This window comes from Oribacterium sp. KHPX15 (assembly GCF_900107835.1).
Classification (GTDB): domain Bacteria; phylum Bacillota; class Clostridia; order Lachnospirales; family Lachnospiraceae; genus Oribacterium.
The window spans coordinates 1-57,671 of the sequence record NZ_FNRG01000025.1; the positions used below are offsets into that span (position 1 = coordinate 1).

The following is a 57,671-nucleotide window of genomic DNA, read 5'->3' on the forward strand; positions in this document are numbered from 1 at the left end:
CGTGGTCATGTTTTTTACTGATATAGATGATGATCGCATTGAGAATATCATACTTCGGATCATCTGAATTACTACCAAACAAAAAACTTCTGTCAATTTTATAAACTTCAATTGAATTCGCTCTGGTCTGAGCTGCTCCGGTGCAAAGCCAGATAGAGTATACCTTTTTGATATTCCCATACTTTACGGGATCGTCACTGTCTGTAGTGAACTCAACTCCCTGCTGTGCCGAAATCATACGGCAGCAATAGAATAAGGCTCTCAGCGGTAAATCATATCCGGGTTTATCTTCATTCTGGGCTTCAAGATTTATGATGAGTTTAATATACTCTGAATCTCCATTGCCAGGTAGCCTGAGATACGTACGTATATCGTATTTGTCCAAACCTTCTTCGTTCAAATACGCTTCTGTATTCAGTCCGTCAATCCGTTCACCTGCATTGGTGAGCCCGCTGTCAACATAAACCTTACTTACGAGAACATCACCTTCTATACAGGTCTCAATCTCGTCATAATTCATATCCCGGCACTCGGATACGACTTCTTTGAAAATCCTTGCAAGCAAAGGTTTGTATGCAAGGATATTTTTCACCGTCATATCCAGCCGGATCTTGTCGGGGTCCGTAGCCACTATGGCTTTCCCCAATCCTGTAAATTGTTCCATATCTACTCCTAAAATCCGGCGAGAAAGATATGAACCTCTCGCCTTGATTATATATCAGTTCTGCGCAAAGCTGATAATGAAATTTGTATTATCGGGAATGATCATTCTGAATGAATTTCAAGATTATAACCTTTGAATGTCTACCAGACTTTAGAAGCATATCACAGCCGGACCGGGTTTCATATGGTCTGTTTTCGGACCATATCCACCGGGGATGGTTCTCGTCGGCAAATCCACAATATCATTAATAAAATAAAGATAAGAGCTGCCCGACTGGGCAGCTCTTCTTGTAAGTTTATTGTTTAATGATATATAGAAGAAAATCATCAATTTTTAATAATCATCCTCTGCAATCACCATCGGATCCGTAAACCTGGTCTCCTCTGAAAAATAAAATATACCCATAAATTCCCTATAGTAGAAATAAATTCCATAAAATCATAGTTTATAAAATTAATATCCATTTTATCATCATAACCTACACTTTCCTTACATGGTAAACCAAAATTAAACTAAGTTTACCTCCGATTATTACACTATTCTTTGGAAAAACTTAAAACCTACACAAAAACTCACAAATTTAAGCCATTAAAAATTAAATCCTAAGCACCAATTATTAATAAAAAATAACTTTTTACGAAAAATTCGGTTTATTTTTAAGGGAATTATTAATATTCGGTTTGCTAAAATTTGTTCATAAAATGATTAAACCAAGGTTTGGCTTAAACATAGAGGGTGTAGTTTATGAAGAAAACTAATTATTCAATCAAAAAAATATTCAGGAAGGGATTGGCAACATTGCTGACTGCCAGCATGGTAGTCACAGCAGTACAGGCTCCGGCCTTTGCTGAAAGTGCCGAGGAAGTAACAGAATCAAGTGCTTCCGTTTCCGGAATTATACATAAGAAGATCACACTTGAGCTTTTAAGCGATGACTTGAAGGAAGCTGCTCTTACAGCGATCCGCGAGAACCGTCTTTTCGACGCCGAGGATTATCTGGGAGCAACCGGAGACAATCAGAAAGCATTAAAAGAATATGAAGCATTCTTCAATGAGAATCCGGGACTTTATGTAGTGGATGCTCCTGAGTCAGTTCAGGACACACTTTCCGGTGAGGACGCCGAGCTTCGCATCTTCGTTCAGAAAGATGCCAAGATGGCAACGGTTGACCTCACAGCAAGCCCCAGTGAAATCACAAAAGAAGATTCTACAGAGTCAAAGAATGTTGAGTTCCGCTATGGTACAGATAAGGATATAATCCTTTACGAGCCATCATCACAGGTTGATACACTTGTAAATGGCGGTGAGGATGCTTACTACGTTGATCCTGAGCAGGAAATTGCCGATAACTCGGATTACGAGCTTACAGGAAACGAGAAGATCACATTCATGTTTGTGAATGCTTCCGACGAGAAGGTGACTTTCACACTGAAGGTTGACGGCGTAACTTATGACAAGGTAGAGGTTGGCGGAAGAAAAGCTGCTCTTCAGAAGATCATTAATGAGGCAGGAACCAAGAAGTCTACCGAGGAAACAACAGTAGCTGAGACTACAAAAGAAGAGACAACAGTAGCTGCAGAAGTTTCAGAAGAAACAACAACCGTAGAAGAGACAACAGCAGCTGAGGTTAAGGATGCCGAGACAGAAGCTCCTGCAGAAGAGACAACCACTGAAGTTACAGAAGCAGCTGGCACAGACGCCGCAGAGATTACAACTGATACAAATGATTCATCAACAGTAGTTGAAGAGACAGCCGCTGAGACAGAAAAAGAAACAGAAGCAGCTGAGACAGAATCTGATGTAAAGGTTGAGGCAGAAGCAGAGGAAACAACAGAAGCTTCAGAGGAGCCTGAAACAGAAGCTACTATTCCTGAGAAGATCGCTGAAGCAGTAAGCGATGCATTCGATGGAGTAGGTGATGTAGTTCTTGGAAGAATGACAGTATACGCAGGCGTTGTTGCTGAAGGCGTTGAATTCGATCCTGAGACAGAAGCACCTGCAGCAGAAGATTCCGGAGAGGAAGAAGAAAAAGAGACAGACGGCGTTGTTGCTGAAGCAGTTGAAGCAGCAGCCGGAGAAGATACAGCAGCTGAAACTGATGAAGTAAAGTCAGAAGAAGTTACAGAAGCAGTTGAGGCAGCAGATGATTCAACAACACTTGAGAATGCAGTTGCTGAAGGAATCTCAGAGGACGAGGCTGAGGATCAGGTTCAGGAGACAGAAGCTGTTGAGACAACAGTAGCTGAAACCGTAGCCGTAGCTGAGACAGAAGCTCCTAAGGAAGAAATCAAGAAGGTTGATGAGACCAAGGCTGCTGTAAAGTCAGAATCCAAAAAGGTAGCATCCGAATCAGAGATAACTGAGTACGATGACTTCGCAAAGGAACTCATCGCAGAAGTTAAGGAAGAAGTTCTTCAGGACAAGGAAGCAGCCAAGGAAAACATCAAGGTTGCAAGAATCGCTCAGTACACAATTAATGAGCTTGGAAAGGTTCACTACGAAACAGAAATCGACGGATACAACGTAGAAGTCTTCGCATTAAGAACTGCATTCGGTGATAAGACTCCGGAGCTTAAAGTAAAAAAGCTTTACAAGCCTGAAGAAGTAGCTGATGGTTCAGAAAAAGTTCTTACAGACGAAGAAATAGCAGAGCTTAAAGCAAACAATATTTATGAGAATTCACAGTCACTGGATATCTACTTCGTAGACAGCTTTGGAATGGAAGTAGAGCCTGAAGAGACTGTAAAGGTAAGAATCACAGTAAATGATGAAGACCTTTTGAAAAACATCGATGCATCTTCACTGGAAGTACATCACATCAAAGAAGAAGACAGTACATTGAAAACAGAAAAGGTTGCTTCAACAGAAGATGTAAAAGCACTTGATGAGAATGATGAAAAGATTTCTGATGAAGACCTGAAGGCAGATGCAGAGGCAGATGCGGAAGGTGAGGAAAAGGAAGTTAATGTAGCAAGTGCGGTTGCAGAGTTTGAAGTTAATAGTTTCTCGACATTTACAATCACTTGGAAGCAAGACAATCACACCTATGCAACCATAACAGTTCATTATGTAGATGAAAAAGGCAAAGAACTAGATGCCGTAAAATCTGTTCAGACTTTAAACATTGCGGATGGAGATGTGATTCTTTCGGATGTTCAGGGGGGAGTTACAGACTATGATTACGTAGAAGCTCGTCTCGGAAGTATAGATGGAGCAGTTGTTGCAACGGTAAACGCTGCTAATAAGATCTACAGTGATAGTTATAAAAAAGTAAGATTCTATGATGAATATGGAAAGCGAGTTGAGAATGGAAGCGTTCAAGGAAATGAACTGTTAGAGGAATCAGAAACAGGAACGTTATCAGATAAAGGTGAGCAGTTATATTATTATCAGTATACTGGATATTATTATGATTTACAGTATGATGAGGGATTTGACGCATACTATGACGGGGATAGCTACGATTTTGCGAAAGTTACTGAGAGAACATCGGATAATATAACTATGTATACATATGCCGGTCAATACTATGGCACAAAGTATTACAAGGTATATGATTTAGAAACAAGAAAAAGATGGTCTAAAGAACGCGAGTATGTTAATGATGTATATCTGATTTATAGAAAAACAGAAAACCCTATAGGAGGAAATAGTAATCTGGATCCGAATGCATTAGGCGCTCCGGCAGCTAGTAAGACACTTACTCCTAACGATGATGGAACTTATACATTAACACTAAATGTACAGGGTAAATCTGAGGGTAAGAAGAAAGATGCCAAAGCAAATGTAATAATTGCATTGGATGTATCCGGAAGTATGATAAAAGATACTGACAATAAACCTAATGATAGACTTGTTATAGCTAAGGAAGCGATTAACAGCCTTGCCAGCAAGTTATTTGAAAATAATGCAACCATATCAGATAGCATTGAGATTGGATTTATTACATATTCTACTTCCATAAAAGAAACATCTGATAAGAACTATACGAACTATACAGATTTTAAACAACTGGTTGATAGTCAAACGGCTGAAGGAGGAACAAACTGGGAGGCTGCACTTTTGGCTGCCAATAAATATGATTTTAATGATGACGATCCTATATATGTGATTTTTGTATCCGATGGAAAACCGACATTCAGGACAAATGCAAATGGTAGTACTGAAGACATTGAAGTATTGCAAGATTTTAATGGCGGTGTGTATCGTGTATACGGTGGCGGTAATTATGATCCTGGAAATCGTTGTTTAGCAGCAGCGCAAATAGCAGCAGAATCTCTAATAGGTGCCAATAAAAAACTATATGCAGTTAATGCATTTAGTAATACTGATGCTGAGTCCCATATGAAGTCACTGTTTGGAGAAGATGAGACAGCTAAGAAAAACAACTATTTCAACGCAAATGACAAGAAGGCTTTGACAGATGCATTTGATACGATTTGTAGGGAAATCACACAGGATCTTTCGTATGCAAATGTTAGCATCTCAGATGAAGTTACACATGATACTTCTACAAATATTAAAACTTCTGCTTCAATTTCCGGAACACCTACAGGTTTTGAGTATGATGTTTATATGACAAAAACCGTGATAGAAGATGGTAAGACAAAGGAAGTAAGAGTAGATTCCACAGCAGATGCTCTTTGGGAAGCATTCAAGAAAACAGGCGCAGATGAAGATGAAGGTTTCTTAGAAACTTATAAAGATGCTCAGGATCTTGCTAATGCGCTTGCAGTGGAAAAAGCTGAACTTAATAAGTCTGAGAATGCAGCTTCATTTGTAAATGGAGAAGTAAATTGGGAAATAAAAGGAAAAGAAAAGATAACATATAAGGATAAAACAACTGGCGCAGATAAAGTTGCCTATAAACTTATGAATAGAGCAACATACTCCGTAAGCTTTGTAGTATGGCCAAGTCAGGATGCATATGATGCAGTTGCAGATAAATCAAATAGTGTGGCAACTAATTATAGTGACCCCAACTTGAAACAGGATGATGAAGGTAACTGGACATACAAGACAAATGGTGATGCAAACCTTTATTATTCAGTTTACTACAATAATGATGGAGCTGTAACAACAAATGAAAAGGACCCTGTTCCATTATCAACTGACAAAGTTATGAAACTCTCAGGTACAAATCTTGGAGTTGATAAGATTTGGCAGGTCGATAATATCGATGAGCAGAAGGGGCTTATCGATAATCACGAACAAATCACACTTAACCTGTACAAGGGAACAGATAAGGATGCATATATATCTGGCATTGTTGTAAAGCCCATAGCAGATACAGTTAATACCGACAATAATATTTATAAGGATGAAGCCAAGACGGAGTTGGTCGGTGTTAAGGCTAGCTACAAAGATCCTGAAGACGGAACAACAAAACAGGGTATAAAGTGGACGAATAGCCAGGAACTTGCTATTTCACCTGGTACATTGGTAACAAAACCAAGTGATCCTAGCAAGGATCCATATAAAGATCTTGGAAAACCTCAGTATACCTTAGGTTCTAAGACATATTACATGCTTGAGGCCGGACATGATTATCACTTTGATGAGAAGAGTGAAAACCACAAGTTTGAACTTAATACCAGAACATATCATCCGATGCTTGTAGATGGAACATTGTATGATGTAACCTTTGGCGAGAACAACGTTATCAAGTCAATGGAACAGATGGGAAGCAAGGGAGATGAAAAGATCACTGCTTACAACAAGCTGGAGTATGACGATCTTAAAGTTACCAAGGTTTATACCGGAAACATGGCCAGAACTTATGATACAACATTTAGGCTTCACCTCTTCGATGAGTCAGGTAATGCAAAGGCATATGATGAGGTTGTAAATCTTAATAAAGATGGTGAAAACGAAAAGTTATCTAAGGTTACTGGAGATAGTAATGTAGGAGTATATGAGTTCATTATCAAACCGAAGAATCTTAATGATATAGATTCGGCTGATGCTTCAATAACTCTTTTATTACCAAAGAATGTTAAATATATCGTTGAAGAAGTAAAGGATGGAAAGCTTTACAGTAATTACAAGACTAAATGGGGTACATCAAGTGCAGAAGTAACAAATGAATGTGCACCAACTGGTAATGCTTTCACATCTAAGCTGAAACTTGATGAGTTTAACGAAATCTATTTTGTTAACGAAAATAAGATTGATACTCCAACAGGATTTAGAGATAATGTAAATCCGTTCGTAGTACTTGCAATTGCAGGTTTAGCAGCAATGGTATTCCTTGCATACGACTTCCAGAAGCGTCGTCTGTTTGAAGACTGATTAAACAGTTAAAAAGGCAAAAGCAAATGGCATCAAGATCACTTGAGGATATTGCAGAATTTATCGAAAAGATGAAGTTCCAGAAATCCCTTTTCGGAGGGGTGAACGAGCAAAGTGTCTGGAAAAAGATCGATGACCTGAACAATGAATACAAATCAGTATTCGAAGAGCAGGAGATCAAATACCGGACACTGCTCGAGGAACGGGATCTCGAGATAAAGAAATTAAAAGAAAAACTGAATATGGACTAAGGAGGACAGTCATGAAACATGGAAACGGTTCTCCCGAAAAGAAGGCATCGGCCAAAGGAAGTCCTGTAGACCAGGCGATCAGGAAAAGACGAAGAAGACTCAGTCAGATAAGTGATATTAAGTCATTTTTCTCAAGGCTTCTGGTAATGATCATCATGATTTACATCATGTTCTGGATCATCTTCGGACTGAAACCCATGGCCAATGACGACATGAAACCAAGAATCAGCGCCGGCGACCTGATGCTTTTCTACCGGCTTGAGACACGAATCAATTCCGACGATGTGGTGGTTATCCAAAAAGACGGAAAGACCTACACCGGAAGAGTCGTGGCAAAGGGCGGAGACAAAGTTGAAGTCACGGACGATTCAACACTTAAGATCAACGACAGTACGATGATCGAAAGTGATATCTTCTACAGCACACCAAAGTATGAGGAATATGTACAGTATCCGCTGCAGCTTGCAGATGATGAATATTTCATCTTATGCGACTACAGAAACGGAGCCAAGGACAGCCGCTACTTCGGAGCTGTGAAGAAAAGCGAAATCCTGGGTAAGGTGATAACGATCATCAGAAGATCCAATCTGTAAAAGCTTACCCGGAAAACCAAGAGATCAAACAAGTACGGCGGTACTTATTTGAATAAAAAACGTAGGATTATAATTTTATTTTAAGAGAGGGTTAATTATCATGAGAAAGAACATTAACAAACTTGCAACACTCGTAATGACAGGCGCACTTGCTACATCAATGAGCTTCGGAGCTTTCGCTTTCAATTTTACTATTCCCAAAAAAGTTACAGTTGATATGGGTAATACAACAAAGGCTCCACAGACAACTTTCGCTCTTACAGTTTCTGGCGTTGAAGCTGCTACAGATAGCCAGGGAAACGAAATAACTCCAGCAAATGTTAAGAAGAATATTACAGATATAGGTGCAACTACTCCAACAGAATATTCAGTAACACCTGGAACATCAACTCAGGCAGGACAGATTTCATTACAAGGTGCTGCTTTCGGTGATAATTCAGTACTTAAGGATATTAAAGATGATAATAATAAAACAATTGGTCAGTATTACGAAGGTAGCTTTTCTGCAACTATAGCTGATAGTATCTTCAAAGCTCCTGGTGTATATTCATTTACAGTAAAAGAGACTAATAGTGGATATACAGGTATCAAGTATGATGGTGCTACATATACAATGTATGTTTTCGTAATTCAGGATAATGGTACCAATAAAGTTGATGGTGTAATTCTTGCAGATGAGTCTGGAAAGAAGATTGCTGATATCACAAATGATTTCGGTGCTGATAGTGACAATAACTCTACACATAATATTACAATCACAAAGGATGTAGATGGTAACGCAGGTGATACACAGAAAGAATTTACTTTCAATATTTCTGTAGCACCTAAGGCTAATTCAGACACAACAAAAGTTCCTACATCACAGAAATTCACACTTACTGATGCTGCTGGTACTGCACATACAATTTCTGCAGATAACGCGTCTGTTGGTTACTCAATTAAGGAAGGTCAGGAAATTAAGATCAATGGTCTTACAGCTGATTATGATGTTTACGTAACTGAGGTTCAGGCTAATGCTGATGGATATACTACAACATATACAGCAAACGGTGTAAATGATATATCAGGATTAACAGATAACAAACTTACATCAGCTTCAGATACAATTAAGTTTGAGGTAACAACTGATAATGCTACACTTCAGATCAAGAACTATCGTCAGAACGTAACTCCTACCGGTGTTGCTATGGACATTGCTCCTTACGCTCTTATGGTAGCTCTTGCAGGTGGCGCAGCTGCTACATTCCTTCGTAAGAAAGAGTCTTTCGAGGACTAATCTGTAATTAACCCTTTTACAGAAATTTAATTAGATAAATCCGGTGAAGCACCTTATAATAAATATTTGGTGCTTCACTCATAAAAAATTTCTGTATGGTAAGTTTTAAGGGAGGTCCGATGGAGAGGGCGGCAACATTAGCAAGAATCGGTAATCAGATACTTGGATTTATGGCTACGGTCATGATCATCACGATGCTTGCCTACGGTGGTTATTCTCTTTGGGATGTGTACGTAACCTACAGCGGTGCATTCATGTCCAGTGACCTTATGAAGTTAAAACCAGGTGAACAAGGTAGTAATGCTCCTACATTTGAAGAGTTAAGAAGAATCAACAAGGACGTTAAAGCCTGGTTAACCGTTGATGATACCCATATTGATTATCCTGTACTTCAGGGTGTAGATGATATGGAGTATGTAAATAAAGATGTATACGGAGAGTTTTCACTTTCCGGAGCGATATTTGTATCGTATAAGAATAAAGAAGATTTCAGTGATCCCTACAATCTTTTGTACGGACACCACATGGACAATGGCGGTATGTTCGGTGACGTCATGGAGTTCATAGATGAAGGTTACTTCAACAGACACCGGACAGGTAAACTTTTCCTGCCTGAGAGGACCTATGATTTAGAGTTATATGCATTGATAGAATGCGACGCATATGACAAGTACATCTATAATGTAGAAAATGCGATAGATGATATGGAAGGTTTTCAGGCTTACGTAAAGGAAACAGCTACACACTACAGAGATATCAATGTCACAGCAGATGATCAGATCATCAGCCTGTCGACATGTGTTGATGCTCAGACTAATGGAAGAGCAGTAGTATTGGGACGAATGGTATCAACTGAGCAAACTGGTTAGAGGAGGCTCGCAAAGGATGAGTAGAGTATTAAGAAAAAACTATATAGGAGCATTCATGGTAATGCTGTTTGCGTTGCTCCTTAACATATGTGCGTTCGCAGCAGAATATAAAGCAGACGCAGAAGTTCCGTTTAGTGTTACGATGAAGGGAGATAAGGCATCATCTGAAAAGATGACTATCACCATAACCCCTATCGACGGAGCACCGGAATTTGATCAGGATTCCATAACAGTGGATGCCAAGAAGGGCGAGACAGTTAAGGATAAATTCACAATGACTTCTTCAGTCGGAAGTTCATCTCCAATCGACGAGTCATCTGCATATGATGAATCAGCTGAATATATGTATGAATCAGATGGGGCTTATGAGTCAGGAGCAGCCTATGAGTCAGGTGCAGCCGGAGAGACTGGTGGATATGAAGAGCCAAAGGGATTTTTAGAGCCCGGTGATTATGAGTATGAAGTAAGACAGATCAGCGGTAACACAGATGCGTATGTATATGATGATACGGTTTACAGAGTTATCGTAGCTGTTCGTAATAATGAGGATTACAATCTTGAAGCTACTGTAGTTGCTTATAAGAATGGTGACAAAAAAGCAAAACAGGATATCGAGTTTGTTAATGTATATGAGCCATGTCTTACAGATCCTCCTGTAAGGAAGGTCGTTATTGAAGATGAAGGCACAGCACCTGATGATGTAAAGTTCACTTTCTCAATGAAGGCTGATGATAAAACATATCCTATGCCAGAGGGAAGTGTTGACGGTGTTAAGACAATAGAAACAGGTGTTGGTGAAGTTGAGTTCGGTAGCATGTACTATGAGAAGGTTGGTACTTACACCTACTCAGTAGTAGAGAAAAAGGGTGATGCCGCAAGCTTCACTTATGATGAGACCCAGTACACAATCAAGGTTGTAGTTGAGAAGAAGGATGGAAAGCTTGAAGCAACAAGAACCATATACAGCGGCGACAAGACATTTGATGAGATAGTATTTGAGAACCACTACGCAAAGGCCGGTGAGAAGAAGAACGACACAACATCAGGTACAACATCCGGCTCATCAACTACTAAAGATAACAGTAAGAAGCATGAAAGCGATTATGTTCCTGATTCAGGTTCAGGAAGCGTTCTTGGAGCAGTAAGAGATGCTATTGAAGACGGTCCTGTAGGTCAGGTACTTGGAGCAGCTCGTGATCTGGTTGAGGACGGTCCTATCGGACAGGTTCTCGGCGCAGTAAGAGGAGCTACCAGAACCGGAGACAACAGTTTCATGATGGTTTCAGGTCTTTGCTTCCTTGCAGCATTGGCTGTACTCCTTGGATGGATCAAAGCATTCTTAAAGAGATCAAGATAATTTATTAAATCAGATTACATAGGGGCGTTGTCATTCGGAAAGAATGTCGATGCCCCTTTAATATAATTCGACATTTGGAGAGATTGACTTATAATAAGACTATAAGGTTGTAAAATCAAAAATATGGTTATACTGATTATAAGGTAGTAAATCAAGTGTATAGTTATAGAGATTACAAAGCAGAAAATCTGAATTTATAATTATACATATTTCAAGTCGATAAAAGACTGTGTTTTAGAATTATAGAGATATAAAGGTTAATCTGAGTACTAGTACAGACTGATTAGAAGTAAATTGTTTAGTTAAAGAAAGAATTTATAAATACAATTTGCATGCAATAGTAATTAGATGTATGAAATCAACGAAGTAAATGCGGGGAGTAATATTTGGATACAATTTCATTTGCGGCGAGAATAGGAAACAGAATATTGAACTTCTTCGTGTCGATGTTTGTTGTGGTGGCCATCAGTTACAGCAGCTATGCACTGTGGGACACATATAACGTCTACAGAGGCGCTTTCCTGAATGACGACCTTCTGAAGTACAAGCCCTCGGGGGGAGTGGGAGAGAGAAATCCGACACTGGAAGAGCTGATGCTCATCAATAAGGATGTGCTTGGATGGATCCAGTTGGATGACACACATATTGACTATCCTTTCGTGGTCGGCAAGGATGATATGGAGTATGTCAATAAGGATATCTACGGCAACTTCTCATTGTCCGGTGCCATCTTCCTCACCATGGCCAATGCCCATGATCTGAGCGACAGATACAACCTGATGTACGGTCACCACATGGACAACGGCGGTATGTTCGGTGATGTTATGGAGTTTATCGACAAGAAATACTTTGATAAACGAAAGACCGGAACCCTTTATACTCCGGACACAACCTATCAGATCGAGATCTGGGCATGTATCGAAACAGACGCCTATGATGACGAAGTATACAACGTCCTCAACAAAAAAACAGAAGACGATATGGCCCGATTTATAAGCTACGTCGAGAAAAACGCCACCAACATACGTGACGACCTGAACATCCAGCCCTCCGACAAGCTCATCGCCCTCTCCACCTGCGTCGACGCCGCCACCAACGGCCGCGCCCTGGTCATCGGACGACTGACAAAATGATGCATAAATATGAAAAATCTCCGGAACCTTCCGGAGATTATTTGATGCGCAAAAGTAATCCACCTTGGACGGTTCTCGCCGGCGAGAACCGTCCAAGGTGGGATTATTGAAAAATCAGGCAATATCTTTTTGGAGTACAAGATTATAATATTCAGAACGAATCTGCTCAGCTTCTCTTCCAGATATTCTGTTTATCATGTCAATTATGGCATCCATGACGTTCATATGTGTAGTAAGGTTACTTAAGGAATTGCGTTCTTTGAGATATACGTCCCATCCGTTTTCGCTTTGAACAAGACATACTGCACAATCTGCAACCCCATCAAAACTATACATATCAGAACGAAAATGATTACTTAATACGGTTTCTGCAGCATTTAGACACTTTTGATTGTATCTGCTATCCATTCTGTTACCTCCTCAATTTTATAATCAGCTAATTCTTGTGCAATGGTTTGCGGATGAAGGTATTGAATACCATGTCAAAGCATTTTCCAAGATAGTTATATTTATGCCTTGTCATTCGGTTAGTCTCCTTATCATATTTGATTAAATGAGTATAAATAGTGATAATTACACTCCTTAAACTAATTTAAATTGACATATCAAAAAGACTAATCGAAGTATTATATAAGAGCATTATATCATAAATGGACGGAGCAGAATGCCCAATAATTCCTATATATCAGAATAATCAATATACTTGATTGGTTGATAGACAATAAAATTAGTATAGTTTTGGATTATGTGTCTCCGGAACCGGAGAATTTGAATTCTATATGAATAGAAATATCGAAATGTTATACATGTACTTGATCGATTCGCTTATAATACAAGGAGTCGAGACAAAAGTCAACAATGATTTAATGACAAAACTGTGAACAGATGGCTCTATTATAGATGGGTGATACAAGATATGAGTCATACAGGCACCGAAGAAATAAAAAAAAATTCCAAACGAGAGGGTTTTCACCAGTGAAAACTCTCTCGTTTTTTGTCTTTTCTACCTGTGGTTTATCATTCAATATTGTATGAATATTTATACAAGCCTCTTCATTCCCCAAAACTTATTTCTTCTATAATAAAAAGCAAAACATTGACTTAAATTTATCAATATATTGACTTAAAATTATCAATCCTCTTTGATTTATAAACTTTCTGTTTAACTTTATAAACAAAAGAAAGAATTTCCTAAAAACAATATTAAAAAGAAGATTCTTGCAAAAAACTCTTAAAAATTAATCTTTTTTGTAATACCCCCCTTGCTATGTTAAGGCTACAAACGATTCAGATAAATTTTCAGATTAGCAGTTGGATTTTTTAGAGGATAGAGATTATGAAACGAGCTAAATATTCAATCAAAAAATCAATAAAAAAGGGGTTAGCAACACTATTATCTGTATGTCTCATAGTATCAGGAGTACAGACACCTGTATATGCAGCTGAAGCCTCAATTCCGACAGAGTCCACTGCAACAGTATCAGGGCTCGTAAACAAAAAGGTTGTACTTGACCTTTTAAGTGACGATCTGAGAGACGCAGCTCTGACGGCAATCCGTGAGAACCGGCTGTTCGATGCAGGGGACTATCTGGGGGCGACTTCAGACAGTAAGAAAGCAATAAAAGAATATGAGGCATTCTTCAACAGGAACCCGGGACTGTACGTAGTAGAAGTTCCCGATTCAGTGAAAGATATCCTTTCAAGTGAAGCAGAATCAGAGCTTAGGATATTCGTTCAGAAGGACGAAAAGAAAGCCAAGGTTGATCTTGAAGACGAGAACGCAACTGATGAATCGGTTCTTTCAAGAGACGTAAACTTCCGTTACGGAACTGAAGATGACATCATCCTTTACGAGCCGTCATCACAGATCGACACTCTGGTAAACGGCGGAGAGGATGCTTACTACAGAGATCCGGAACAGGACACAGCAGATAACTCAGATTATCAGCTTACCGGAAAAGAAAAGATCACCTTCATGTTTATCAATGCTTCCGACGGATCAGTAAGATTCACACTTAAGGTTGACGGCGTCAAGTACGATTCCGTAGAGGTTTGCGGAAGAACAGCAGCTCTCAAGAGAGTACTTGCACAGGCAGGCGTAAAGAAGACAGAGGAGACAACAGCAGCGGTAGTTCAAACCACACAGGCGGTTGAAACTACACAGGCACCGGAACTTGTAAACATTGGCACCGGAGCTATAGAAACAGAAGAACTTACACAGCCCGGTGAAGAAAACATTCAGGAAGGAATAGCAGATACATCCGAGATTATAACACCGGAAGATAACGAAAATGGCAGCACTGAAATCTCAAATCCTGTTACAGCTGAACAGGAAGCAGGAGCAGGGGAATCCACAGACATAGAGAACGGTGCTGATACAGAAGATAACAACCAGGGTTACATCGAGGCCGACACAAACACATCACAGCAGGAGTTGACAGAAAACAACGCAGCAGAGCAGACAAACGATGACACAGCAGTGGTGACAGATGATGATTCAGCAGAGTTAACAAACAATGATGCAGCAGAGTTGACAGATAACGATACAGCAGAGATCAGCGATACAGAAGATAATGCTAATGTCGAAAACGAAGATGGAGCACAGGCACAGATCGAAGACATTGAAGATAACGAAGATTCCATCACAGACCAGATCTCAGATGCAGTAGACAATGTATCAAACATAATACTTGGAAGAATGGTTGTTTACGCTGAGGTCATAGGCGAGGGATACGTTTTCGAAGAAGAGCAGCAGGGTCCCGAAACAGAAGAAGAGGAAAAAAATGAAGATATAGCTGCAGAAGCGGGAAACACAGACGGAAATGACAACGATGCAGCAGACAAACAGGAAATACAGGCAGACTTAGACGACAACAATGGAGCAGCAGAAGGAGGACAGCAGGGCGGACAGGAATACGGACAGGAAGAAGGACAGCAGGATGGACAGGAAATCGAACAGCAGAGTGATGGACTCGGAACAGAGACATTGGAACAGAACGATGGATCCGGAGCAGAAATAGTTGGACAGAATGAAGCAGGATCAGGAAATGAATCAAATGTAACTATAGTGGACATTTTCACAGAAGATAATCAGGAAGAAGGGGTTCAGAACGATACAACTTCAACAGAAATATCCACAGGGGATGTACCGGAAACAGTCATCGAGGGAACGATTCCTGAAGGACAGATGACACTGGAAGACCTTACAGGAATGATGGCTGAACCGGAAACCACAGCAGCGGCAGAGATTCAGAAGCCGGAAACAACAGTTAAAATGCCGGTTGCTTCACCATCTGAGGTCGAGGAGACAAGTGGTGAGTACGACGACTTTGCAAAGGCACTTATAGCCGAAGTCAAGGAAGCTGTTCTGGAAGACAAGGAAGCTGCAAAGGAAGATTTAAAGGTAGCGAAGATCGTACAGTACTCCATCGGTTCACTTGGAAAGATACATTACCTCACTGAGATAGATGGATACTCAGTAGAAATATTCGCAGCACCTGAAGCATTTGGCGGATTCAAACCAAATCTCGAAGTTAAGAGACTTTACAAGCCGGAAGAGAATGACGGAACAGGAGATACTCCTACAGACGCAGAAATCGCAGAGCTTAAGGCAAACGGAATTTACGACAACTCACTATTACTTGACATAAGCTTTAAGAATGACGTCGGTGACGAAGTCGAACCTGACGGAAATGTAAATGTAAGAATAACCTTAAACGATGAAGACCTTCTCAAGAAGATAGATGCATCTTCACTGGAAGTTCATCACATCAAAGATAACAACAGCACATTAACAACAGAAAAGGTAGCAGAAAAGGAAGAGGTAAAGATACTTGACGGAAACGACGTACAGATCAGTGATTCGGATCTTGAGGCTCATGCAGAAGCAATCGCAGCAGGTGAAGAGAGTGACGTAGAGGTAGCAAGCGCGGTAGCAGAGTTTGAAGTTTCAAGCTTCTCGGTATTCGCTATAACCTGGTACGACAACGACACAACACTTCTTTCCTTCATCCAGGTACATTACGTTGACATCAACGGAAACGAAATACTTGATCCGGAGCTGGATGGACAGAGCATAAGCCTTCCGGCAAACGGTTTAACACTTGCCAGCATCGAGGGCGGAGTTACCAATTATGACTACAAGGAAGCCAGATTAGGCAGTACAAACGGTCAGGTGATCACAAAGGTTGCACAGGGAACTTCCAATCAGCAACAGAAGCATTACGTAGATTATTTCAATGGAAGCGAAATGGTGGCGAGAAATACCATCAGTAATAATTATAAATTTAAGGCAACTGAGTATGGATGGGTTGATCAAAGCGGACATGAGCTGGTTTACGAAGTTGAACCCGGGGAAGGTTACGATTATTACATTCCATCCGAAGGAGGAAACAGATTATTTAAGCATCTTGGTGAACGTACAGGCATAAGTCCTATATACTCCTTAGATTATTATCAGGGAGCATATCATGTTACCGAGTATACGGGCGACAGATATGTATACGAAAGTCTCAACCCGGATTACGATGTGTACTTCATTTACACCCCTAAAGATTATGAGCCGGGCGGTGATCCTCAGGTAGTAGATCTGGGAGCTCCTGCAGCTAATAAGGAACTTACAGAAAACGGAGACGGAACCTATAACTTAACCCTTAGCGTTACAGGAAAATCCCACGCACAGGAATCTAAGACAAAGGCCAATGTAGTAGTGGTACTCGATCTTTCAGGCAGTATGGGTAATTCAGCTCCTCCGGTAGAACCGTATTCGGTTTCAGAATATGGAAACTACTACAAAGAAGGAAATGATTACAAGCAGTTATACGTCAGATCATCGTGGGGATGGGGATACACCGCTGCATCAGATGGAACGCAAAAAACTGTATATACCAAGAATGGCAATACATACACCGAATATCACGGAACAAGGTATTCAAAAAATGCGAATGGAACAAGGTTAGATGTAGCTAAAGCAGCAATCAACTCTCTTGCAGATACGTTGCTTGCGAATAATACGGAAAATGATCCGGACGCAGTTGAAATCGGACTTGTAACCTTCGCTACAAGAACAGAAGTTTACAGCCCTACAACAGATGCAGAAACATTTAAATCTACAGTTAACGGCTTAAAAGCAAACGGAGGTACAAACTGGGAAGGCGGACTCCTGGATGCAAACGGATACTCCTTCGGACTTGGAGATGATGATCCGGTATACGTAATCTTCGTATCAGACGGAAAACCGACCTTCAGAACAAACGCAAACGGACATACATCAGATTTCTACAGTGGTAGCGAAGATGTATATGGAAACGGTCAGGAAGGTGATACAAACGTTGCACGTTGTTTGAACGCAGCAGTAAAGGCGTCCACAGCATTGATAGGAGCAAACAAGAGACTTTACGCAGTTAACGCATTCAGTGGCAACGGTGCTACCGGAGCAGAAAACAACATGAAGGCACTGTTCGGAACTTCAACACCGAATTACTTCAACGCAACTGACCAGATAGCATTAAATGCAGCATTCGGAAAGATCATAAAGGAAATCGAAAACGACCTGGCATACGCAAATGTAAGCATTGTCGATGGAATCACAAATCTTACAGCAACCATGGAGGTTCTCGGAACTACAGGTAACTATACATACCAGATAGTCAAAACTGACGGAGAAGGACACGAAGTTGTAACAGAAAACGCAAATGTTCCCGAAGAGATAAAGACAGCAAGCTACGAAAACGGAACAGTTAACTGGGACGTTGGAGGAAACGGTTATCGTCTTGAGGATGGCGCAACCTACAAGGTAAGCTTCACGGTATGGCCGAAGCAGGAAGCATACGACCTCCTTGCAGACGTAGGAAACGGAAAGGTAGCAGTTGAAAATCTTCCGGCAGGATTCGTAACAGATGAAAACGGTAATGTGGTTTACAGAACCAATACAGGAGCATCGGTTTCCTACCAGACAGTAAATGTAGTGACTGAGGACGGACACGAAACAATAACTTACTCAGATGTTAAGACAAGTCCTATAAATGTTTATCCGACCATGAACCTCACAGATACAAAGGTATCCTTCCAGAAGAAGTGGAAGCTGGATAATCCGAGTCAGTCAAGACTTTTCACACATGACACCATACAGATCAACCTGCAGAGAAAGAACGAAGCAGGAGAATATGCAAACTATTTTGCAACTCCACTTTCACTGGACGGTACAGGAGCTGTAACTTCAGAAGACGGTTTAGAGATCACATGGACAAATGATCGCGAGATAGACATCGCACCCGGTATCCTGGTATCAGAAGCAAACGGTAATGTACACGGCTTCAATAAAGAAGGCAGCACGGCACAGCTCTTAACAGTGGAAGGAACCAATCAGAAATACTACTTAGTAGAGAAAGGACATGATTACAGGTTTGACGAAAAGGTCGGAAATGCAAGCTTCGAACTTCAGGAAGTTGTTTACCACCCGATGGTAGTAGACGGAACTCTCAAGAGCGTAGAACTTACATATGACGGCAGCGGAAATATCACAGGTATCAAGAGCCTGGGTGATGTCGAAGAACTTACAACACTTATAGCAACAAACGTTGTAAAGCTTGATTTACTCGAGGTATCCAAGAAATATCTGGGAAATATGGCGACAGCACAAGAAACCGCATTTGATTTGTACCTTTTCGCAGAAGACGGCACAACACCTGCAGTTTACACAGAAAACTATATTGAATCTCTTAATGAAGATGGAACGACGGTTGTTAAACAGTCTGACGGAGCTTACCGATTCACCATAACACCAACAACTCTCGGAACTCCGGCCACCGCAACAATTGTACTTCCTACAGGAGTTAAATACAAGGTTTCTGAAGTGAAAGAAAATAAGGATTATGCAACCTACAAAACCAAGTGGGGAGTAGCAGAAAATGCAATAACAAATGAAAGCAGCATTACAAGCATTCAGGTTCTCGGAACAGTCAACGCTATATATTTCGTAAATGAAAACAATGTTATAGCACCGACAGGATTCAACGATGACATGAGACCATTCATGGCACTGGCACTTGCAGGATTCGGAGCAATGTTCTTCCTGGCATGTGATTTCGAGAAGAAGAGGATGTTTGAAGATTAAAGATTTAAGCGAATACTAAAAATGAGTCCCGGGGATCCGGACAAAGATCCGGATCCGGAAGGACTTAAGAAAGAACAAAGGAATCAGATAACAGAGAAAAGTCAAAATAAAGGCGTAGACATTATTCAGAACTCAATAAGTACATGCGTAGGTACTTATAAAAATAAAGACACAACATAAAACTAAATTTTAGAGAGGGGTTTATCATGAAGAAGAACGTAAACAAATTAATGGCAGTTATCACCACAGGCATTCTGGCAGCAACCATGAGTTTAACAGCATTCGCAGCTAATGAAATTGCAATCCCCAAGAAGGTACCGACAGATACCAACAACCACACCATGGCACCTGAGACAACCTTCGAGCTTGAAGTAACAGCTGGCCCATCAGATGCAACAACTGTAGACCTTTTGGGAAACGATGATCAGACTCATACTTATCAGCTCACCCCGGGAACTGCAGAGCAGATCACCGGAATGACCATAACGGGTGCAGCATTTGCAAACATCACCGAGTACCCGGCAGATGGAGTTTATCAGGCAGATTTCGGAATCAAGGTTCCTGACAGTCTTTACTCAGTACCCGGAGTTTACTCCTACACAGTAAAAGAGAAGAACGGCGGCTACAGCGGAATTACATACGATGCCAATACCTACTACATGTACGTAAGTGTAGTAAATAAGGAAGGCGGCGGAGTAAAGGTTGACAATGTAGTTATTGCAAAGGACGACGGCACAAAGATAGCTGACATTACTAACGACTTTGGTGCAGAAAATAATACAACACACGATCTTACAATCACAAAGTCAGTTACCGGAAATGCCGGAGAACTTAACAAGGACTTCACATTCAAGATTTCAATCCGTGCTAAGGCAGATACAGGCGCATCAAGCGCTCAGGAATTCCAGCTTGAGGATGCAGATGGCGGAAAGCAGAATATCGCAGCAGACGGAACAGAGGTTGCAGTAACCCTCAGTAATAGCGAGGCAGTTCACATTTACGGACTTACAGGCGATTACGATGTATACGTATCTGAGAACGAGGCAGGACTTAACGGTTACACAACAACTTACACAATCACAGGCGATGATGCAGGAAACACAACCGCAGCACAGGCACTTGTAGATGCAGATGCAAAGGCAACTGTAAACGCACTGGCTGATGGCGCAACACTTACCATCATCAACGATAGAAACAATGTAACACCTACCGGCGTAGCAATGGATATTGCTCCATATGCACTCATGGTAGTTCTGGCAGGAAGCGCAGCAGTTACATTCCTTAGAAAGAAAGATCAGTTCGAAGAGTGATAAAAGGAAAGGGTTAAAAGAACATATACAAAGATACAGTGAAATCTAATCACTATTGAAATCGAAAAGCGTAGGAACCATAAACAAAGTATTTTAGACATTAGTCACAGTAAATAAATTAAGAAACCTGTAAGGGGGTCTGACCCCATTACGGAACTATAAACAAAGTATTTAAATATAAATTACAGGGAAAAGGATCAGGCAAGACCTGAACAAACCTGAAAGATGTAAGAAACCTGTAAGGGGGTCTGACCCCCAATGAATAAACTATCAATCTAAAATTTAGTAGTGGTCCGGGTGGAGCCCTTCGGGGCTCCACAGGATACAGATAAAAGGATTGAGATGAAGATTTCCGGTGAGAAACCAAAGCTGCAAAAACAGCAGAGAATGGAAGATAATTTCCGGAGATTGAGACAAGATTTTTCCGGTGAGAAGCCCAAAAGGGTTTAGATGATACCGGATGCAGAGACATTAAACTAACAGACAGGTCGAGTGCCGACAGAGCAAACCCCTAAGGAGGCTCGTGATGATGAGTAGAAATTCTGGAAATAAATATATAGGAGCATTCCTGGTAATGCTGTTTGCTTTGCTCCTTAACATCAGCGTTTTTGCAGCAACAGGAAAATATGAAGCAGCTGTGAAGATTCCTGTGAGAGTTACTCTTGAGGGAGAGAAAGCATCTTCGGAGGAAGTAACCATAGTGATGACTCCGCTGGACGATGCACCGGCATTTGATCAGACTTCTCTAAAGGTTCAGGCTAAAAAGGGCGAGACAGTGGAGGCTGAATTTACCAGGACCTTCACAGAGCCTGTAGATTTCAGATATGAGATCAGAGAGACAGCCGGAACTACAGATGCATACACATACGACGACACAGTATATACCGCCATCGTTTTCGTAGAGAATGATCCGGAGACCATGGGTTTAAAGGCATCGGTAGTAAAGGTTTATAAGGATGACGATCCGGGAACAAAACAGGATGCAGCTATCTTCATAAACAGATACTGCCCGGCGGAAATCGATCCTCCGGTAAACAAGGTGGTAACCAATGATTCCGGAACAGCACCGGATACAGCAAAGTTCCATTTCACCATGAAGGCAGAGGACAAAACATTCCCGATGCCGGCAGGAAGCGTTGACGGAGCCAAGACAGTCGAAGCAAGAACAGGTGCCGTAGAGTTCGGAAAGATAGAGTACGAGAAGGCAGGAACCTACACATATAAGATTTACGAGGAAAAGGAAGGCCTTTCAAATTTCACCTACGATACCGCTGAATACACAGTTAAGGCAGTAGTTGAAAAGAAGGCAGGAGTTCTGACAGCCACCATGACAATCACCAAGGGAACAGAAGCTGTTGACTCCATAGAATTTAACAACCATTACGGAGAAAAGAAGGAAGAGACAGCACCGGCAGAAACCCAGCCTGCAAACAACGGAAGCAGTTCAGGATCAGAACCTAAGGATAATAGAAAGAAACATGAAAGAGAAGAAACTACAGATCCCGGTGGAAGCGTTCTCGGAGCAGTAAGAGATGCCATCGAAAACGGCCCGGTGGGACAGGTTCTCGGAGCAGCCCGTGATAAAATCGAAGAGAGCCCGATAGGACAGGTTCTCGGAGCAGTAAGAGGAGCCACAAGAACCGGAGATAACAGCTTCATGATGATTTCTGCAATTTGCTTCTTAACAGCTCTGGCAGTGATGATCGGTTGGGTAATGGCATTCATGAAAAAAAGGATGAACGGAATGTAAGTGAAATGTAAGGGGCTCAGACCCCATTACAAAATCCTTAACATCAACCGCGAACAAAACTGTAGAAGGAGCCGGAATCAATTACAGAGAATAAAGGAAATAGGAAATAAGAGATAAGAGATAAAGAAAAATAATAGATTTAGAAAAACAAGGGAGAGAAGTAAGAATATTTAAAGAAAGGAAAAAAGGAAGGGAGCACCGCATCCGAAAGGATGGTGGTGCTCCTGTTTTTTCTTCTTGATTAATATGCTCTGCCCCAGTAAAGCATCTTTGTTGCAGGCTTTCCGCAGACAACGCAGTTGTCGGAGATCTTCTCCTGCTCGAAAGGAATACATCTTGAAGTGATTCCTGACATATCCTTAAGCTTGTCCTCACACTCACGGCATCCGCACCACATAGCCTTTACGAAACCGCTCTTTGTGTTAACGATCTCAACAAGCTCATCCATGTTTGTTGCGCTGGAGGTGTGGTCCTCAAGGAACTTCTTTGCTGTCTCGAACATATCCTTCTGGATCTGCTCAAGAACCTTAGCAACCTCTTCCTCAAGATTCTCAAATGCCACCTGGATCTTCTCACGGGTGTCACGGCGAACGAGAACAGCATGTCCTGCCTCGATATCCTTAGGTCCGATCTCAACTCTTAACGGAATACCTCTTACTTCGCAGTCAGCGAACTTGAATCCCGGAGACTTGTCACTGTCATCAACCTTTACTCTGAATCCGGCATTGATAAGCTGATCCTTGAGAGCATAAGCCTTATCAAGAACGCCTTCCTTCTTCTGCTGGATAGGAACCACGCAGATCTGGATAGGAGCGATACGAGGCGGAATCTTAAGTCCGGAGTCATCACCGTGAACCATGATGAGAGCACCGATCATACGTGTTGTATAACCCCATGAAGTCTCGTGAACAGGCTTAAGCTGGTTGTCCTTGTCGAGGAACTGAACATTAAATGCCTTGGCAAAGTCAGAGCCAAAGTTGTGTGAAGTTCCGCACTGAAGTGCCTGGCCGTCGTGCATGAGGGCTTCGATAGTATATGTAGCTACGGCACCTGCGAACTTCTCCTTGTCAGTCTTCTTGCCCTTTACAACCGGGATAGCGAGATACTGCTCGGTGAAGTCAGCGTAAATGTTAAGCATCTGTACTGTGCGCTCTTCAGCCTCTTCAGCGGTAGCGTGAACAGTGTGGCCTTCCTGCCATAAGAACTCTCTGGTTCTCAGGAACGGTCTTGTGGTCTTCTCCCAACGAACAACAGATACCCACTGGTTCAGAACCTGTGGAAGATCTCTGTAGGACTTAACTACCTTTGCAAAGTAGTCGCAGAATAATGTCTCTGACGTAGGACGTACACACATCCTTTCCTCAAGCTTCTTCTGTCCGCCTTCTGTAACCCATGCAACCTCAGGAGCAAATCCTTCGACGTGATCCTTCTCCTTCTGAAGAAGTGACTCAGGGATAAGCATTGGCATAGCCACGTTCTGAACGCCTGTGTCCTTGAACATCTTATCGAGAACGTTCATGTAGTTCTCCCAAAGAGCGTAGCCCGCCGGGCGGATGACCATGAAGCCCTTTACTGAGCTGTAATCGCAAAGCTCTGCCTTCTTAACAACGTCTGTGTACCACTGGGCAAAATCCTCCTCCATAGGAGTTATCTGCTCAACAAGTTTCTTGTCTGCCATGATAATAGCCTTTCTTAATATATATTTGCAGGGGCATCAGCGCACTTCCGTTGTGCCTTGCCGCTGCAGGTTTTCCCGCGAGCCCTTGGCCACGGGGGTGTTTGCCCGTTAATTGTAACAACGAGGGGGAGCTTTTGCAAGAGCTCTGCTCCTTTACATGATGGATAGTCAATAACAGCCCGTGAAATGACTTAAATTAGATATTACTAGAATTGAAGTCAACAATAGCAAGCCTGTGGAGTGACTTAAATAATGTATTTCTGGAATTGAAGTCAACAGTAGCAAGCCTGTGGAGTGACTTAAATCATGTATTTCTGGAATTGAAGTCAACAGTAGCAAGCCTGGGAAATGACTCAAATCAGGTATTTCTGGAATTGAAGTCAACAATACCGAGCTTGAGAAATGACTCAAATGGAACAATATCGGATTTGAAGTCAATATATTACATCTATATACATGACCTAATTTCAAGATAATAGATTTTAGGTCATAGAGCATCCTGCAATAATTGACTCAATTCTGAATAATAATCAATATGAGTCATATAGGCACTTATGGATTATTGACTCATCATGAAGAATATGAATATGAGGCTCAATCTTCCGGGTAAATATCTCTTAGGTTGTCCATCTTGCACCCCATGTTCTCCAGGAGCAGGTCAAGTATGGTGGCAGCCACCATGCACTCGACGACAACATTGGCACGCTCAACGACGGTGGGGTCGTGACGGCCCTTGATCTCGATGGTGACGTTTTCGCCATCCTCGTTGGCGGTGTGCTGAGGCTGACCGATGGAAGGAGTGGGCTTGAAGTAGGCTCTGATGACGATCTCGGCGCCGTCTGACATGCCTCCCAGGATACCTCCTGCGTGGTTGCTGGTGACCTGGAAGATCTCCTCCATCCCGCTGAACTCGCCGTTCTCCACCATCTCTTCATATTCTTCCGAAGAAAGAGGCTCCTGACCATGAGACATACGGAAGTGATTTATCTCCTCAAGTGAAGGCTCGTGTTCGATGTCTTCATTGTCCTCCATATCCTCCAGGGGAGCAATGGGAACGGAAACCGCCTCGAATCCGTCATTGTTCTCTGAGCCACGCATTCGGGCAACCTTTGTGCCGTCACCGATCTCTACGGCCTTGACTGCACCGATGGACATGATAGCCTTGGCGAGGTTTGCGTCCAGCTTGTCGAAGACCGGCTCTCCGATCCCGGTGGGCATGTTGTTGACAAAGCAGGTCACCACGCCGCCGGCGCTGTCCATCTCGCTCTTAAGCTCCAGGATTTTCGCGTCCGCAGCTTCCCTGCCCTGAGGTGTAGTCACATCAATTCCCGCAAGCTCTGTAACCTCGGCATCCACAGTGATTCCGATATCCGCAAGAACCTTGGCAGCCACCGCGCCGCCGGCTACCCGCGCCAGAGTCTCACGGCCGCTGGACCTTCCGCCTCCGCGATAATCCCTGAACCCGTACTTCTGGAAGAATCCATAATCCGCATGTCCCGGACGGAAAACATGGGCGATATCCGAGTAATCCTTACTGTGCTGATTGGTATTTCTGACAATGATAGCGATAGGAGTTCCGGTTGTCACACCCTCAAAAACGCCCGACAGAATCTCGATCTTGTCGTCTTCCTTTCTGGCAGTGGTCTTCAGGTTCTGCCCCGGCTTTCTCCTGTCCATGTATGGCTGAATGTCATCTTCCGAGAGTTCCAGCCCCGCCGGACATCCGTCAATGACTACACCTAGTGCAGGTCCGTGGGACTCACCGAAAGTAGTTATCCTGAAAAGTTTTCCAAAAGTATTACCGGCCATATATATCTATATCCTTTCAAGCAAACATTTTTTCAATATACAGCAGAGATGCCTCTCTGCCCTGGGGTTAGACATTAGCCCTGAAATCCCTAACCCTCTTCGTTGTGATAATAACACAAAATCGAGTAGAAAGGCATACCCTTCTACTCGACCCGTAATATCTGCTATTCCAAATTCTGATTGATGTGTATCCATCTGTCTCTGAGAGATAATGTATCTTTCCAAGTGAATTGATGGAGTGCTGTGCTATCTTCGCTGCTGATTATTTTTTCTGAGGAAGCTTAACCATGCAGATGCAGTTCGGCTCATCCACGCGGATTTCTCTTGCGCTCATTACCAGCAGGCCGTTGTCATAGTCAATGCTGAAGAAAGTCACGGTGCCTGACTCGTGGTTAGCCACTGCGATATGCTTCTCATCAGGGAAGATGCAGAAATCCTTAGGATAAATTCCTGCGATAGGAAGACTTCCCTTCATGGTAAGGAGACCGGTCTCCACGTCACGATCGTATATGGAAACTGTATCGTTTCCGGCATTGGAACAGAAAACATGCTTTGCTTCCTTGTCCGGAGAGAATCTCATCTGTGCTGCCGCAATGAGATTGGTGTCGCCCTTTTCTTTGTGGGTGGGAATTTCCTGTATCTTCTCAAAAGTAACGTCGTCGTAGCCTGCGCCCTCTTCCATGCGGTAAACGCCGATGACATTCTTTATCTCATACATAAGATAAAGATACTTTCTGTCGGGAGAGAAACGGAAGTGACGGGGTGCAGATTTCAGCTCGCAGCGGATGGTGTCGATCTGGCGCATCTTTCCGTCGCCCTTGTCAAATCTGAAAACACGCACCTGGTCTATACCGAGGTCAGCAACCATGATGTACTTCTGGTCGTCTGTCATTCTCGCACAGGATACATGGGGGCGGAAGGTTCTTTCTGCAACGGAGCCAATGCCTTTGTCATAAACACCGTCGACGATAGGTCCTACTGAGCCGTCTTTCTCCAGCTTGAGAAGTGTTGCCTTTCCGTCATGATAGCCTGAAACCATGATGTACTCATCATACTGGTCAACGGCAAGGTGGCATCCACGCATACCGCGGATGTTTCTCGTATTAAGCTTGCTGAGGGATCCGTTCTCCATGATACGGAAAGAAACGATACCCTCGTCTGAGATTGAATATAAGGTTCTCTGGTCTCTTGATGCTACAAGATACGAAGAATTGTTGACCTCGATCTCTGTTCTCTTGATGAGAACGCCTTTCTCCACATCAACGTCGCATATGGTGATTCCCTTTGCGTTTCCGGTATAGCTGTATGAACCGATATACGCCATGTATTTGTCTTTCATGATCTGCCTCTCACAACGTCCGAACTCACGGGCGTGACTCTCCTTTGGAATAATGTTTAAACTTCTCCATATTCTAACACAGATTGCGGCATTGTTACAATAATAACAGGTTACACTTTTTGCTATAATAGGGTAAAATAGTTAACAGTTCAGCCTGTGAACCATGGTGTACGAATGAGTAGTAGATATTCAAGTTCTGCTGCTCCATGACCCAAAACTCTAAAATCCGGAAATGAGTCATTGTTAAGAACGATTCTACATGACCCATATCAACAAAACACCAGATATGAGTCAATGCCAAGTCCGATTCTACATGACCCATATCATCAAAACACCAGATATGAGTCAGTGCCAAGTCCGATTCTACATGACTCATATCCCCGTAAAGCAGATTATGAGTCAAGCAAAAGCCTGGTCCACCGGCTGAACTGTTACGTAAAATATTGTAATGGGGTCTGACCCCATTACAATGGAAGGAAGACAGATGGAAAAGATAACATTACCGGAAAACGTAAAACATATAATTAAGAAGCTTGAGGATGCGGGTCATGAGGCCTACGCCGTGGGCGGCTGCGTGAGAGACTGCCTTCTGGGGCGGCTTCCCGAGGACTGGGATATAACCACCAGCGCAAAGCCTGAGGAGATCAAGAAGGTGTTCAAAAGAACCATCGACACCGGAATACAGCACGGTACCGTTACGGTTCTTCTGAAGGCTCACAAAGGAGAGGATGAATCAAAGGAAGCTGAGGCCCTGGAAGGAGTTGACTATGCTCCGGGCGCTGCCGATATGCAGTCCACCGTTCGCACAGGCAAGGGCTTCATCGGCTACGAGGTAACCACCTACCGAATCGATGGCGAGTATCTGGATGGCCGCCACCCCAGCACAGTGACATTCACCCCGTCCCTCCACGAGGATCTCGCAAGAAGAGATTTCACCATCAATGCCATGGCCGTTAATGCTGACTCCGGCCTGGTGGATGACTTCGGCGGCATGAAGGACATGGAGGCTCATGTCATAAGAGCAGTGGGCGATGCGAAGCAGCGGTTTACGGAGGATGCCCTCAGAATGCTTAGAGCCCTGAGATTTTCGGCGCAGCTCGGCTTCGAGATCGATCCGGAAACCTACGAGGCCATAAAGGAACTGGCTCCAAACCTCACTAACGTGTCAAAGGAGAGGATCAATGTTGAGCTCACAAAGCTTCTCATGTCAGATCATCCGAACCATATAGCCCTTGTGTCGGAGAGCGGACTTTCCGGTTATATTTCCGATCATTTTGATGATGCCTTTGATGTTACAAACGAGATGGGCGCGCCTTATCCCGATATCCGTCAGTGGATCCCCGACGGAATCCCGAACGAAAAGTATGTGAGATGGGGCACCTTCCTGAGAGCGGTTCCGGAGGAGGCAAAGATCATCCTTAAGGAACTGAAGATGGATAACGACACCATTGATAAAGCCCGGATCATCGCGGGACTTTTCGATGAGGATCTTCCGGAAAGCATTTATGAAGTGAGAAAGACTCTGTCGGTTATAGGCTTTGATACCTACCTCGCATTCCTTGATGCAGATGAATGCTTAAACCGCCAGATAACAGGTGATGAACCGGCAAAGCGTCTCGAAAGGATCAGGGTAACGAGAAATCACGTGGAAGCCGTTAGAGATGCGGGCGACTGCATTAGCCTCTCTGACCTGAAGGTCACAGGCACAGACCTCATGGAAATGGGAATCCCCAAGGGACCAGAGGTTGGCATGATCCTCAACATGCTCCTGGACGAGGTGCTGAAGGTGCCGTCGAGAAACGAAAAAGATGTGCTTTTGGCATTGGCCAGAAGATAAGAAATATAGCTTGAGTCTGAGGGCATCCATTTAAAGCCGTTAAGCTGAGTCGTGAAAAATCAAAATCGGCCCCCTTAGAACCACTTGGATTACTTTTTCCTTAGCACCCTCGCCAAGTCAGAGTTTTCATAAAGAAAATCTCTGACATTGGCGAGGGCCTAGTGGTTCTTAGGGGGCCAATTTTAGATTTTTCCGACGAAGCGCCTCGGCTTTAAATGGATGCCCTCAGACTCTTGATGATACCGTCTAAAATTGGTATATTTATAAGTAGCTTTTACATTTATCATTAATCACCTCGACCGTGCAAAAATCATGCATGGCGGGTCATAGAGAGGGGAACTAAATATGTATCAAGATGAATATGAGCGCTGGCTTGCTGCCGACCTTCAGGATGTTGATTTAAAGACTGAGCTTCAGGGAATCAAGGGTGATGATGAAGCTATCAAGGAGCGTTTTGCGGTTGCATTAAAGTTCGGAACAGCAGGTCTCAGAGGAACTCTCGGTGCCGGAACAAACCGCATGAATATCTGGGTTGTTCGTCAGGCTACACAGGGTGTTGCTGACTGGGTAAAGACTCAGGGCGGCACACAGACAGTTGCCATCAGTTACGACTCTCGTCTCAAGGGCTGGAATTTCGCACGTGAAGCAGCAGGCGTTCTCGCTGCCAATGGTATCAATGTTCGTATCTATGACGAGCTTATGCCGGTTCCCGCACTTTCCTTCGCAACCCGTTACTACAAGTGCAATGCAGGTATCATGGTTACAGCATCTCACAACCCTGCAAAGTACAACGGCTACAAGGCATACGGTCCTGACGGCTGCCAGATGACAGATGATGCGGCAGCTATCGTTTATGAGCAGATCCAGAAGACAGACGTTCTTACAGGCGCTAAGTACATCAGTTTCTCAGAAGGTGTTGAGAAGGGTCTTATCAAGTTCGTAGGCGACGATTGCAAGAAGGGCCTTTATGATGCCATCGAGTCACGCCAGGTTCGTCCGGGTGTTGCAAAGAACTCAGGACTCAAGCTGGTTTACACTCCTCTCAACGGAACCGGACTTGTTCCCGTTACCAAGGTTCTCAATGACATCGGCATCGACGACATTACCATCGTTCCCGAGCAGGAGTACCCGAACGGTTACTTCACAACCTGCTCATATCCTAACCCTGAGATCTTCGAGGCTATGGAAAAGGGTCTCGAGCTTTGCAAGAAGGAAGGCGCAGATCTTCTCCTCGCAACTGATCCCGATGCAGACCGTGTTGGTATCGCCATGAAGTGTCCGGACGGAACTTATGAGCTGGTTACCGGAAACGAGATGGGTGTACTTCTTCTCGATTACATCTGCGCAGGCCGCAAGGAGCAGGGCACTATGCCTGAGAAGCCCGTAGCAGTTAAGTCCATCGTTTCCACACCTCTTGCCAATGCTGTTGCCGAGCATTATGGCGTTGAGCTGAGAGAGGTTCTCACCGGTTTCAAGTGGATCGGCGACCAGATCGCACAGCTTGAGGCAGCAGGCGAGGTTGAGCGTTTCATTTTCGGATTTGAGGAGTCCTATGGATACCTTTCAGGCTCATACGTAAGAGATAAGGATGCCGTAGTTGGTTCAATGCTTATCTGCGAGATGGCTGCTTACTACCGCTCAATCGGTTCTTCCATCAAGCAGAGACTTGAGGAGATCTACAAGGAGTACGGACGTTACCTCAACAAGGTAGATTCCTTCGAGTTCCCCGGTCTCAGCGGAATGGATAAGATGGCATCCATCATGGAAGGTCTTCGTAAGGAAGCTCCCGCAGAGTTCGCAGGCAAGAAGGTTGTTAAGGTTACCGACTACGAGAAGACAGAGGAGACAGGACTTCCAAAGGCCAATGTTCTCATCTATGGTCTCGATGACGGTTCTACCATCGTCGTAAGACCTTCAGGTACAGAGCCGAAGATCAAGACTTACTTCACAACCCTCGGTAAGGACCTCCAGGCAGCAGAGGCTGAGAAGGATAAGCTTGCAGCAGCTGTAAAGCCTATACTCGAGTGATTTAATGAATAAGGTTTAAATTTCAGAAAAGGATTGTCGCTTGAGGCGGCAGTCCTTTTTTCGTGGGTAAATCACCGGCGGATGGTGTATATATTAACCAGAACAAAAAAATATGATATTATAGTGCAGTCACGTATGTGGCTGCATTTTTTTGCGACACAATCCACCGGGTTAACCACCGGGGACGGTTCGGAACTATCCCTGATGGTTCAGTGGATTTTATAGGAGTTTTATGGCTGACGGCAGGAACCTAAGGTATGACAATGCAAAAGGGATTTTGATAATACTTGTGGTGGTGGGGCATTTTCTGCTTCCCGTAAAGGGTCACACCAGAGTATGCAGCAATATATTTTTCCTGATATATACATTTCACATGGCAGCATTTACCTTTATATCCGGGCTATTTTCCCGGGGTATTTACAGGGAGATACAGGGACGGAAAAGATTCAACTGGTCAAGATGGTTCAGGACTCTTGTGCTGTACATCGTATTTGAGATCATTACATTCTTTTCTGAGATACCTGCCTACGGAAAAACCTCAGATTTTCCCAATTTCCTTAAAGACACCGGAGCCCCGTGGTATCTGTTTGCTCTGCTCATATGGTATCTTTTCATACCTTTCTTCAGTTTATTTAAGGATAAATACATAAGGATCGGGTCGGATAAAAAATATCGCCGAAACAACATAATATATCGAAAAAAAGCTTTGAAGATCCCCTGCAGTCTGCATTTGTGGATATGTATAACGATATTGTCTCTCGCCGGAGGTTATTTCCAGGTATTTGAGAAATATCTGGAACTGGACAGAGTTATCAGCTTCGCACCGTTTTTCTTTGCGGGATATTTTCTTGGACAGGAAAAGCTGGAGAAATATTATGATTACCGGAAAGTGTTTTCAGTGTTCTCATCATTGAATCTCCTGATCACTGCAGCGTCCGTCATCGCTGTTGGATTTTTTATGTTCGACTACCTGTGGGACTATCGTTATGTAGTATATGGATCCTGGTATGAAAAGGTTTCACCACTGGGAATAGACGGCAGACTTTATATGGGCAGTCTTTCTACTGAGTGGATAGTGAGGCTTGTATGGTACATTATGGCCGGAAATATGACCTTCACATTTTTGCGGTTCATGCCTACGGATTACATTCCTTTTATAACAAAAACAGGACAGAGGACACTTCAGATTTATATCCTTCACAGACCAATTAGGGACCTGATACTTGCCGCCGGTTATATCACTTGTGTGGATCCGTCAAATCTTTCTCAGCTTTCCATATTGATTGTTTGCAGTGTGCTGCTGACGGTGGTGCTTTCAGCGAAGATATTCGCCTTTCCTTTTAGTACTCTGCTGTACCTTGTGGAGTCCTGTTTGGCATCCGGAGCCAAATACAAATCTAAATCAAAATATAAATTCGGAAGTAAAGGCAAAGATAAATCCCAAAGTCACAATAGATGAAAAATGAAGAGTCCGGTGGTTTAGGATATCAAGTAAGCAGTGGCTGCACTTGTTTTTGCGATAATGCTGTCACGCGAAAAAAGTAATTATGGATGGGAGAAAATTTTTCAGTTATGTACGTTTATATTGAAAACCTTTGGATATTTGAGGACTACACTATACTTCAGTGGGCATTGTTTTTTATTCTCTACTGTATGCTGGGGTGGGTGTTTGAGTCGACCTACTGTTCCATAAAGGAGCTCAAGCTTCTTAACCGCGGTTTCTGTCATGGACCCTGGCTTCCGATTTACGGGTCGGGAGCTATACTTATGCTTGTATTTGCCGGACCTTTCAAGGGTGAGTACTGGAAGGCATTTCTGACGGGAATGTTGGTTGGATCGGCGCTGGAGCTGGTGACCGGTTACCTCATGTTTCATATTTTCCATATGAGATGGTGGGATTACAGTCAAAATCCACTCAACTTTCACGGTTATATCTGTCTGTATACATCCATTGCCTGGGGAGCTCTTGCGGTGATTTTCATCGAGTTTATTCATCCCCGGGTTTCTGTGATTTCAAAGGACTGGACCTACACCGGATTTGTGGTGGCGGTCACCATGCTGTATACGCTGTTCATTGAAGATGTTATCTTTTCCGTTATCGGTGCCCTTGATCTCAAAAAACGACTTGAGAATCTTGCCGCTAACAGCGAGGAGATACAGGCACTCAAACTCAATATCTCTGAAGCCAAAACTAAATTTCTGGAGCTTCAGGAGCAGGCAAAGGCCAATGTTTCCGAGGTGAAATCCATCGCTGAAACCGAGGGCAATCTGGCCGCCGCCAAGGCAGTCAGCCTAAAGCTCCACAGCCTTCACATGACAGAACGTCTTCGTGTGCTGGAGGATGGCGGAGATGAAAAGTCAGGCCGCATGAACTGGTGGGTTGCAAGTATGCTGAGAAACAACCCTACATTAAAAGGAGGTTCCGAAAGCTTTGAAAAGCTTCGTGAAGCAGCCGGAAGATACAAAGAGGGTTTTCAAAAAATAGAAGCCCGTATAGAAAAAGAATTCGAAAATCTCAGAGATGAGCATATCGATGAGATGGAATAAATGATAGCAGGAGTGCCATATACCAACCCCGTCCCTCTGGCCCACCGACTGAACTGTTACTACTATGGCTTATATAGGCTAATTACTATGGTTTATGTTTGTTGACAGAAGCTTTGAACATGGTTATCTTATTATTGTAGCTGAAAGTATTTAAGAGGTATGAGACATGGAAACAAGAGTTGCGGTTTTAAGTATCATAGTTGAAGATTATGAGGCAGCCAATCAGCTTAACGAACTGCTTCATGAGTATGGTCAGTATATCATCGGACGTATGGGAATACCATATCGTGAGAAAGCGATCAATGTAATCTGCGTTGCTATGGATGCACCCGTAGATAAGATCAATGCCTTAACCGGTGCTCTCGGTCGTATCCCTGAGATTACGGCAAAGGTGATTTGCACAAGGCAGTAAAGTTGTTACTTGGATATATGAAAATTGAATAAGCCCCTGACACCAAAACGGCTTCGGCTCTTGCGGTGAAAGTGACGTGAATAAAAAAGATTGGTAACTCCGGTTATTTAGTTCGCTGTGCGAAGGCCGGAGCCACAACAGGTTCCGTGGAAATCTGCCACAAGAGTCGGAGGGGAAGTGTACCCCCCGGCTTTTTCTTTTATTATTATACTTTTTAGAGGGCGGTTTATGCTGCATTCTTTTTATGCGATAAAGTCGTCACGAGTGTGTTTTACTTGCACAAAGGCACATATGAGGGTCAGAGCGGTATTAAGTAGGGGCGTTTTACATATGTGTTTTAGGAGGAAAAGTTGAGTTTACAGGAAAATATGAATTCGGTGGCATCCGCCAACAGGCTGCATATAGGCTTTTTTGGATGCAGGAATGCAGGAAAGTCCAGTCTCGTTAACCGTATCACCGGTCAGGATATGGCGGTGGTTTCCGAGGTCAAGGGAACCACTACCGATCCGGTAACTAAATCAATGGAGCTGTTGCCGCTGGGGCCGGTGGTAATCATTGACACTCCGGGTTTTGATGATGAAGGAATGCTGGGGGATCTGAGGGTAAAGAGAACAAGGCAGGTCATAAACCGGACTGATATTGCGGTGCTTGTTGTGGATGCAGAGACCGGCATGAGGTCGGAGGACATGCTGCTTCTTGAAATGTTCAAAAAGCACGAGATACCGTATCTGGTGGTTTGGAACAAAGCTGATATTTCAGATGCTTTTTTTGCAGCTGATTGTCAGGAATCCCATGAGATCGATGCGATACAAATTAAAGATGTCGATTCAGGGGAGAGGAGGTCTTTGGATTCAGAAGAAATAAATTCCGAAAAAAGAGAAGCAAGGACTTGCTTCATCGAAAAGGACAGAGTAAAGCCTTCGGAAGAGGACATCATATATGTCAGTGCCAAAACAGGAGCCGGAATCGAGGAACTGAAGGAAAGAATCGGAGCTCTCCTGAAGGACAATGAAGACTCAAAATCACTTCTTGATGGGATCATCGGTCCGGGCGAACTTGCAGTGCTGGTCATCCCCATTGACAAAGCGGCACCCAAGGGCAGGCTTATAATGCCTCAACAGATGGCCATCCGAAGCGCACTTGACAAAGGCGCCACTGTTGTTGTGACGAGAGATTCTGAACTGAAGGAAACTCTCTCGGGACTTGGCAGAAAACCGGATGTAGTCATTACCGACAGTCAGGTGTTTTCCTATGTGAGTAGTGTGGTTCCGGAGGAGGTAGCATTAACTTCATTTTCCATTTTGATGGCAAAGTACAAGGGAACTTTGGAGAGCTCCGTAAAGGCGGTTAAGGCTTTGGATCACCTTAAGGATGGGGATCGGATTTTGATGGCGGAGGGCTGCACACACCATAGGCAGTGCGGGGACATCGGAACGGTGAAGATCCCCAACTGGCTGCGAAAATACAGCGGGAAAAGCATTAGCATAGAGACCTGTTCGGGGAAGGATTTCCCTGAGGATCTCAGCGGATTTTCGGCAGTTATTCACTGCGGAGGCTGCATGAATACCGAAAGGGAAATGCGCTACCGCATGAGGTGTGCCGAAGATCAGCATGTGCCCTTCACGAATTACGGGATCGTGATTGCGAAAATGACCAGGATTCTGGAAAGGAGCATCAAAGTATTTAATGGATAATAATATTAATGAGCTTGCGTGTAAGCTCTTGGAAACCCGTAAGCTCACGGCAGAGGAATATGCATATCTCATAGAACACAGAGACTCTGAGACTACAGAGTTCTTGCGAGAACATGCGGTATGTATCAGAAAAGAAACCTATGGCAATGAAGTCCTGATCCGCGGGCTCATCGAGGTCAGTAACATTTGCAAAAATGACTGTCTGTATTGCGGTATCCGAAAGAGCAACTGGCGAGCGGAACGGTATAGACTTAGTGAAAAGGAGATTCTCTCTGCGGCTGAAACCGGCTACGGACTTGGCTTCAAAACCTTCGTCCTTCAGGGCGGGGAGGACGCCTGGTACACGGATGAAAGGCTGGAAAGGATTATAAGGCAGATTAAGAAGAAGTATCCCGACTGCGCGGTGACACTGTCTCTTGGTGAGAGAGGCAGGGAAAGCTTTCAGCGTCTGCGTGCTGCGGGAGCGGACAGGTATCTTCTCAGGCACGAGACTGCGGATCGGGAGCATTATCGGAAGCTGCACCCACCGGAGATGAGCTTTGAGCACCGGATGGAGTGCCTTCGTGAACTGAAGGAGCTTGGTTTCCAGACCGGTGCCGGTTTCATGGTAGGTTCGCCCTTTCAGACTACGGAAAACCTCGCCATGGATCTCAAGTTCCTGGAGGAGTTTCAGCCGGAAATGTGCGGAATCGGGCCCTTCATACCGCATCATGACACCCCGTTTTCCGAATACAATGCAGGCTCGGTGGAGCTCACATGTTTCCTTCTGTCCGTCATAAGGATCATTTGCCCGAAGGTGCTCCTGCCTGCCACCACAGCTCTAGGAACCCTTGACCCGGAGGGCAGAGAAAAGGGCATCCTGTCAGGTGCCAATGTTGTCATGCCGAATCTGTCACCTGCAAATGTCCGGAGCAAATACCTGCTGTATGATGGGAAGCTTGCCGCAGGTGCGGAGGCCGCGGAGAACCTGGCGGATCTAAAACAGAGGATCGAAAAAATTGGATATAAAGTAGTTGAGAAGAAATAAAAAGGAGAAACAATTATGGCTGTTTACAACCCAAAATCACTTAAAGCGGAGGAATTCATCAATGACGAGGAGATCCTCGCAACCCTGGAGTACGCGGAGGCTCACAAGAATGATGCCGAACTTATAGACCAAATACTTGAGAAGGCAAGACCGGTGAAGAACGGTAACGGATGCACCTGCGCGGGGCTCACTCATCGTGAGGCATCTGTACTTCTTGCTACCGAGCTTCCGGACAAGATCGAGAAAATGTATGAGATCGCGGAGGAGATAAAGCTTGCATTCTACGGCAACAGAATCGTGCTTTTCGCACCGCTTTACCTTTCCAACTATTGTGTCAACGGTTGTCTTTACTGCCCGTATCATTTAAAGAATAAGCACATAGGAAGAAAGAAGCTTACTCAGGAAGAGGTTCGGGCTGAGGTAATCGCTCTTCAGGATATGGGTCACAAGCGTCTCGCCATTGAGGCAGGTGAGGATCCCGTGAACAATCCGATTGAATACATCCTGGACTGCATTAACACTATATACAGTGTACATCATAAAAACGGAGACATTCGCCGTGTTAATGTCAACATCGCTGCAACAACGGTTGAGAACTACAGAAAGCTCAAGGAGGCAGGTATCGGAACCTATATTCTGTTCCAGGAGACTTACCATAAGAAGAGCTATGAGACACTTCATCCCACAGGCCCCAAGCATGATTATGCTTATCATACAGAGGCAATGGACCGTGCCATGGAGGGCGGCATTGATGATGTTGGTCTCGGAGTGCTTTTCGGCCTTGAGATGTATAAATATGAGTTTGCGGGACTTATCATGCACGCTGAGCATCTGGAGGCGGTTCATGGGGTAGGACCGCATACTATCAGCGTGCCACGCGTGAAGAAGGCCGACGACATTGACCCTGACATGTTTGACAATGGAATCAGCGATGAAATCTTTACAAAGATTGCAGCCTGCATCCGTCTGGCGGTGCCTTATACAGGCATGATCATTTCCACAAGAGAGACTGCGTCGGTTCGTGAAAAGCTTCTGAGAGTGGGCATTTCCCAGGTATCAGGGGGCTCCAGAACTTCGGTTGGCGGATACACCGAGGAGGAGCGTCCTCATGACACAGAGCAGTTCGATGTTTCGGATCAGAGAACCCTGGATGAAGTTGTGAGCTGGCTTATGGATTCCGGACACATTCCGTCCTTCTGCACAGCCTGCTACCGTGCCGGCAGAACCGGAGACCGTTTCATGGCGCTTTGCAAGAACGGACAGATCCTTAACTGCTGTCATCCCAATGCCCTTATGACACTTGCAGAGTACCTCGAGGATTATGCAAGCCCCGAGACAAAGGAAAAGGGTTACAGGATGATCGAGGAAGAGCTTAAGAAGATCCCGGCCGAAAAGGTGAGAACCATCGCTGAGGAGAATATAAAGGAGATCAGGAATTCCAACAGGAGAGATTTCAGGTTCTGATAAATTCCTAAAACCAAAGACCCCACCGGAGCTTTTACGCTTCGATGGGGTCTTCTCAATGTCTATTCTTATTTTTGTATGTCAAGAGTTCTTTGAAGGGGGGAATCGGAACTCTTACTAAGTATATTTGAAACGGTCATGCTTGAAAGGAACGATATTTTACAAACCGCTCTCTTCATACACATTTTCGACCGTTGTTTCTGAAGGGGGCTCCGGAGTTGTATTACATCTCCGGAGTATGAGTATGAAAAGCTTTTTTTGTGTTACATCTCTTGTAACTTGTGTATATAATAGCGGAGCTTTGTGACTGAAATATGTCTCACACCTAAAAGAAGTCTAAAAAGTATAAACAAATTATAAAGTCAAAGCATCCTGTAACAATCGACTCAACTTTCAAAAATTCTCGTTCCAAATAGAAAAATTGACTCAACTTTCAAAAATTCTTCCTTCCGCAGCATATCAGCCAAAAATTCCAAACCTAAAAAAGCTTATTAAATATTAGTAAAGTCTCTTTACAGATGTTTGAGAATTTGTTAACGTAGATATGTCAACCGCTTAACATATTTAACATATGTTAACGATAATAGTGCAAATAGTTTTTTTTATCACTATTTGTACCGCCGGATGAAAGCGGCGGAATGGAGATCAATATGAATAAGAATTACAATAAAATCAATACACCAACAACAGATTTCGAAGAGAAGCTTATGAGCGTTCTTCCCTGGGAGACTAAGGAAGTTCCTTCAGATATTCCTCACGGGGATATGCCCGGAGACAAGATCGAGATCGACGAGTCACACATAGCTAAGGCAAATGTTATTTTCCCGGCTCTTGCCGAGAAGCTTGCAAAGAAGATAAAGGAGAACCCTTACCAGCGTGCAGTTATCAGTGTCTGCGGCGGCTCCGGAGTAGGAAAGTCAGAGATCGCCTCCGTACTTGGGTGGTTCTTTGAGCAGTCAGGCATCGGTGCCTACATCCTTTCAGGCGATAACTATCCTCACCGCATCCCTATGTACAATGACGCCGAGCGTCTCCACATTTTCCGCGAGAGTGCAGTAAGAGGCATGATCGATGCCGGCGATTATACAGACGATCGTTTCAAAGAAGTTCGCCAGTGGCAGCAGGAGGATACAGACGCAGACAAGTCCCATCTTGATGGAAATGCATGGTTCGAGTCTTATCTTGCGGCAGGCCGTAAGGGTCTCGCAGGCTATCTCGGAACACCAAACGAGACAGATTTCGTCGAGGTTAGCACCATCATCAGTGCCTTCAAGGACGGTGCCGAGACTCTCTGGCTCAAGCGCATGGGCAGAGATGCAGCCAGCCTCTGGTACGATGAGGTTAATGTTAAGGACAAGCAGATCCTCATTATCGAGTGGACTCACGGCAACAGTGATTTCCTTCAGGGCGTAGATATCCCGGTACTTCTCAACAGCACACCGGCAGAGACATTGGCCCACAGAAGATCCAGAAACCGTGACGGAAAGACTGACAGCGCATTCACAACAATGGTTCTCGAGATCGAGCAGAGAAAGCTTCATGACCAGGCACACAAGGCCGGCATCATCTGCGCGAAGAACGGCAGCCTAATAAGCTTTGACGAATACACAGAGCTGATGAAAGACCAGTTTTGATTTTTAAACCGGATTTTGGGCGTTCAAAAACTGTTTACGATAGCCCGGATAGTACACAGAGCTGATGAAAGACCAGTTTTGAGACATACCACCGGGGCCACCGTCCCCGGTGGAAAACCAGGCACCGATTGCGATACCAATCAGCCTTAGTTCTTTTAAGAGGAGTTTATATAAATGGAGAAACATTACACCGATAACGGCCCTATGCTCAATGCTTACCCCGACAGCATGGGCGGCAGACTCAGCGATGTAGTCAGCTTCCTTGAGAAGCCGGAGATGGAAGACAGCTTCCAGTCCTTCTACATCCTTCCGAGCATCTTTAACACAGATCTTGACCGTGGATTTTCAGTTATTGACTACAATATCAATCGCGAGATGGGCAGCGAGCAGGATCTTGAGAGACTTCGCGCCCTGGGCATTAACCTGAAGCTGGACTTCATCCTTAATCACGCATCAGTGCTTTCACCTCAGTTCCAGGATCTCATCAAAAACGGCGAGAACTCAAAGTACGCTGACTTCTTCATCAACTGGAACAAGTTCTGGGAGGGCAAGGGTCAGATGACAGAGGAGGGCTATATCCAGCCTGACGAGGAGTACATCAAGGACATGTTCTTCCGGAAGCCGGGCCTTCCCATCCTTATGGTCCGTATGCCCGATGGTAAGGACGTGCCTTACTGGAACACCTTCTATCAGGAGGTTATCTACAAGCACCCTGATGCCATGGATTTAATGGGTGCCATGGACATCCAGTACCTTGCCGCAGAGCGTATCTGTGAGAAGGTTAATGCTGAGCTCGGTGCAGGAAAGAAGCCCGCTGAGATTGACTTCACCGGTTTTGAAGAGTATCGCGACAAGGTTATCGATTACCTTGAGTCGAACCGCAAGTACTTAGGACAGATGGATCTCAATGTTAAGTCAGATCTTGTGTGGGAGCATTATGACAATACTCTCAAGGCCCTTTCAGGCTACGGCGCTTCCATCGTTCGTCTCGATGCCTTCGCTTATGCTCCTAAGGAGCCGGGCAAGAAGAACTTCATGAATGAGCCCGACACCTGGGATCTCCTTTCAAAGGTTCGCGAGCTTGCCGACAAGTATCACGTAACACTTCTTCCCGAGATTCATGCAAGCTATGGTGAGAAGGTTTACAAGAAGGTTGCCGACATGGGCTACATGACCTACGACTTCTTCCTTCCGGGTCTCCTTATCGACGCCATGGAGAAGAAGAGCGGTAAGGATCTCGCACGCTGGGCACAGGAGATCTTTAATGACAAGATCCGCACAGTCAATATGCTTGGCTGCCATGACGGAATCCCTCTTCTTGACCTTAAGGGACTTCTTCCCGAGGAGGAGATCCAGAACCTTATCGATACCATCGTGGGAAGAGGCGGTCTCGTAAAGGATCTTCACGGCAAGAAGAACATGTATTATCAGGTTAATGCTACCTACTACAGTGCTCTCGGCGAGGATGATAAGAAGATGCTCCTTGCCCGTGCTATCCAGATGTTCATGCCCGGAAAGCCCCAGGTATGGTATCTTGACCTTTTTGCCGGTAAGAATGACCACGAGGCGGTTAAGCGCGCCGGTGCCGCAGGACACAAGGAGATCAACCGTACAAACCTTTCTCCCGAGGAGATGGAGAAGAGACTTGAATCGGATGTTGTTTCAAAGCAGATCGAACTCCTCAGATTCCGTAATACATGCTCTGCCTTCTCATTTGATGCAGAGTTCAATGTTGAGACCGATGGCACAAAGATGACCATGACCTGGAACAACCAGGGACATACAGCAAGCCTTAAGGTGGATTTCGCAGATTACAGCTACGAGATTATAAAATAAGGGTTTATTTTTATTAAAAGTGCATAAAGCATATTGACATTAAAAATGCCGTTATCCTTAAAAACAGGGGATAGCGGCATTTTATACAAAAAAACTCACAAAAAACGATGTCAAATGTTGCACAATATGTACAAAGTTATGTTGTCCGATTGACAGAATTTGTGAATAGCGTTATATTCTAGATACATCAAGTGTCAAGCGGTTGACAGAGCATGACATTAAACAGGTTATTTTTTTAGAACAAGAGGAGAATATCATGAAAAAAAGCATTAACAAGATGGCTGCATTACTCATGACAGCAGCTATGGTAAGTTCACTTGCAGCATGCGGAGGCAGCTCAACACCTGAGACAAACGCACCTGCTGATACAAAGGCAGCAGAGGCTACAACAGCTGCAGCAGCCGATGGAGAGACAAAGGCAGCAGCTGATACATCAGATCTTGCAGGACAGTCGATCACCATCCTTAACTCAAAGGGTGAGATCCAGACAGCTCTTGAGGAGCTTGCAGGAACATTTACAGAGGAGACAGGCATCAACCTTGAGGTTCTTGCATGCGGAGCAGGTGAGGTTCCTTATACTAAGGTTACTTCCATGTACAGCTCAGGAACAGCACCAACCATGGCTATCCTTGATACAACAGACGTTATCGCACTTGGCGCTGAGTACGGACTTGACCTTACAGATCAGGACTGGAACCAGTATTGCGACAGCATGACAACAAAGATCGACGGTAAGGTTTACAGCTTCCCGTTCTGTGTTGAGGGTCGTGGAATCATTTACTCAAAGAAGTCAATCGAGGATGCTCTCGGTAAGGAATTTGATCCTGCATCCATCAACTCACTTGATTCCTTCAAGGCAATCTGTGAGGAGTTAAGAGCAGCAGGCATGGAGAATCCTGTAGTTCTTTCAAAGGAAGACTGGTCACTCGGTGCTCACCAGCTCGGATATATCTATGATACAAACGACGGAACAACAGCAGGCGCTGACAAGATCATGGCAGCTCTTAAGGATGGTTCTCAGAAGGTTGAGGATTATGAGCGTTTCAACCAGTTCATGGATACAATGGATGTGATCCTTGAGTACAACTACAACAAGGAAGATCCGCTTGGCGCTAACTATGATGAGGATCCTATGCACCTTGTAGAGGGTGAGGCAGCTTTCTGGCCAAACGGTAACTGGGCTTGGCCAAACATCGAGACAGCAGGTGCTACAACAGATGATGCATATGGCTTTATCCCATTCGTTCTCGGAAATGATACAGCTGATTTTGCAAACACATCAATGCAGGCTTCACCTACAAAGCAGCTTATGGTTGATGCAAAGCAGTCAACACCTGAGCAGCAGGCAGCAGCTCTTGAGTTCATCAACTGGCTTGTAAACTCTGAGTCAGGACAGCACGGTCTTGTTGAGAAGCTTGCTCTTATCCCTGCTTGCTCAAACAACACAGTTGCTCCTCTTGATCCACTTAGCCGTGACATCGTTGCCAAGATGGCTGAAGGTCACACATATTCATCAAGCTTCGTAGCTCCTTCAGACCACTGGTCAGTAGTTGGTGCTATCATGCAGAAGTATGTAGCAGGTGAGACAGACCGTGCAGGCGCAGCATCTGAGATCGATGCTTACTGGCAGGCACAGGCTTAATTAAAAGATTAAGCAAAACCCATTTGAACACGGTTCTTCGGTCCGGGTCAAGGGTCGTATAGTATAAGTATAGTTCGTATACATTTAAACATAATTCAGGACATTATCTTCTTGCCGGAATCTTGAAAACAAGACGGGATGTCAAGTATCCGCAGGAGCTATGGTTCTTATGGGTAGACATCCCGGGATTAAAGAGGATATGTCCTGATTTTTTTGCAGAAAGGCAGATCAATATGAATTCTCTGGGCCGTACAACCGGTGATAAAATCAAAAGTTTTCTTATGTTCGCATTGCCAGGCACTTTCGTTTTCGTTTGTGTAGTTATCATTCCGTTCCTTTACGGATTTTATCTCACATTCACAGACTGGAACGGAGTTGCAGCAGTAAAGAACCTTGTGGGATTTGATAACTATAAAGCACTCATGGCAGATAAGAATTTCTGGAATTCCATGGCACTTACCCTTAAGTATGTGGTTTTTTCGGTTCTTCTTGTTAATGCTTTCGGATTTGTTTTTGCATACTTCCTTTCGGGAAGAATCAAAACTGGTCAGAATGTTTTCCGTGCCGGTTTCTTCACACCTAACCTTATCGGTGGTGTCGTTCTCGGATTTATCTGGCAGTTCGTTTTTTCACAGCTTCTTGTAAAGTTTGGTAAGAATCTCGGTATCGCCATCTTCTCAAAGTCATGGTTGTCCGATCCTACAAAGGCTTTCTGGGCACTGGTCATCGTTACTGTGTGGCAGCTCAGCGGTTATATGATGCTTATCTACATCGCCGGTTTCACAGGACTTTCTGAGGATGTACTTGAGGCTGCTTCCATTGACGGAGCTTACGGATGGGCAAAGATGCGCCACATCGTTCTGCCTCTCATGGTACCTTCCTTCGTTATCTGTATATTCCTTACTCTTTCAAGAGCATTCATGGTTTACGACATTAACCTTACATTGACGGGCGGTGAGCCTTACGGCAGTACCAAGCTTGTTGCAATGCACGTTTATGAGAAGGCGTTTACCGCAAGACAGTATGGTATCGGCCAGGCAGAGGCTGTATTCCTGTTCTTCGTGGTTGCACTGATCTCGGGACTTCAGGTTTATTTAGGTAAGAAGCAGGAGGTAGAAGCATAATGGGCAATCAGAATAATGTTACTTCCGAGAATATTTCATCTCAGCCTAAGGCTGCTGACAGAGTGGGCGGTATCAATAAGCTTATAAAGGATATACTTATTTATATCCTGCTTACTATCGGCGCACTGTTTTATCTTGTGCCTTTCTTCATGGTCATCATCAACTCCTTCAAGCAGAAGAAGGATATCATCAAGGCACCTATGGACATTATCGGTGCCAGCGGAATGAGCGTTGATAACTACGGAAAAGCATTTAAACAGATGGAGTTCATGAAGGCCTTCGGAAACTCACTTTTCATCACAGGCCTTTCAACCATTGCGGTTATTATCTTATCCTCCATGGTGGCTTACTACATTGTCCGTGCTAACACAAACCTTGCGAAGGTGATATTTGCACTGATGATCTCTTCAATGATCATCCCGTTCCAGTCAATCATGATACCTCTGGTATCAATTTATGGAGCAAACCTTAGTCTCCTTAACCATCGTTTATCACTTGTTTTCATGCACACCGGATTTGCAATGAGTATGTCGGTGTTCATGTACGCAGGATTCCTGAAGAGTGGTGTTCCCAAGTCTCTGGAGGAGGCAGCATATATCGATGGCTGTACCAAGATGCAGACCTTCAGAATGATAGTATTCCCGCTTCTTAAGCCCACAACTGCAACACTTGTTATCCTTAATGCGATGCAGTTCTGGAATGACTATCTGCTCCCGAGCCTGGTTCTCGGAAAGAAGCCTCTTTATACACTTCCGCTTTCAACCTACAGCTTCTACGGAACCTACAGCTCAGATTACGGCCTCATCATGGCGGCACTTGTACTTACACTTCTTCCTATCCTTATCCTGTACTTCTTCTTACAGAAGCAGATCATTGCAGGTATGGTTGCCGGTGCGGTTAAGTAACACAGATATATTGCTGGGAAAAATATAAAATTTTAGTATAATAAGAGCCGGGCGATGTATCTGCCCGGCTTTTTTTAAATCAATTTTACAAAGGAAAATGACATGGCAACTACATTAAAGGACGTGGCTAAAGAAGCCGGACTGGCAGTTGAGACTGTTTCGAGAGTTCTCAACAACAGGGGCTATATAAGCGAGAAGACAAGAAAAAAAGTATATGACTCCATGGAGAAGCTGGGCTACAGACCGAACATGGTTGCCCGGACCCTTTCCAAAGGAAGATCCGACGCCATTGCGGTTATCGTGCCCAATATGATGCATCCGTACTTTTCACAGATGCTTGGAGAGATAGAACGTTTTGCTGCCGAAAGGCAGTTTCAGGTATATGTCAGCAGCTCTTCAGGAGATGCTCAGAAAGAGAAGAGCGTCCTTGAGCTTTGCGAGAACAGCCTGGTTGCGGGAGTTCTAATATTCAGTAATCAGGTAAAGCCGGAGACTCTGAAAAAATTCGATCTTCCCATCATCACCATAGAGCGTTTTATCGAAGGCGGTACAGGCTGCGTTCTTTGCGATAACTATAAGGGAGGTCAGCTTGCGGCCGAGGAGCTGATCAACAAAGGCTGCAGAAACCTGGTCATGCTGGGAAGTGTCAGACTTCGTAAGATGCCTGCGGATATCCGTGAGGACGGCTTTATGGATGTCTGCCGCAAAAAAGGTGTTAATGCCAGAGTCCTCAACAGTAATTTTGAAGAATTCAAGGAAATGGAATACCATGAGAGTATCCTGAAGACTCTTACCGAGTTCCCTGAAACTGACGGTATTTTCTGCAGTTCCGATCTTATCGCGGCTCAGGCACTGCAGGTGGCAGCCAAGCTTGGACGGAGGGTTCCGGAGGATCTGAAGATCATAGGTTTCGATGATACAGCGATCTCCAGACTGACAACTCCTCAGATAACTACCATCCATCAGCCTATGAGTGAGATGGCGAAGCTTGCTTTTGACATGATCATCGATACCATTGAGCATAGAGAGGTCCAGGAGCGTAATGTTCTTGACGTAAAGTTGGTGGTACGAGGCACCACCTAAGGACGGGCCGGAGGGCATCCAAATGGATGCCCTCCGGCCTCTATGAAAAAAAACTTTAAAAATAAATGGATATATCTTATACTATTGTAGATTATGGTATTTGATAGGAGATTTTAATGTTTTCATTGATTTCAAACGATATCGGAATTGATCTTGGTACTTCAAGCGTGCTTGTGTATATCAAGGGCAGAGGTGTGGTTCTCAAGGAGCCGGCTGTCGTTGCTGTCAATAAAGACACCGGCAAGGTTATGGCTTATGGTGAGGATGCCCGTCTGATGCTTGGAAGAACACCTGAGAACATAGCGGCTGTTCGTCCGTTGAGACAGGGTGTTATTTCAGACTATACATTAACAGAGCAGATGCTCAGGCACTTCATTGATAAGGCTGTGGGCAGACGTACTTTGCGTAAGCCCCGTGTATCGGTTTGTATCCCTTCCGGCGCAACAGAGGTTGAGAGGAAGGCGGTCGAGGATGCTACCTATCATGCAGGAGCAAGAGAGGTTACCATCATTGAGGAGCCTGTGGCTGCAGCCATAGGTGCCGGTATAGACATTAGCAGACCTCAGGGCAATATGATCATCGATATCGGTGGAGGCACTTCCGATATAGCAGTTATCGCTCTTGACGGACCGGTTGTTTCTGAGTCCGTTAAGGTGGCAGGTGATGATTTCGATGAAGCCATCATCAGATATATGCGTAAGAAGCACAATCTTCTTATAGGAGAGAGAACGGCGGAGGATATCAAGGTCAATATCGGCTGCGCAAGCAAGAGACCTGAGAATATCACTATGGAAGTGAGGGGACGTAACCTGGTTACGGCACTTCCAAAGACTGTGGTAGTCAGCTCTGACGAGATCATGGATGCGCTTCTGGAGCCGGCGACCATGATTGTAAATGCTGTACATAATGTTCTGGAGCGTACGCCTCCCGAGCTTGCAGCTGATATATATGAGAGAGGCATCGTAATGACGGGCGGAGGGGCTCTGCTTTACGGTCTTGACAAGCTTATGCAGGAGAAGACAGGAATTAACTGTGTACTTGCTGAGGATCCTCTCACTGCTGTCGCTATCGGAACAGGTAAGTTTATCGATATTGCAAACAGCGACGATGATGATCTTTAATACTGATGGAAATGATGTGCAGCTCACATTTTCTGAGAGTTGATCGTTAAATGCAGAAGTAAAAGGATTGTAAACATGATATATTCTAGGGGTAGCCTTCAGGGGCTGCCCTTTTTATATTAAAATAATGAAAATGCAGAAAAAGCTTTACACATCCGCGGGCTTTCCGAAGTCTATGCTGGATAGTGAATATTTCGGAATATTAAAGAAGGAATTTAGAATTGGATTTTTTTGAGGGATATATAGACCATATTATATATAGAAGTGATTCCACCGGCTACACGGTTATGGTCGGAGTCATGAAGGGTAAGGACTACACCCTGGTGGGTACGGTTCCCGGGATAGAAGCCGGTGAAAATATCAAGGCCGACGGTCATGAAACCACCCACCAGATTTACGGTACCCAGTTTGTTATCGATAAATACCAGGTGGTGGCTCCCGAGACCGCTGAGGCTGTGGAAAGGTATCTCGGTTCCGGAGCCATAAAGGGTATAGGTGCCGCCATGGCTGCCCGCATTGTAAAGAAATTCGGTGACGATACCATGCGCATCATCCAGGAGGAGCCGGAGAGACTGGCTGAAGTCAAAGGCATTTCCAAAAACAAGGCTGTGGATATAGCGGCTTCCGTGAATTCCAAAAGAGATATGCAGGATGCGGTAATGTTTCTGCAGCAGTATGGCATTTCCATCAATATGGCGGGAAAAATCTACTCACATTACGGAAATGAAATGTACGATATCATCCGGGATAATCCCTATAAGCTTGCCGAGGATATCGAAGGCATTGGCTTCCGCACCTGTGATGAGATTGCTCAGAATGCCGGTATAAAGGCGGATTCCGATTTTCGTATCGAGTCCGGTATTCAGTATGCCCTTTCCATGGCTGAGGGAAACGGACATTGCTATCTGCCGCTGCCTGAGCTTTTGCAGGCATCCGAGGTGCTTCTCAATATCACCATACATGAAATTAATCATTACCTTATAGACCTTCAGATGCAGGGGAAGGTCATAGTGAAAAATGCTGCGAAAAAGATGACTCTCGATGATTTTCTTTCGGAGAGCGGAAGCGGGGATGTGGTTTACAATGCTGACGACAGGAACACAGACCCGGATACCAGAGTCTACAGAGCATCTTTATATTATACAGAGCTTCAGGTGGCAACGAAGCTTCAGGAGTTAAATATCGAAGGCGCAGAAGAACCGGATGAGGAACTGGAAGAGATAATAGACGAAATAACCGAAAAAGAAGGTATAGAGCTTGATGACCTCCAGAGAAAGGCTGTTTCCATTGCGGTTAATTCAGGACTTCTGGTCATTACGGGAGGTCCCGGTACGGGAAAAACCACTACCATCAATACCATCATAAGAGTTTATGCCGAGAAGGGTAAAACCATACTTCTGGCTGCCCCCACAGGCAGAGCCGCAAAGAGGATGTCGGAATCCACTGGCTGGCCTGCCTCCACCATTCACAGACTTCTGGAGTATCAGGGAAGACCTGAGGAGGATGACAAGGAAGGACTTGAGCAGGTAAGAGGTCATTTTGAAAGAGACGATCTGAATCCTTTGGAGTGTGATGTGGTAATCATTGATGAGATGTCCATGGTGGATATATTTCTCATGAATTCGCTTCTTAAAGCTATACACAAGGGCACCAGGCTTATCATGGTAGGTGACGCTAATCAGCTGCCTTCCGTGGGGGCAGGAAATGTTCTGAGAGACATCATTAGCTCAGGCTGCATACGTACGGTGAAGCTTAATCATATTTTCAGACAGGCTGCAGAGTCCGACATAGTTGTTAACGCCCATAAGATCAACGAAGGCGCAAAGGTGGATCTCGGCAAAAAATCAAAGGATTTCCTGTTTATAAGGAATCAGAATCCGGATCAGATATTCAGCTCCATCACGGCACTTGTGACGGACAAGCTTCCGGGGTATCTCGGCGTGGAACCTCTTGAGATTCAGATCATGACGCCTCAGAGAAAAGGCGCTCTCGGAGTTGAGAGACTTAACCAGCTCCTTCAGGAAAAGCTTAACCCCAAGGATGGAAAGAAACCGGAGAAGGAAATAAACGGTACCCTGTTCCGCCTTGGAGACAAGGTCATGCAGGTAAAGAATGACTACAACCTCATTTGGGAAATCAAGGGCAGATTCGGTATCCCCATCGAAAAGGGAGAGGGTGTGTTCAACGGAGACATTGGCACAATAACAGAGATCAATAATTTTGCCCAGACCCTTACGGTTCAGTTTGACGACAGATTTGTTGAATATGAGTTCAAACAGTGCGACAGCCTCGATCTGGCCTATGCCATAACCATACATAAGTCCCAGGGGTCGGAGTATCCGGCGGTGGTCATCCCCATGTACCAGGGCCCGCAAATGCTTATGAACCGCAATCTTCTTTACACTGCAGTCACCAGAGCCAAGAGGTGCGTGTGCCTCGTGGGAAACCCGCAGATATTTGAGCAGATGATAAACAATGAATCCGAGGCAAGGCGATATTCGTCCCTGAAGGAGAGGCTGCAGGAGATAAAGGATGCAGGGTGATGTTGTTAAAATGCGAGGAGGTTCAGAGGAGGCATCCTTAAGGAGTGGGGCCGGTGAATATGGTTTCTCTGAGGAATCTCGTATGTTTGATGGAGAAAGATACAGTTCAATGAAAATTCGATCAGGGAAGGGCTATGGTCAACGGGTTTCAGAGAGAGTGAGAGCCGCGATGACTGAGCTTTTATTCCCGAGAAAGTGTCCTATCTGTGAGGATATAGTGTCACCCAGGGGAGAACTTATATGTCCGGAGTGTGTCGGTCATATTCACTTCATCACAGAGCCTGTTTGCAAGGTCTGCGGCAGAGAGATCGTGTCGGAAGAGGAGGAGCTTTGCAGCAACTGCAAGCGCCACCGATTTAGTTTTGAGTACGGCTATGCCCTCATGAGTTACAGCGATGAGGTTGCTCATTCCATCACTAGAATAAAATATACCGGTGCAAGGGAGTTTCTTGATTATTATGGAAAGAAAGCGGCTGAGCTTTACGGAGACAGGATAAAGCAGATGGGGGTGGATGCCATCGTGCCTATTCCGGTACATAAGTCGAGACTCAGGAAGAGAGGCTACAACCAGGCAGCAGTTCTTGCAGAGGTTATGGGGAAAGCTCTGGGAATACCAGTCTATGAGGAAGCCCTGAACAGAAATAAAAAGACCGCAGCACTAAAGGAACTTAATGCTGCGGAAAGACTTAAAAATCTGACGAGTGCATTTTATTCGGGCTTTATTCCCTCGGACCTGCACTCGGTATTGATAGTAGATGACATTTTCACCACCGGCGCAACCCTTGAGGCCGCCAGCCGCTGCCTGAAAGCCGCCGGCGTGGAAAGGATATATTGCTTCGCTCTGGCCATAAAGGCGGATGGATAAAAATAAAGCTGCTCCTTTGTCAGGGGCAGCTTAAATATTTTTATAGATTTACCCTTCTGTCCAGTAGTCCCTTGCGAGATCAATGAGGTTTCGCATAGGCTCTGACAGGTACTTGTCTTTGCGGTATACGGCGTAGGCGTTCATCACAGGGTGGGTCTTCAGCTTTATGAGACGCACATCATCCGGAATCTCAACGTGATGTGAAGCTCCGATAAGAGCGGCACATTCATCCGCTGCCACAAGAGCAAGCTCATAGTTTATACCCTCGGCGTCCATATATACATCAGGCTCAAAACCTGCCTGCTCAAATACCATTTCGGAAACATAACGCTCGGTTGAGTCCTTTGGTCCGAGGAAGAAAGGAACATCCTTGAACTTCTGGATATCGATAACCTCTGTGCCGTCCTCTTCGGTTTCGATTTCATTTACCAGAGGATTTGATGAAGCAACGGCCAGAACCATTTCCACATGGCTTAAGAACTCATACTGAAGACGGTAGTTCTGCTTGTCACCCATGAGGATGATACCGAGATCGATGGTACCGTTCTTTACCAGCTCCTGGGCCTTCAAGCCCTTCATGATATTAAGCTGGAGCTTAACTGTAGGATTCTGCTTATGGAACTGACGGTAAATGGAAGTCATCATATAATCGGCTTCGACACCTGCCGCTCCGACGGCGATTTCTTCATTATGAAGCTTTGCAATGTCGGAGATCCTTGAGTAACAGTCCTTCTTCATGGCTATCATCTTCCGGGCGGTGTCAACATAAATCTTGCCGGCTTCGGTGATGGCCCATTCATTTCCTCTTCTATAGAAGAGTTTGGTTCCGAGCTCCTTCTCAAGATTTAGAAGCTGCAGATTAAGGGCGGGCTGGGAAATAAAAAGCTTGTCTGCGGCGCGGGTAATGTTTTTTTCCTCTGCTATACGTATGATATTTTCAATTCGACGTAGATCCATGGTGTGCCTTCCTATTAAGATGTATAGAGTGATAAGTAAAGACGCCGGAACGGGTTTGAAAGCTCCGGACTATAACATTGCTTTGTTACGCTTACTAGATAGTATATAAACTATTATAATTTTAATCAATTACAAATGTGATAATCACTAAAAAATTTAAATAACAGAAGGTTTTGGCGTTTTGCTTGACGATATCGGGACTACATGTTATACTTTGCACGTAAACAAGGGGCTCAGCCCTATTTTTTATGCACTAATTTCGTAGTCATGCGGAGTTAAGAATCATTGGAGGTGAACAGCCGTGCGCACAAAGATTATTTTAGCATGTACAGAATGTAAGCAGAGAAATTACTTCACGACTAAGGAAAAGAAGAACCATCCTGAGAGAATGGAAATTCGTAAGTATTGCAGATTCTGTAAACAGCACACGCTTCATAAGGAGACAAAGTAATGGACGAGAAGAAGAGTTCCGGTTTAGAGAGCTTCTTCAAGGGTCTCAGGACGGAATTTAACAAGATTATATTCCCGAATAGACAGGACGTTATCAAGGAGACTACAGCTACTATAGTTGTAGGTTTGCTTATAGGAGTAGTTATCGCAGTTCTTGATCTCATCATGAAGACAGGACTTGGCTTTATACTTAAGTAAAGGGGATATCGATGTCAGAGACAAATTCTGCAGCTCGTTGGTATGTAGCTCATACCTATTCAGGCTACGAGAACAAGGTCAAGATGGATCTGGAAAAGACCATCGAAAACCGTGGTCTTCAGGATCTCATTCTTGAAGTCAGCGTTCCGATGCAGCCGGTCATTGAAATGAAGAACGGCGTTGAGAAGAAGACTGATAAGAAAATGTTCCCGGGCTATGTTCTCGTTAATATGGTCATGAATCAGGAAACCTGGTACGTTGTGAGAAATACACGTGGCGTCACCGGATTTGTTGGCCCGGGATCAGAGCCAACGCCTCTTTCAGAAGAGGAAATCATAAGCCTCGGCTATAGAAAGTCAGAAGTGCTTGTGGATTTCGCATTGGGAGATACAGTTTCTGTTATTTCCGGAGCATGGAAGGATACAGTCGGTGTCATCAGCGAGATCAATGATCAGAAGAAGACCGTTACCATCTCAGTAGAGATGTTCGGCAGAGAAACTCCTGTAGAGTTATCCTACGGAGAAGTTCAGAAACTCAGATAACAAAGTATGGGAGGGTTAGCGAATAGTTCGTCTACCCCGTAATTACCACAAGGAGGTGCCATAATGGCAAAGAAGGTAGAAGGTTATATCAAGTTACAGATTCCAGCTGGTAAAGCAACACCGGCTCCACCAGTAGGTCCTGCTCTTGGACAGCATGGTGTAAATATCGTTGCATTCACAAAGGAGTTCAATGCAAGAACAGCTAACGAGGGTGACGTTATCATCCCTGTAGTTATCACTGTTTACGCTGACAGAAGCTTCAGCTTCATCACAAAGACTCCTCCTGCAGCAGTTCTTATCAAGAAGGCTTGTAAGCTTCAGAAGGCATCAGGCCAGCCTAACAAGAACAAGGTTGCTACAATCAGTAAGGCTGATCTTCAGAAGATTGCAGAGACAAAGATGAAAGATCTTAATGCTGCATCACTTGAAGCTGCTATGTCTATGATCGCCGGAACATGCAGATCAATGGGCGTTGAAGTAGAGAAGTAATAGGGAGGTCAACTGATTATGAAAACAGGTAAGAGATATAATGCAGCTGCTCAGGGCGTAGACAGAGCTGTAAAGTACAGTGCAGTAGACGCTATCGAGCTTGTAAAGAAGAATGCAACAGCAAAATTCGACGAGACCGTTGAACTTCACATCAGAACCGGTTGTGACTCACGTCACGCTGATCAGCAGGTTCGTGGTTCCGTTGTACTTCCTGCCGGAACAGGTAAGAAGGTTAGAATCCTCGTATTTGCAAAGGGCGCTAAGGCTGATGAAGCTCAGGCAGCCGGTGCAGATTTCGTAGGAGCAGAGGAGCTTATTCCTAAGATCCAGGGTGGTTGGTTCGATTACGATGTAGTAATCGCTACACCTGATATGATGGGCGTTGTTGGACGTATCGGTCGTCTCCTCGGACCTAAGGGCTTAATGCCAAACCCTAAGACAGGTACTGTTACTATGGATGTTGCCAAGGCAATCGCTGATACTAAGGCCGGTAAGGTTGAGTATCGTCTTGACAAGGCTAACATCATCCACGTTCCTGTTGGAAAGGCATCTTTCGAGACAGATAAGCTTCAGGAGAACCTTAGCGCACTTATGAGTGCTATCGTTAAGGCTAGACCTGCAACTCTTAAGGGAACATACATGAAGTCAGCTACTCTGACATCTACAATGGGTCCCGGAGTTAAGCTTGATACTGTTCAGTTCGGTGCTTAATTAAAAAATACATATTGGTTATTGACAATCCGATAATCGGATGTTAATATACGCAACGTATTAACCCGAAGACAGCAGGTGGTACCGTAAAGTACCGTAAGACAGAACGCCTGCCGAGGAAAGATACAAACGATTTAGTTTGTTCAACCCCGTGTCTTTTGGCATGGGGTTTTCCTTTTAGAAAGGTTTATACGAAATCTTATAAGGAGGAAAAACCGTAAAATGGCAAAGGTTGAAATTAAACAGCCAATCGTTGACGAGATCAAGGCACTTTTTGATGGTGCTGTAGCTGTTACTGCCGTTGATTACCTCGGACTTACTGTTGAGCAGGATACAATCCTTCGTAAGCAGTTAAGAGAGGCTGGTGTTCAGTACAAGGTTTACAAGAACACTCTTATCAAGAGAGCAGCAGAGGGTACAGATTTCGCTCAGCTTGATGACGTACTTGAGGGACCTACAGCTATTGCAGTATCAAAGGATGATCCTGCAGCAGCAGCAAGAATCATCTCTAAGTTTGCTAAGACAGCTCCTAAGCTTGAGCTTAAGGCAGCAGTTGCTGAAGGCAAGCTTTATGACAAGAACGAGGTTCAGGCTCTTGCAGCTATCCCTTCAAAGGAAGAGCTTCTTTCAAGACTTTGTGGTTCTCTTCAGAGCCCAATCGCAAACTTCGCACGCGTTATCAATCAGGTTGCAGAGAAGAGCGAGCCTGCAGCTTAAATCTAAGCTTAAGGCATCGTGAAGTAGCTTAAGCTTCACATGGTAATCCAAGGATTACAAAAGCAATGTAAATTGCACAGTTTATAACAATTATTATTATCAGTGCCTCGGGCACAAATTTCTAAATGGAGGAAATAAAAATGGCTAAGTTAACTACAGAAGAGTTTATCGCAGCTATCAAGGAGCTTTCTGTTGTAGAGCTTAATGACCTTGTAAAGGCTGTTGAGGAAGAGTTTGGTGTATCTGCTGCTGCAGGTGTTGTTGTTGCAGGTCCTGCTGCAGGTGCAGCTCCAGCTGAGGAGAAGACAGAGTTCGACGTTGAGCTTACAGAGGTAGGCGCAGAGAAGATCAAGGTTATCAAGGTTGTACGTGAGGCTACAGGTCTTGGTCTTAAGGAAGCTAAGGAAGCTGTTGAGTCAGCACCTAAGGTACTTAAGGAGCAGGCTCCTAAGGCAGAGGCTGAAGAGCTCAAGAAGAAGCTTGAGGAAGTTGGCGCTAAGGTTACTCTTAAGTAATTTAGAATCAATAGTAAAAAATCCGCATGGGTTAAACCCATGCGGATTTTTTTATTCGCCTTTTAAACTTCCTATACCACAGTGTATCAGGAAAAGTATCAGATCGAATATAACAATGGTGGAACCCACCGGTGTGGAAGCCAGGATGGATACCAGGATTCCGGTTACGGCTCCGAAGATTGAAAGAACCGCAGAATAAACGATTACGCCCCGGAAGCTCTGGAACACTCTCATTGCGGAAAGCACCGGGAACACCAAAAGGGCAGTTATCAGAAGCGATCCAACCAGGTTCATGGCAAGTACGATGACCATTGCGGTGATGACGGCTATCAGAGTCTGATAAGCGGCCGTATTGATGCCTGAGGCTTTGGCAAAACTTTCGTCAAAGGTCACCATGAAGATACGGTTATAGAACAGTACGAACACCAGAACGGTTATGATGGAAAGAACGATACATAACGTAACCTGCTCTCCTGTAAGGGTCAGAATCGATGTAGATCCGAACAGGGTTGTACATACATCGCCGGAAATATTGGCTGATGTGGAAAAGGTGTTCATAAGAAGATAACCGATTGCAAGGGCTCCCACGGAGTAAATGGCGATGGCTGAATCTCCGGTAAGCTTCTTGTTCTTTCCTCCTGCCAGAAGTAAAACCGCGGTAATGATAGTGACGGGAAGTATGATCACCATCTGATTTGTAACCTTAAGTACAGAGGCAACTGCCAGGGCTCCGAAGGCTACGTGGGAAAGTCCGTCTCCGATGTAGGAAAAACGCCTCAGCACCAGTATTACCCCCAGAAGGGACGAACAAAGGGCGGTCAGAACCGCAACTATGAGTGCGTATTTTACAAAGGGAAATCCCATATAATACTGTAGTTTAGCTATCCATTCCATCGGATTCCTCCTTGTTTAACTTGATGTAATTCTTGCTTTCCAGGTATGCATCCCTTTCTAGGAAGAGACTGCTGTCTTTGTTTACATGCAATACATGGGAAGCATACTGGAGGGCATTGAGATCGTGGGTTACCATGAGGATCGAGGTGCCGTTGGCATTAAGCTCTGATATAAGCTGATAAAGCTCGTCCGTTGCGGAAGGATCAAGGCCGCTTATGGGCTCGTCCAGAACCAGAAGCTTGTCCGTTGCACAGAGGGCTCTGGCAAGAAGTACACGCTGCTGCTGTCCGCCTGAAAGCTGTCGATAACTCTGAGAAGCAAGATCTGCTATGTGGAGCTGCTCCATCATGTTTTCTGCGGTCTGTTTCTGTTCCTTACTATAGAAAAAGCCGAAACCCTTTGTGATGGTTCCGGAAAGAACGATTTCACGAACTGTTGCCGGGAAATCGCGCTGTACTAATGTCTGCTGGGGAAGGTAGCCTATCTCTCTGGGAGTCAGTCCGTCACCGAGGGTTATGGAGCCTTCACAGGCACTCTGCAGGTGGAGAATGGTTTTCATAAGGGTACTCTTTCCCGCACCGTTTTCTCCCACAACGCAGATGTAATCGCCTTTATTGATCTCGAAATTGATCTCTTTTGCCACTATATAGGGACTGTAGCCTACGGCCAGGTCCGTGCACGTGATATATGCCATTGATGCCTCCGGGGCTTATTTCAAGCCCAACGCTGTCTTTAATGTCTTCAGGTTTTCTTCCATGGCTCCGAGATAAGTCTTTCCGCCATTTATAGCTTCCTGAGATACCGACTGGATGGAGTCTATAACCAGAATCTGCTGATTCTTTGATTTTGTATTGTTAAGAATGGTTTTGGCCACCTTCTGATCACCATTCTCAATGGTGAGGATGGCAGGTACCTGCAGCTCATCCACCTTGTTGGTGAGGAAAGAAATAGTTTCAAAGCTTGCTTCAGTTTCTGCTGAGCAGCCTACAAAGGCAGCATAGT

The 57,671-nt window shown here is 44.4% G+C and carries 42 protein-coding genes, 1 pseudogene and 1 other annotated feature (1 of these 44 running past the window's edge); of the genes and pseudogenes, 34 read left to right on the top strand and 9 right to left on the bottom strand.

The features are described 5' to 3' along the window. Nucleotides 1-664: pseudogene (locus tag BLV86_RS13245) on the bottom strand (hypothetical protein); the annotation flags it as partial. Nucleotides 665-1,408: 744 nt separating this feature from the next. Here BLV86_RS13245 and BLV86_RS13250 point away from each other — a divergent pair. The 7 genes from BLV86_RS13250 to srtB (BLV86_RS13280) all read left to right on the top strand — a co-directional run bounded on the left by BLV86_RS13250 (nt 1,409) and on the right by srtB (BLV86_RS13280) (nt 12,434). After that, nucleotides 1,409-6,955 carry a vWA domain-containing protein gene (locus BLV86_RS13250; RefSeq protein ID WP_090818360.1) on the top strand — a complete coding sequence of 1,849 codons (5,547 nt, stop codon included), beginning with the start codon at nt 1,409-1,411 and terminating at the stop codon, nt 6,953-6,955. A gap of 26 nt (nt 6,956-6,981) precedes the next feature. After that, the gene (locus BLV86_RS13255) at nt 6,982-7,206 is read left to right on the top strand and encodes a hypothetical protein (RefSeq protein ID WP_090818362.1); all 225 of its coding nucleotides are present in this window, start codon (nt 6,982-6,984) and stop codon (nt 7,204-7,206) included. Between the two features lie 11 nt (nt 7,207-7,217). After that, nucleotides 7,218-7,799: a signal peptidase I gene (gene lepB, locus BLV86_RS13260; RefSeq protein ID WP_090818365.1), complete on the top strand. Its 582-nt coding sequence runs from the start codon at nt 7,218-7,220 to the stop codon at nt 7,797-7,799. 100 nt (nt 7,800-7,899) lie between these two features. Further along, nucleotides 7,900-9,075 (top strand): DUF7601 domain-containing protein, encoded by a 1,176-nt coding sequence (locus BLV86_RS13265; RefSeq protein WP_090818368.1) that lies wholly within the window; start codon nt 7,900-7,902, stop codon nt 9,073-9,075. Between the two features lie 119 nt (nt 9,076-9,194). Then, nucleotides 9,195-9,944 carry a class B sortase gene (gene srtB / locus BLV86_RS13270; protein WP_090818371.1) on the top strand — a complete coding sequence of 250 codons (750 nt, stop codon included), beginning with the start codon at nt 9,195-9,197 and terminating at the stop codon, nt 9,942-9,944. A gap of 16 nt (nt 9,945-9,960) precedes the next feature. Then, on the top strand, nt 9,961-11,301 hold the full coding sequence (locus BLV86_RS13275) for a Spy0128 family protein (protein ID WP_090818374.1): 1,341 nt from the start codon (nt 9,961-9,963) through the stop codon (nt 11,299-11,301). 386 nt (nt 11,302-11,687) lie between these two features. Then, on the top strand, nt 11,688-12,434 hold the full coding sequence (gene srtB, locus BLV86_RS13280) for a class B sortase (protein WP_090818377.1): 747 nt from the start codon (nt 11,688-11,690) through the stop codon (nt 12,432-12,434). 114 nt (nt 12,435-12,548) lie between these two features. Here srtB (BLV86_RS13280) and BLV86_RS13285 read toward each other — a convergent pair whose 3' ends face one another. Further along, on the bottom strand, nt 12,549-12,842 hold the full coding sequence (locus tag BLV86_RS13285; RefSeq protein ID WP_031551097.1) for a hypothetical protein: 294 nt from the start codon (nt 12,840-12,842) through the stop codon (nt 12,549-12,551). A gap of 928 nt (nt 12,843-13,770) precedes the next feature. Between BLV86_RS13285 and BLV86_RS13290 the strand changes: the two genes are divergently transcribed. The 3 genes from BLV86_RS13290 to BLV86_RS13300 all read left to right on the top strand — a co-directional run bounded on the left by BLV86_RS13290 (nt 13,771) and on the right by BLV86_RS13300 (nt 22,608). Beyond that, complete coding sequence (locus BLV86_RS13290; protein WP_090818380.1) at nt 13,771-19,548, top strand: vWA domain-containing protein; 5,778 nt, start codon at nt 13,771-13,773, stop codon at nt 19,546-19,548. A gap of 206 nt (nt 19,549-19,754) precedes the next feature. Further along, nucleotides 19,755-20,858, top strand: a complete 1,104-nt coding sequence (locus BLV86_RS13295) for a DUF7601 domain-containing protein (RefSeq protein ID WP_031551090.1) — start codon at nt 19,755-19,757, stop codon at nt 20,856-20,858. Between the two features lie 529 nt (nt 20,859-21,387). Further along, the gene (locus BLV86_RS13300) at nt 21,388-22,608 is read left to right on the top strand and encodes a Spy0128 family protein (RefSeq protein WP_175456558.1); all 1,221 of its coding nucleotides are present in this window, start codon (nt 21,388-21,390) and stop codon (nt 22,606-22,608) included. A 241-nt stretch (nt 22,609-22,849) separates the two neighbouring features. Here BLV86_RS13300 and proS read toward each other — a convergent pair whose 3' ends face one another. The 3 genes from proS to BLV86_RS13315 form a co-directional block, all read right to left on the bottom strand. Beyond that, nucleotides 22,850-24,286, bottom strand: coding sequence for a proline--tRNA ligase (proS, locus tag BLV86_RS13305; protein WP_031551087.1), 1,437 nt, complete (start codon nt 24,284-24,286; stop codon nt 22,850-22,852). Nucleotides 24,287-24,880: 594 nt separating this feature from the next. Next, nucleotides 24,881-26,095 carry a chorismate synthase gene (aroC, locus tag BLV86_RS13310; protein WP_090818386.1) on the bottom strand — a complete coding sequence of 405 codons (1,215 nt, stop codon included), beginning with the start codon at nt 26,093-26,095 and terminating at the stop codon, nt 24,881-24,883. A gap of 262 nt (nt 26,096-26,357) precedes the next feature. Beyond that, nucleotides 26,358-27,434 (bottom strand): lactonase family protein, encoded by a 1,077-nt coding sequence (locus BLV86_RS13315; RefSeq protein WP_090818388.1) that lies wholly within the window; start codon nt 27,432-27,434, stop codon nt 26,358-26,360. 484 nt (nt 27,435-27,918) lie between these two features. Between BLV86_RS13315 and BLV86_RS13320 the strand changes: the two genes are divergently transcribed. The 17 genes from BLV86_RS13320 (at nt 27,919) to BLV86_RS13400 (ending at nt 51,196) form a co-directional block, all read left to right on the top strand. Continuing rightward, nucleotides 27,919-29,271 (top strand): CCA tRNA nucleotidyltransferase, encoded by a 1,353-nt coding sequence (locus BLV86_RS13320; protein ID WP_090818392.1) that lies wholly within the window; start codon nt 27,919-27,921, stop codon nt 29,269-29,271. A 345-nt stretch (nt 29,272-29,616) separates the two neighbouring features. Then, complete coding sequence (locus BLV86_RS13325) at nt 29,617-31,299, top strand: phospho-sugar mutase (protein WP_031551072.1); 1,683 nt, start codon at nt 29,617-29,619, stop codon at nt 31,297-31,299. Between the two features lie 232 nt (nt 31,300-31,531). Further along, entirely contained in the window at nt 31,532-32,758 is a 1,227-nt protein-coding gene (locus tag BLV86_RS13330) for an acyltransferase family protein (RefSeq protein WP_090818395.1), read from the top strand. Nucleotides 32,759-32,871: 113 nt separating this feature from the next. Further along, nucleotides 32,872-33,846, top strand: coding sequence for a putative ABC transporter permease (locus BLV86_RS13335; protein WP_090818426.1), 975 nt, complete (start codon nt 32,872-32,874; stop codon nt 33,844-33,846). Between the two features lie 166 nt (nt 33,847-34,012). Continuing rightward, nucleotides 34,013-34,258 carry a TM1266 family iron-only hydrogenase system putative regulator gene (locus BLV86_RS13340; protein WP_029201691.1) on the top strand — a complete coding sequence of 82 codons (246 nt, stop codon included), beginning with the start codon at nt 34,013-34,015 and terminating at the stop codon, nt 34,256-34,258. A 368-nt stretch (nt 34,259-34,626) separates the two neighbouring features. Then, nucleotides 34,627-35,952 (top strand): [FeFe] hydrogenase H-cluster maturation GTPase HydF, encoded by a 1,326-nt coding sequence (hydF, locus tag BLV86_RS13345; protein ID WP_090818429.1) that lies wholly within the window; start codon nt 34,627-34,629, stop codon nt 35,950-35,952. Next, a complete protein-coding gene (gene hydE, locus BLV86_RS13350; RefSeq protein ID WP_090818398.1) occupies nt 35,945-36,979 on the top strand; it encodes a [FeFe] hydrogenase H-cluster radical SAM maturase HydE in 1,035 nt (344 codons plus the stop codon). Before hydF ends, hydE begins: the two co-directional genes overlap by 8 nt. 15 nt (nt 36,980-36,994) lie before the next feature. Continuing rightward, the gene (gene hydG / locus BLV86_RS13355) at nt 36,995-38,443 is read left to right on the top strand and encodes a [FeFe] hydrogenase H-cluster radical SAM maturase HydG (protein WP_031551052.1); all 1,449 of its coding nucleotides are present in this window, start codon (nt 36,995-36,997) and stop codon (nt 38,441-38,443) included. 650 nt (nt 38,444-39,093) lie between these two features. Further along, nucleotides 39,094-40,077: an adenylylsulfate kinase gene (locus BLV86_RS13360; protein ID WP_242840085.1), complete on the top strand. Its 984-nt coding sequence runs from the start codon at nt 39,094-39,096 to the stop codon at nt 40,075-40,077. A gap of 174 nt (nt 40,078-40,251) precedes the next feature. After that, complete coding sequence (locus BLV86_RS13365; protein WP_090818400.1) at nt 40,252-41,913, top strand: alpha-amylase family protein; 1,662 nt, start codon at nt 40,252-40,254, stop codon at nt 41,911-41,913. 256 nt (nt 41,914-42,169) lie between these two features. Further along, entirely contained in the window at nt 42,170-43,555 is a 1,386-nt protein-coding gene (locus BLV86_RS13370) for an ABC transporter substrate-binding protein (protein WP_031551041.1), read from the top strand. A gap of 233 nt (nt 43,556-43,788) precedes the next feature. Further along, nucleotides 43,789-44,679: a carbohydrate ABC transporter permease gene (locus BLV86_RS13375; RefSeq protein ID WP_031551038.1), complete on the top strand. Its 891-nt coding sequence runs from the start codon at nt 43,789-43,791 to the stop codon at nt 44,677-44,679. After that, a complete protein-coding gene (locus BLV86_RS13380) occupies nt 44,679-45,584 on the top strand; it encodes a carbohydrate ABC transporter permease (RefSeq protein ID WP_090818403.1) in 906 nt (301 codons plus the stop codon). Before BLV86_RS13375 ends, BLV86_RS13380 begins: the two co-directional genes overlap by 1 nt. Nucleotides 45,585-45,686: 102 nt before the next feature. Then, complete coding sequence (locus tag BLV86_RS13385) at nt 45,687-46,667, top strand: LacI family DNA-binding transcriptional regulator (RefSeq protein WP_031551032.1); 981 nt, start codon at nt 45,687-45,689, stop codon at nt 46,665-46,667. A 116-nt stretch (nt 46,668-46,783) separates the two neighbouring features. After that, nucleotides 46,784-47,788, top strand: coding sequence for a rod shape-determining protein (locus BLV86_RS13390; RefSeq protein ID WP_031551030.1), 1,005 nt, complete (start codon nt 46,784-46,786; stop codon nt 47,786-47,788). A gap of 221 nt (nt 47,789-48,009) precedes the next feature. Continuing rightward, complete coding sequence (gene recD2, locus BLV86_RS13395; RefSeq protein ID WP_090818406.1) at nt 48,010-50,331, top strand: SF1B family DNA helicase RecD2; 2,322 nt, start codon at nt 48,010-48,012, stop codon at nt 50,329-50,331. After that, nucleotides 50,321-51,196, top strand: coding sequence for a ComF family protein (locus BLV86_RS13400; RefSeq protein WP_242873314.1), 876 nt, complete (start codon nt 50,321-50,323; stop codon nt 51,194-51,196). Before recD2 ends, BLV86_RS13400 begins: the two co-directional genes overlap by 11 nt. Nucleotides 51,197-51,244: 48 nt before the next feature. On the opposite strand, the gene BLV86_RS13405 is transcribed toward BLV86_RS13400, so the two are convergent. Continuing rightward, complete coding sequence (locus tag BLV86_RS13405; RefSeq protein WP_090818410.1) at nt 51,245-52,153, bottom strand: LysR family transcriptional regulator; 909 nt, start codon at nt 52,151-52,153, stop codon at nt 51,245-51,247. A gap of 301 nt (nt 52,154-52,454) precedes the next feature. Here BLV86_RS13405 and rpmG point away from each other — a divergent pair, with 301 nt between their 5' ends. From rpmG to rplL, 7 genes are all read left to right on the top strand, one after another. Further along, nucleotides 52,455-52,604 (top strand): 50S ribosomal protein L33, encoded by a 150-nt coding sequence (gene rpmG, locus BLV86_RS13410; RefSeq protein ID WP_029201705.1) that lies wholly within the window; start codon nt 52,455-52,457, stop codon nt 52,602-52,604. Beyond that, nucleotides 52,604-52,801 (top strand): preprotein translocase subunit SecE, encoded by a 198-nt coding sequence (gene secE, locus BLV86_RS13415; RefSeq protein ID WP_031551021.1) that lies wholly within the window; start codon nt 52,604-52,606, stop codon nt 52,799-52,801. Before rpmG ends, secE begins: the two co-directional genes overlap by 1 nt. 11 nt (nt 52,802-52,812) lie before the next feature. Continuing rightward, complete coding sequence (gene nusG, locus BLV86_RS13420; RefSeq protein WP_029201707.1) at nt 52,813-53,343, top strand: transcription termination/antitermination protein NusG; 531 nt, start codon at nt 52,813-52,815, stop codon at nt 53,341-53,343. A 63-nt stretch (nt 53,344-53,406) separates the two neighbouring features. Beyond that, complete coding sequence (gene rplK / locus BLV86_RS13425; RefSeq protein WP_031551017.1) at nt 53,407-53,832, top strand: 50S ribosomal protein L11; 426 nt, start codon at nt 53,407-53,409, stop codon at nt 53,830-53,832. Between the two features lie 18 nt (nt 53,833-53,850). Continuing rightward, nucleotides 53,851-54,543, top strand: coding sequence for a 50S ribosomal protein L1 (rplA, locus tag BLV86_RS13430; protein ID WP_044916570.1), 693 nt, complete (start codon nt 53,851-53,853; stop codon nt 54,541-54,543). Between the two features lie 47 nt (nt 54,544-54,590). Further along, nucleotides 54,591-54,727: a sequence feature (ribosomal protein L10 leader region), on the top strand. A 38-nt stretch (nt 54,728-54,765) separates the two neighbouring features. After that, the gene (gene rplJ, locus BLV86_RS13435) at nt 54,766-55,260 is read left to right on the top strand and encodes a 50S ribosomal protein L10 (protein WP_031551011.1); all 495 of its coding nucleotides are present in this window, start codon (nt 54,766-54,768) and stop codon (nt 55,258-55,260) included. Nucleotides 55,261-55,400: 140 nt separating this feature from the next. After that, nucleotides 55,401-55,775: a 50S ribosomal protein L7/L12 gene (gene rplL, locus BLV86_RS13440; protein ID WP_031551008.1), complete on the top strand. Its 375-nt coding sequence runs from the start codon at nt 55,401-55,403 to the stop codon at nt 55,773-55,775. Between the two features lie 51 nt (nt 55,776-55,826). Here rplL and BLV86_RS13445 read toward each other — a convergent pair whose 3' ends face one another. The 3 genes in view from BLV86_RS13445 to BLV86_RS13455 are tightly spaced (at most 15 nt apart) and all read right to left on the bottom strand, a layout consistent with a single transcriptional unit that may run on beyond the window. Further along, on the bottom strand, nt 55,827-56,669 hold the full coding sequence (locus BLV86_RS13445; protein ID WP_175456559.1) for a metal ABC transporter permease: 843 nt from the start codon (nt 56,667-56,669) through the stop codon (nt 55,827-55,829). Next, nucleotides 56,653-57,363, bottom strand: coding sequence for a metal ABC transporter ATP-binding protein (locus tag BLV86_RS13450; RefSeq protein ID WP_090818413.1), 711 nt, complete (start codon nt 57,361-57,363; stop codon nt 56,653-56,655). The genes BLV86_RS13445 and BLV86_RS13450 overlap by 17 nt, the downstream gene beginning before the upstream one ends. 15 nt (nt 57,364-57,378) lie before the next feature. Next, nucleotides 57,379-57,671: the 3' end of a metal ABC transporter substrate-binding protein gene (locus tag BLV86_RS13455; protein ID WP_090818417.1), read on the bottom strand. 958 nt of this gene lie beyond the right edge of the window; the window shows 293 of its 1,251 coding nt (coding positions 959-1,251); its start codon lies beyond the right edge, outside the window; the stop codon is at nt 57,379-57,381.

Bases quoted from the DNA above. Each gene is read 5' to 3' on its own strand.
- BLV86_RS13250 (WP_090818360.1), top strand. From the start codon at position 1,409: ATGAAGAAAACTAATTATTCAATCAAAAAAATATTCAGGAAGGGATTG.
- BLV86_RS13255 (WP_090818362.1), top strand. From the start codon at position 6,982: ATGGCATCAAGATCACTTGAGGATATTGCAGAATTTATCGAAAAGATG.
- lepB (WP_090818365.1), top strand. From the start codon at position 7,218: ATGAAACATGGAAACGGTTCTCCCGAAAAGAAGGCATCGGCCAAAGGA.
- BLV86_RS13265 (WP_090818368.1), top strand. From the start codon at position 7,900: ATGAGAAAGAACATTAACAAACTTGCAACACTCGTAATGACAGGCGCA.
- srtB (WP_090818371.1), top strand. From the start codon at position 9,195: ATGGAGAGGGCGGCAACATTAGCAAGAATCGGTAATCAGATACTTGGA.
- BLV86_RS13275 (WP_090818374.1), top strand. From the start codon at position 9,961: ATGAGTAGAGTATTAAGAAAAAACTATATAGGAGCATTCATGGTAATG.
- BLV86_RS13285 (WP_031551097.1), bottom strand. From the start codon at position 12,842: ATGGATAGCAGATACAATCAAAAGTGTCTAAATGCTGCAGAAACCGTA.
- BLV86_RS13290 (WP_090818380.1), top strand. From the start codon at position 13,771: ATGAAACGAGCTAAATATTCAATCAAAAAATCAATAAAAAAGGGGTTA.
- BLV86_RS13295 (WP_031551090.1), top strand. From the start codon at position 19,755: ATGAAGAAGAACGTAAACAAATTAATGGCAGTTATCACCACAGGCATT.
- BLV86_RS13300 (WP_175456558.1), top strand. From the start codon at position 21,388: ATGAGTAGAAATTCTGGAAATAAATATATAGGAGCATTCCTGGTAATG.
- proS (WP_031551087.1), bottom strand. From the start codon at position 24,286: ATGGCAGACAAGAAACTTGTTGAGCAGATAACTCCTATGGAGGAGGAT.
- aroC (WP_090818386.1), bottom strand. From the start codon at position 26,095: ATGGCCGGTAATACTTTTGGAAAACTTTTCAGGATAACTACTTTCGGT.
- BLV86_RS13315 (WP_090818388.1), bottom strand. From the start codon at position 27,434: ATGAAAGACAAATACATGGCGTATATCGGTTCATACAGCTATACCGGA.
- BLV86_RS13320 (WP_090818392.1), top strand. From the start codon at position 27,919: ATGGAAAAGATAACATTACCGGAAAACGTAAAACATATAATTAAGAAG.
- BLV86_RS13325 (WP_031551072.1), top strand. From the start codon at position 29,617: ATGTATCAAGATGAATATGAGCGCTGGCTTGCTGCCGACCTTCAGGAT.
- BLV86_RS13330 (WP_090818395.1), top strand. From the start codon at position 31,532: ATGGCTGACGGCAGGAACCTAAGGTATGACAATGCAAAAGGGATTTTG.
- BLV86_RS13335 (WP_090818426.1), top strand. From the start codon at position 32,872: ATGTACGTTTATATTGAAAACCTTTGGATATTTGAGGACTACACTATA.
- BLV86_RS13340 (WP_029201691.1), top strand. From the start codon at position 34,013: ATGGAAACAAGAGTTGCGGTTTTAAGTATCATAGTTGAAGATTATGAG.
- hydF (WP_090818429.1), top strand. From the start codon at position 34,627: ATGAATTCGGTGGCATCCGCCAACAGGCTGCATATAGGCTTTTTTGGA.
- hydE (WP_090818398.1), top strand. From the start codon at position 35,945: ATGGATAATAATATTAATGAGCTTGCGTGTAAGCTCTTGGAAACCCGT.
- hydG (WP_031551052.1), top strand. From the start codon at position 36,995: ATGGCTGTTTACAACCCAAAATCACTTAAAGCGGAGGAATTCATCAAT.
- BLV86_RS13360 (WP_242840085.1), top strand. From the start codon at position 39,094: ATGAATAAGAATTACAATAAAATCAATACACCAACAACAGATTTCGAA.
- BLV86_RS13365 (WP_090818400.1), top strand. From the start codon at position 40,252: ATGGAGAAACATTACACCGATAACGGCCCTATGCTCAATGCTTACCCC.
- BLV86_RS13370 (WP_031551041.1), top strand. From the start codon at position 42,170: ATGAAAAAAAGCATTAACAAGATGGCTGCATTACTCATGACAGCAGCT.
- BLV86_RS13375 (WP_031551038.1), top strand. From the start codon at position 43,789: ATGAATTCTCTGGGCCGTACAACCGGTGATAAAATCAAAAGTTTTCTT.
- BLV86_RS13380 (WP_090818403.1), top strand. From the start codon at position 44,679: ATGGGCAATCAGAATAATGTTACTTCCGAGAATATTTCATCTCAGCCT.
- BLV86_RS13385 (WP_031551032.1), top strand. From the start codon at position 45,687: ATGGCAACTACATTAAAGGACGTGGCTAAAGAAGCCGGACTGGCAGTT.
- BLV86_RS13390 (WP_031551030.1), top strand. From the start codon at position 46,784: ATGTTTTCATTGATTTCAAACGATATCGGAATTGATCTTGGTACTTCA.
- BLV86_RS13400 (WP_242873314.1), top strand. From the start codon at position 50,321: ATGCAGGGTGATGTTGTTAAAATGCGAGGAGGTTCAGAGGAGGCATCC.
- BLV86_RS13405 (WP_090818410.1), bottom strand. From the start codon at position 52,153: ATGGATCTACGTCGAATTGAAAATATCATACGTATAGCAGAGGAAAAA.
- secE (WP_031551021.1), top strand. From the start codon at position 52,604: ATGGACGAGAAGAAGAGTTCCGGTTTAGAGAGCTTCTTCAAGGGTCTC.
- nusG (WP_029201707.1), top strand. From the start codon at position 52,813: ATGTCAGAGACAAATTCTGCAGCTCGTTGGTATGTAGCTCATACCTAT.
- rplK (WP_031551017.1), top strand. From the start codon at position 53,407: ATGGCAAAGAAGGTAGAAGGTTATATCAAGTTACAGATTCCAGCTGGT.
- rplA (WP_044916570.1), top strand. From the start codon at position 53,851: ATGAAAACAGGTAAGAGATATAATGCAGCTGCTCAGGGCGTAGACAGA.
- rplJ (WP_031551011.1), top strand. From the start codon at position 54,766: ATGGCAAAGGTTGAAATTAAACAGCCAATCGTTGACGAGATCAAGGCA.
- rplL (WP_031551008.1), top strand. From the start codon at position 55,401: ATGGCTAAGTTAACTACAGAAGAGTTTATCGCAGCTATCAAGGAGCTT.
- BLV86_RS13445 (WP_175456559.1), bottom strand. From the start codon at position 56,669: ATGGAATGGATAGCTAAACTACAGTATTATATGGGATTTCCCTTTGTA.
- BLV86_RS13450 (WP_090818413.1), bottom strand. From the start codon at position 57,363: ATGGCATATATCACGTGCACGGACCTGGCCGTAGGCTACAGTCCCTAT.